This window comes from Zavarzinia sp. (assembly GCF_041650655.1).
GTDB lineage: Bacteria > Pseudomonadota > Alphaproteobacteria > Zavarziniales > Zavarziniaceae > Zavarzinia.
Map to the genome: position 1 here is coordinate 1 of NZ_JBAZKR010000033.1, position 43,773 is coordinate 43,773.

General features: G+C 68.6%; 41 protein-coding genes. 19 read left to right on the forward strand and 22 right to left on the reverse strand.

The window, feature by feature from the left end:
• A partial coding sequence (locus WC493_RS09510) for a gamma-glutamyltransferase family protein (protein ID WP_373064929.1) occupies window positions 1-1,117 on the reverse strand: 1,117 nt, incomplete at its 3' end.
• A gap of 736 nt (window positions 1,118-1,853) precedes the next feature.
• On the opposite strand from WC493_RS09510, the gene WC493_RS09515 reads away from it, so the two are divergent.
• Together WC493_RS09515 and WC493_RS09520 are read left to right on the forward strand one after the other, a co-directional pair.
• Window positions 1,854-2,384 carry a septal ring lytic transglycosylase RlpA family protein gene (locus WC493_RS09515; protein WP_373064931.1) on the forward strand — a complete coding sequence of 177 codons (531 nt, stop codon included), beginning with the start codon at window positions 1,854-1,856 and terminating at the stop codon, window positions 2,382-2,384.
• Between the two features lie 34 nt (window positions 2,385-2,418).
• Window positions 2,419-3,669 (forward strand): aminotransferase class V-fold PLP-dependent enzyme, encoded by a 1,251-nt coding sequence (locus tag WC493_RS09520; protein WP_373064933.1) that lies wholly within the window; start codon window positions 2,419-2,421, stop codon window positions 3,667-3,669.
• On the opposite strand, the gene WC493_RS09525 is transcribed toward WC493_RS09520, so the two are convergent.
• Complete coding sequence (locus WC493_RS09525) at window positions 3,656-5,023, reverse strand: flavin monoamine oxidase family protein (RefSeq protein WP_373064935.1); 1,368 nt, start codon at window positions 5,021-5,023, stop codon at window positions 3,656-3,658. The genes WC493_RS09520 and WC493_RS09525 overlap by 14 nt on opposite strands.
• A gap of 182 nt (window positions 5,024-5,205) precedes the next feature.
• Between WC493_RS09525 and WC493_RS09530 the strand changes: the two genes are divergently transcribed.
• The 3 genes from WC493_RS09530 to WC493_RS09540 all read left to right on the forward strand — a co-directional run bounded on the left by WC493_RS09530 (window position 5,206) and on the right by WC493_RS09540 (window position 7,917).
• Window positions 5,206-6,246 carry an ABC transporter substrate-binding protein gene (locus WC493_RS09530; protein WP_373064937.1) on the forward strand — a complete coding sequence of 347 codons (1,041 nt, stop codon included), beginning with the start codon at window positions 5,206-5,208 and terminating at the stop codon, window positions 6,244-6,246.
• A 124-nt stretch (window positions 6,247-6,370) separates the two neighbouring features.
• Window positions 6,371-7,159: an ABC transporter permease gene (locus tag WC493_RS09535; protein ID WP_373064939.1), complete on the forward strand. Its 789-nt coding sequence runs from the start codon at window positions 6,371-6,373 to the stop codon at window positions 7,157-7,159.
• Window positions 7,147-7,917 carry an ABC transporter ATP-binding protein gene (locus tag WC493_RS09540; protein ID WP_373064941.1) on the forward strand — a complete coding sequence of 257 codons (771 nt, stop codon included), beginning with the start codon at window positions 7,147-7,149 and terminating at the stop codon, window positions 7,915-7,917. Before WC493_RS09535 ends, WC493_RS09540 begins: the two co-directional genes overlap by 13 nt.
• Before the next feature lie 4 nt (window positions 7,918-7,921).
• Here the strand turns inward: WC493_RS09540 and WC493_RS09545 are convergent, their stop codons facing one another.
• The 6 genes from WC493_RS09545 to WC493_RS09570 form a co-directional block, all read right to left on the reverse strand.
• A complete protein-coding gene (locus WC493_RS09545; protein WP_373064943.1) occupies window positions 7,922-8,257 on the reverse strand; it encodes a hypothetical protein in 336 nt (111 codons plus the stop codon).
• Between the two features lie 205 nt (window positions 8,258-8,462).
• On the reverse strand, window positions 8,463-9,434 hold the full coding sequence (locus tag WC493_RS09550) for a dipeptide ABC transporter ATP-binding protein (RefSeq protein ID WP_373064945.1): 972 nt from the start codon (window positions 9,432-9,434) through the stop codon (window positions 8,463-8,465).
• Window positions 9,434-10,438: an ABC transporter ATP-binding protein gene (locus WC493_RS09555; protein WP_373064947.1), complete on the reverse strand. Its 1,005-nt coding sequence runs from the start codon at window positions 10,436-10,438 to the stop codon at window positions 9,434-9,436. The genes WC493_RS09550 and WC493_RS09555 overlap by 1 nt, the downstream gene beginning before the upstream one ends.
• Window positions 10,439-10,441: 3 nt before the next feature.
• Window positions 10,442-11,344 (reverse strand): ABC transporter permease subunit, encoded by a 903-nt coding sequence (locus tag WC493_RS09560; RefSeq protein ID WP_373064949.1) that lies wholly within the window; start codon window positions 11,342-11,344, stop codon window positions 10,442-10,444.
• Complete coding sequence (locus tag WC493_RS09565) at window positions 11,341-12,351, reverse strand: ABC transporter permease subunit (protein WP_373064951.1); 1,011 nt, start codon at window positions 12,349-12,351, stop codon at window positions 11,341-11,343. The genes WC493_RS09560 and WC493_RS09565 overlap by 4 nt, the downstream gene beginning before the upstream one ends.
• A 62-nt stretch (window positions 12,352-12,413) precedes the next feature.
• Entirely contained in the window at window positions 12,414-14,063 is a 1,650-nt protein-coding gene (locus WC493_RS09570; protein ID WP_373064953.1) for an ABC transporter substrate-binding protein, read from the reverse strand.
• A 212-nt stretch (window positions 14,064-14,275) separates the two neighbouring features.
• Here WC493_RS09570 and WC493_RS09575 point away from each other — a divergent pair, with 212 nt between their 5' ends.
• Window positions 14,276-15,874, forward strand: coding sequence for a hypothetical protein (locus WC493_RS09575; protein ID WP_373064955.1), 1,599 nt, complete (start codon window positions 14,276-14,278; stop codon window positions 15,872-15,874).
• Window positions 15,875-15,881: 7 nt separating this feature from the next.
• On the opposite strand, the gene WC493_RS09580 is transcribed toward WC493_RS09575, so the two are convergent.
• A complete protein-coding gene (locus WC493_RS09580; RefSeq protein WP_373064957.1) occupies window positions 15,882-16,628 on the reverse strand; it encodes a class I SAM-dependent methyltransferase in 747 nt (248 codons plus the stop codon).
• 62 nt (window positions 16,629-16,690) lie between these two features.
• Here WC493_RS09580 and gloB point away from each other — a divergent pair, with 62 nt between their 5' ends.
• The 4 genes from gloB to WC493_RS09600 all read left to right on the forward strand — a co-directional run bounded on the left by gloB (window position 16,691) and on the right by WC493_RS09600 (window position 20,123).
• Complete coding sequence (gene gloB, locus WC493_RS09585) at window positions 16,691-17,464, forward strand: hydroxyacylglutathione hydrolase (protein WP_373064959.1); 774 nt, start codon at window positions 16,691-16,693, stop codon at window positions 17,462-17,464.
• Window positions 17,461-18,078 (forward strand): glutathione S-transferase N-terminal domain-containing protein, encoded by a 618-nt coding sequence (locus tag WC493_RS09590; RefSeq protein ID WP_373064961.1) that lies wholly within the window; start codon window positions 17,461-17,463, stop codon window positions 18,076-18,078. Before gloB ends, WC493_RS09590 begins: the two co-directional genes overlap by 4 nt.
• Window positions 18,075-18,509: a cupin domain-containing protein gene (locus WC493_RS09595; RefSeq protein ID WP_373064963.1), complete on the forward strand. Its 435-nt coding sequence runs from the start codon at window positions 18,075-18,077 to the stop codon at window positions 18,507-18,509. Before WC493_RS09590 ends, WC493_RS09595 begins: the two co-directional genes overlap by 4 nt.
• 105 nt (window positions 18,510-18,614) lie before the next feature.
• Window positions 18,615-20,123, forward strand: coding sequence for a flavin-containing monooxygenase (locus tag WC493_RS09600; protein WP_373064965.1), 1,509 nt, complete (start codon window positions 18,615-18,617; stop codon window positions 20,121-20,123).
• Here the strand turns inward: WC493_RS09600 and WC493_RS09605 are convergent.
• From WC493_RS09605 to WC493_RS09625, 5 genes are all read right to left on the reverse strand, one after another.
• On the reverse strand, window positions 20,087-20,638 hold the full coding sequence (locus tag WC493_RS09605) for an NADPH-dependent FMN reductase (RefSeq protein ID WP_373064968.1): 552 nt from the start codon (window positions 20,636-20,638) through the stop codon (window positions 20,087-20,089). The two genes, WC493_RS09600 and WC493_RS09605, sit on opposite strands and share 37 nt — an antisense overlap.
• A 13-nt stretch (window positions 20,639-20,651) precedes the next feature.
• Complete coding sequence (locus WC493_RS09610) at window positions 20,652-21,638, reverse strand: hypothetical protein (protein WP_373064970.1); 987 nt, start codon at window positions 21,636-21,638, stop codon at window positions 20,652-20,654.
• Window positions 21,635-22,207: a hypothetical protein gene (locus tag WC493_RS09615; RefSeq protein ID WP_373064972.1), complete on the reverse strand. Its 573-nt coding sequence runs from the start codon at window positions 22,205-22,207 to the stop codon at window positions 21,635-21,637. Before WC493_RS09615 ends, WC493_RS09610 begins: the two co-directional genes overlap by 4 nt.
• 130 nt (window positions 22,208-22,337) lie before the next feature.
• Window positions 22,338-23,036 (reverse strand): pirin family protein, encoded by a 699-nt coding sequence (locus tag WC493_RS09620; protein WP_373064974.1) that lies wholly within the window; start codon window positions 23,034-23,036, stop codon window positions 22,338-22,340.
• A gap of 149 nt (window positions 23,037-23,185) precedes the next feature.
• Window positions 23,186-24,160 carry a quinone oxidoreductase gene (locus WC493_RS09625; RefSeq protein ID WP_373064976.1) on the reverse strand — a complete coding sequence of 325 codons (975 nt, stop codon included), beginning with the start codon at window positions 24,158-24,160 and terminating at the stop codon, window positions 23,186-23,188.
• A gap of 64 nt (window positions 24,161-24,224) precedes the next feature.
• On the opposite strand from WC493_RS09625, the gene WC493_RS09630 reads away from it, so the two are divergent.
• Window positions 24,225-25,139, forward strand: a complete 915-nt coding sequence (locus WC493_RS09630; protein WP_373064978.1) for a LysR family transcriptional regulator — start codon at window positions 24,225-24,227, stop codon at window positions 25,137-25,139.
• On the opposite strand, the gene WC493_RS09635 is transcribed toward WC493_RS09630, so the two are convergent.
• The 5 genes from WC493_RS09635 to WC493_RS09655 form a co-directional block, all read right to left on the reverse strand.
• Complete coding sequence (locus tag WC493_RS09635) at window positions 25,118-26,032, reverse strand: TauD/TfdA dioxygenase family protein (RefSeq protein WP_373064980.1); 915 nt, start codon at window positions 26,030-26,032, stop codon at window positions 25,118-25,120. The two genes, WC493_RS09630 and WC493_RS09635, sit on opposite strands and share 22 nt — an antisense overlap.
• A gap of 130 nt (window positions 26,033-26,162) precedes the next feature.
• On the reverse strand, window positions 26,163-27,560 hold the full coding sequence (locus WC493_RS09640) for a protein kinase (RefSeq protein WP_373064982.1): 1,398 nt from the start codon (window positions 27,558-27,560) through the stop codon (window positions 26,163-26,165).
• Window positions 27,561-27,562: 2 nt separating this feature from the next.
• The gene (locus WC493_RS09645; protein ID WP_373064984.1) at window positions 27,563-28,303 is read right to left on the reverse strand and encodes a metallophosphoesterase; all 741 of its coding nucleotides are present in this window, start codon (window positions 28,301-28,303) and stop codon (window positions 27,563-27,565) included.
• A 94-nt stretch (window positions 28,304-28,397) separates the two neighbouring features.
• Complete coding sequence (locus WC493_RS09650) at window positions 28,398-28,886, reverse strand: hypothetical protein (protein WP_373064986.1); 489 nt, start codon at window positions 28,884-28,886, stop codon at window positions 28,398-28,400.
• Between the two features lie 77 nt (window positions 28,887-28,963).
• Window positions 28,964-29,674 carry an extensin family protein gene (locus WC493_RS09655; protein ID WP_373064988.1) on the reverse strand — a complete coding sequence of 237 codons (711 nt, stop codon included), beginning with the start codon at window positions 29,672-29,674 and terminating at the stop codon, window positions 28,964-28,966.
• Between the two features lie 86 nt (window positions 29,675-29,760).
• On the opposite strand from WC493_RS09655, the gene WC493_RS09660 reads away from it, so the two are divergent.
• Window positions 29,761-30,582 (forward strand): hypothetical protein, encoded by an 822-nt coding sequence (locus WC493_RS09660; protein WP_373064990.1) that lies wholly within the window; start codon window positions 29,761-29,763, stop codon window positions 30,580-30,582.
• On the opposite strand, the gene WC493_RS09665 is transcribed toward WC493_RS09660, so the two are convergent.
• From WC493_RS09665 to WC493_RS09675, 3 genes are read right to left on the reverse strand one after another with little or no spacing between them, the layout of a single operon-like run.
• Complete coding sequence (locus WC493_RS09665) at window positions 30,583-31,281, reverse strand: lipid-binding SYLF domain-containing protein (protein ID WP_373064993.1); 699 nt, start codon at window positions 31,279-31,281, stop codon at window positions 30,583-30,585.
• A gap of 58 nt (window positions 31,282-31,339) precedes the next feature.
• Window positions 31,340-32,140, reverse strand: a complete 801-nt coding sequence (locus tag WC493_RS09670) for an ABC transporter permease (RefSeq protein WP_373064995.1) — start codon at window positions 32,138-32,140, stop codon at window positions 31,340-31,342.
• A complete protein-coding gene (locus WC493_RS09675) occupies window positions 32,137-32,895 on the reverse strand; it encodes an ABC transporter ATP-binding protein (RefSeq protein WP_373064997.1) in 759 nt (252 codons plus the stop codon). The genes WC493_RS09670 and WC493_RS09675 overlap by 4 nt, the downstream gene beginning before the upstream one ends.
• 114 nt (window positions 32,896-33,009) lie before the next feature.
• Here WC493_RS09675 and WC493_RS09680 point away from each other — a divergent pair, with 114 nt between their 5' ends.
• The 7 genes from WC493_RS09680 (at window position 33,010) to WC493_RS09710 (ending at window position 43,674) form a co-directional block, all read left to right on the forward strand.
• The gene (locus tag WC493_RS09680; RefSeq protein ID WP_373064999.1) at window positions 33,010-33,969 is read left to right on the forward strand and encodes a complex I NDUFA9 subunit family protein; all 960 of its coding nucleotides are present in this window, start codon (window positions 33,010-33,012) and stop codon (window positions 33,967-33,969) included.
• 410 nt (window positions 33,970-34,379) lie between these two features.
• Window positions 34,380-35,822, forward strand: a complete 1,443-nt coding sequence (locus WC493_RS09685) for an NAD(P)-dependent oxidoreductase (protein WP_373065001.1) — start codon at window positions 34,380-34,382, stop codon at window positions 35,820-35,822.
• 19 nt (window positions 35,823-35,841) lie between these two features.
• Window positions 35,842-40,383, forward strand: a complete 4,542-nt coding sequence (gene gltB / locus WC493_RS09690; protein WP_373065003.1) for a glutamate synthase large subunit — start codon at window positions 35,842-35,844, stop codon at window positions 40,381-40,383.
• 156 nt (window positions 40,384-40,539) lie between these two features.
• Complete coding sequence (locus tag WC493_RS09695) at window positions 40,540-41,244, forward strand: hypothetical protein (protein WP_373065005.1); 705 nt, start codon at window positions 40,540-40,542, stop codon at window positions 41,242-41,244.
• A 208-nt stretch (window positions 41,245-41,452) separates the two neighbouring features.
• Window positions 41,453-41,794 (forward strand): hypothetical protein, encoded by a 342-nt coding sequence (locus WC493_RS09700; RefSeq protein ID WP_373065007.1) that lies wholly within the window; start codon window positions 41,453-41,455, stop codon window positions 41,792-41,794.
• A gap of 10 nt (window positions 41,795-41,804) precedes the next feature.
• Window positions 41,805-42,380 carry a hypothetical protein gene (locus WC493_RS09705; RefSeq protein ID WP_373065009.1) on the forward strand — a complete coding sequence of 192 codons (576 nt, stop codon included), beginning with the start codon at window positions 41,805-41,807 and terminating at the stop codon, window positions 42,378-42,380.
• The gene (locus WC493_RS09710) at window positions 42,367-43,674 is read left to right on the forward strand and encodes a DUF1513 domain-containing protein (protein ID WP_373065011.1); all 1,308 of its coding nucleotides are present in this window, start codon (window positions 42,367-42,369) and stop codon (window positions 43,672-43,674) included. Before WC493_RS09705 ends, WC493_RS09710 begins: the two co-directional genes overlap by 14 nt.
• Window positions 43,675-43,773: the final 99 nt, after the last annotated feature.

Genomic DNA, 43,773 nt, shown 5'->3' on the forward strand with positions numbered 1-43,773 from the left:
GCAGCTTGCCGCGAAGGGCCAGGTAGCCGGGTGCCAGCAGGCCGCGGAGCGGGATCGACAGGCGGTCGGGATCGCCCAGCCAGCGCTCGCGGTCGGCGAAGGCGAGACGGGTGGCATCACCGATCAGGCGCCAGGTGTCGGCTTCAGCGGGCGACTTCGCCTCGATGCCATAGGGCTCGATCAGATTCAGGATCTGCAGGATGGCGAGCGTGCCGGACGACGGTGGCCCCATGCCGCAGAGCCGGTGGCCGAGCGCCGGCCCACATAACGCAGGACGTTCCACAACCGTGTAATGCGCGAGGTCCGTGGTGGTGAGATGGCCGGGGTTGAAGCCGGCGCCGCGCACCTTGGCGACCACGGCGGCGGCGATCTCGCCCGAATAGAAGGCATCCGGCCCGCCTGCGGCGATGGCACGCAGCGTCGCGGCATAGGCCGGGTTGTGCAGGATCGTGCCGGCGGCGCGGGGCTTGCCGTCGGCATCGAAGAAATAGGCCGCGGCTTCGGGATCGGTCTTCAGGCGCGGGCCTTCGGCGGCGATCAGGTCGGCCAGGCGGGGCGAGACCGGAAAGCCCTTCTCGGCGAGCTCGATCGCCGGCGCCAGCAGTTCGGCCCAGGGCAGCCGGCCATATTTGGCATGGGCCTCGGCCATCAGGCGCACCGTCGCCGGCGTGCCGACCGAACGCCCGCCGACCACCGCCTCGAAGAAGGACAGCGGTTTGCCATCGGGGCCGAGGAACAGGTCCGATCCCACCTCGGCCGGCGCGGTCTCGCGCCCGTCGTAACTGGTGACGATACCGTCGGCCGCCGACCAATGGACCAGGAAGCCGCCGCCGCCGAGGCCGGAGGACTGCGGTTCGACGAGGCCGAGGACCATCTGGACGGCGACCAGGGCGTCGACGGCGCTGCCGCCGCGCGCCAGTACGGCTTCGCCCGCCCGCGCCGCCGCGGGATGGGCGGCGACCACCATATAGCGCCGTGCGGTGGCGCTCTGCGCGGTCGCAACCGTGCCCGAGGAGGCTTCGGGCGCGACCGGGTCGGCGGCTTGTTCGGCGTGGGCCTGCAGGCCCGCAAAGGCGCTTGCCGCGAGCAGGGCGAGGGCGGCGACGGCCTGGCGCATCCGGTGTCCTTTCGACCAAAAAAGTCATTCTGCACGGCGCGGGCGGCGCCGGAAGTGGCCTCGAAAGCCGCCTCGGAAGAGGATTCGAGCAGATCCCCGAAGATCTCCCCAATACATTGATAAGTAAGGGCGATTCATCGTTGCCGGAAGCCCCTGTTATTGCAGTGTGGGTGCGGACTTGTTGCGCCTTGGTGCGACGGGCTTGCCAAGGGCGCGAAATTTCGGCAATGTCGCCGCGTGGTGACCCATGGTGCCCATCCCGCAGAAGGTGGCGGCCCCATGTCCAAAAAGACCGGCACGGTCGCCGCCGGCCTAGAAGGTTGGGACTTTTGGGTCCTGAAATTTATGTCGTGGCGCTGGGCTTGGCCATGTGCGTCGTCGGCTTGCGGTGGAGGCTGAAGACAGTCGCACCGCGTCGTTCGTCACGGTAGGACGAACGGTTTCCACAATTCGTTGGTCTGTCCGGTCATCAGGTCTGACTGCAACCGGATTGATCGCTGGGTGTTGGTTGACCTGGGAATAGGGGTCTGTCCAGTCCGCGAGCGGCACATCCTCCGTGCCCGCTCGCCTATGAAGGAGAGGAGGATCAATGGCAGCAACTCGTTTGCTCGCGTTCAGGTGGATCGTGGCAGCCGTGACAGCGGCGGCCGTTTCCGTTGCAGTGCAAGGCACCGCACGGGCGACCGAAAACGCCGACGACCCGATCAGTATTCGCGACGGCGCGGTTGCTGATTCGATGACCACGGCGCTCCCCGACGGAGCAGCCCCGGTCCGTCGTTCCGACACCAAAGCAGTTACGGCATCCGCCGGCGAGGCCTTGACCGGCCCGGTGGTGGATCGCGGCAAGGCCCAGGGCGCCCAGCCCGAGAAGGTGATCCGGGAATTCACCGGCGTCGCCTCCTGGTACGGGCCGGGTTTCCACGGCCGGCGCACGGCGAGCGGCGATCGTTTCGACCAGAACGATCTGACCGCTGCGCATAAGACCCTGCCCTTCAACACCAGGGTTCGGGTAACCTCGGCCATTACCGGGCGTTCAGTGATCGTAACCATCAACGACCGCGGCCCCTATGTCCGCGGTCGCATGATCGACCTTTCCGCTGCGGCGGCGCGGGCGATCGGGATGCGCGGGCGCGGCGTCGGCAAGGTCCGGCTCGAGGTCCTGGAATCGCCGCTCGACGTGATCCCGGCGGCCGGCTCGCGGGCGACCGCGAACCGCGAGGGGCCGGCCCTGCCGCGGGGCGTGACAAGCGAGGCGGCGGCCGAGTAGTCTCGCCCCCGGTAGTCAACCGGGGGTGAAGACCGTGGCAGCCGGCACCATCGGCGGCGTCGATCTCGACGTCGCCTTTTCGAGATCCCAGTTCCCGCCGCTCGAAAACGGCGTCGCTTTCCTGGAAAATGCCGGCGGCACCTATGTGCCGCGCCAGGTGATCGACCGGGTGACCCACTATATGGCGGCGCTCCAGGTCCAGCCGGCCTGGGGTTTCCCGGCCTCGGCCGAGGCGGCCGCGCTGATCGCCGAGGGCCAGGCGGTGGCCGCCGCCTTTCTCAATGCCGGGAAGGACGAAGTCTTCGTCGGCCCCTCCACGACCGTTAACACCCTGGTGCTGGCCCAGGCGGTGCGTCCGCTCTTCGCACCGGGCGACGAGATCGTGGTGACCAATCAGGACCACGAGGCCAATTCGGGCTCCTGGCGGCGCCTCGCCCAGGAGGGCGTGGTGGTGCGCGAATGGCCGATCGATTCGCAGACGGCGGAACTCGACCTCGCCGTGCTGGAGGCGCTGGTCGGCCCGCGCACGCGCCTCGTCGTCATGCCCCATTGCTCGAATGTCGTGGGCAGTTTCAACGATGTCGCGGCGGCGGCACGGATCGCCCATGGGGCGGGCGCCCTGATCGCGGTCGACGGTGTCGCCTATGCGCCGCATCGCCTGCCGGACGTGAAGGCGCTCGACGTCGATTTCTACTATTTCAGCCTCTACAAGACCTTCGGCCCCCATGTCGGCGCCGCCTATGTCCGGCGTTCGGTGGCGGAGCGCTTGGCGCCGCAGAATCACTTCTTCCTGACCGAGCCGCCCAAGACCCTGAACCCCGGCGGCCCGTCCCATGAATTCACCGCGGCGCTCAACGGCATCGCCGATTATTTCGCGGCCCTGGACGATCACCACTTCGCCCTGCCGGCGAACGGGCTCCGGGCGCGGATGGAACGGCTCTACGCCCTGTTCGCCGCCCATGAGGAGGTGCTGGGCCGGCGCCTGATCGAGGGGCTGAAACAGGTGCCCGGCGTCCGCGTCATCGGCCGCCAGGCGATGGACGGCAGCCGCGCGCCCACCTTCTCCTTCACCGTCGCCGGGCGGCGGGCGGAAGAGGTGGCGGCGGCGCTGTGGGACCAGGGCATCGCCCTCGGCTGCGGCGATTTCTATGCCCGGCGCTGCGTCGATGCCCTGGGCCTGTCCGAAGCGGGCGGCGTGGTGCGCGCCAGCCTGGCCCATTACAACGACGAAGCGGACGTCGACCGCTTCCTGGCGGCGCTTCGCCGGGTGGTCAGCCGAGGCTGAGGGCGGCCAGCGCCTCGGCCGCGGCGCGCTCGCCCGATTCGAGCGCGCCTTCGACATAGCCGGTCGCCTCGATCGCCGATTCGGTGCCGGCGAAATGGATGCGCCCGGCCGGCTGGCGGATCACCGGGCCGAAGCCGGTCATGGTGGCGGGCGCCATCAGGCCGGCATAGCAGCCGCCCGACCATTCCTCCGCCAGCCAGTCGTTCTCGGCATAGTCGAGGGGGATGGCCGCTTCCGGACCGAACAGGCGGGTCAGGCAGCGCAGCACCTGTTCCTGGCGTCCTTCGGGCGATAACTCGGTCAATTGGCGCGCCGCTTCACCCTCGATGAAGCCGGTCAGCACGCCGTGCGCGGCCCCTTCGGGCGTGCCGTCGAACACGGGCGAGAAGGGCCCGGCGTCCGACACCGCCTCGCCCGAGAGGCCGCGGGCGCGCCAGAAGGGCGTCGGATAGGCGACATGGCATTTGATCACGCTGCCCATCGGGCTCCGCTGGGCGAGACCGGCCCGGAGCGCCGGCCAGGGCGGCGTCGAGCCGATCCGGCCGAGCAGGGCGAGCGGCACCGCCATGACGACGCGCCGGGCCCGCAGCGTGTCCCCACCGGAGAGGCGGAGCGTCACCCCGGACTCATCCTGTTCGACGGCGGAAACCACGGTCGAAAGGCGGATCCTTCCGTTCCCGACCTCTTCCGCGAGGCAGGCGGAGAGCTGGTGCAGCCCGCCTTTGAAGCGGTCCTGCTGTGCCCCGCCGCCGACCGAGATCAACGGTTCGAGCCCGCCGGACGCCCGCAGATAGGCGAGGAAGAAGAGCATGGAAATCTCGCTCGGCTCCGCGCTGAAGACGGCGCGGACGGCGATTTCCATCATCGCCCGGGCGCCCTTGGTGCGGACCTGGGTGGCGAGCCAGCTCGCCACCGTCATGCCGTCCAGGCGGGCGGCGTTCTGCGTCGCCCAGGGTGCACTGGCGGCCAGCGCCGCCGCCATGCGCTCGATCCGCTTCATGGTGCGGTCGACTTCGAGCAGGGCGACGGTGGGCAGGGCGGGAATCAGGCCGGTGTAGCGGCGCACCTTGCCGGCGAATTCGATCAGCTTGGCGCCCGCCTCGAACTGACGTTCGGTCGCCACCCCGTGGCGCGCGGCGAGGGCGAGCAGGCGGCGATGGTCAGGTCCGACCCATTGGCCGCCCAGGTCGACCACATGGCCGGCCAGGCGTCCCGGCTTGGTGCGCCCGCCCAGGCGGTCGCGGGCTTCGAGGATGGCGACGCTGCGCCCCGCCTGCACGGCGGTCAGGCCCGCCTGGAGACCGGCGAAGCCACCGCCGACCACTGCCAGATCGACGTCCGCCGCCGTGTCCATCGTTCCTCCCGAGGTTACGCCGGCATGATCGCTGCCGGCCCGCGCCGCGCCAAGCCATTTAAATACATATATATAATGTATATATATTTTATTCTGCACAAAATATTGACAGATATTTTCCCCTGGCGTTCACTCGCCTCCCTGCCCGGTCGTGCGGCCGGAATTCCAGAGCGAGGACTAAGATGGTGGCGATCAATCGGCGCGGCGTGCTCGGCCTCGGGGCCGGGGTGGCGACGGCGGCCTTCGCAGGCGGTTTCCGCCCGGCCCGTGCGGCGGATCCGGTCGAGGTGCGCGTCGGCTTCATCCCGGTGACCGGTGCCGCGCAGCTCTTCGTGTTCGACGGCCTGGGCTGGGCGAAGGAGCGCGGTCTTTCGTTGAAGCTGACCCAATTCGCCTCCGGTCCGAACTTGATCCAGGCGGTCGCCTCGGGCGGCATCGACGCCTATTACGCCGGTGTCGGGCCGCTCATCGTGGCGCGGCAGAAGGGTATCGGCGTCAAGGTCGTGGCGGCCACGGCGGTCGAGGAAGTGGCGGTCCTGGCCAATGGCGCGCTGGCCGAGGCCGTGGCCAAGGCGGGCGGCGACATTCCGAAGGCCTTCGCCGCCCTGGCCAAGGAGCTGGGCCGTCCGGTCAAGCTGGCGACCCAGCCCAAGGGTTCGGTGCCGCAGACCGTGCTGCTCTATTGGGTGCGCAAGGTCGCCAAGATCGACGAGGCGACGGTCGAAGTGGTGCCCCTCGGCATCGAGGAGACCCAGCAGGCCCTGCTGGCCGGCGGCGTCGAAGGCGCCAGCATCCGCGAGCCGGCGATCACCGTGGTCCAGGAACGGAATCCGGCGATCAAGATCCTGGTCACCGGCGGCCAGATCCTGCCCAATCAGCCGGGCACCGTGCTCGGCCTGACCGAGAAATTCATCGCCGAACAGCCGGCGGCGGCGCAGACCCTGGTCGACCTCACGGTGAAGGCGACCGAACTGCTGAAATCCGAGCCCAAGACGGCGGCACCGCTGGTCAATGCCGTGCTCGGCAAGGGCCTGCTCTCGGTCGAGACGATCGAGAAGGCGCTGGTCTCGCCCGGCTCGAAATTCACGGCCGATCCCGAATCGATCGTCCAGGCGACCGGCATCCTCCAGGATTTCCAGCTTGAGATCGGCACCATCGACAAGACGAGCGATCTTTCCCAGCTCTTCGACGCCAGCTTTTACAAAAAGGCGGTGGCTAAGTAAGCCAACAAGGTAGCGGCCGGCGGTACTGATGCCGCCGGCCGAAAAATACAGGCGGACGATCGGGTATGTCGACAAGCTGCCCGATCTCGGCCATTTGTTCTCTTTTGGAACGACAAGCGAATCGATGTCCGATCCCAGCCCTCCGAAGCCCGCCGCGGGCCACCCGCTGCGCCATCCGGCCGTGCTCTCGGCCCTTGGCCTCGTCGGCTTTCTGGCGATTTGGGAGGGCGTCACCCGCTCCGGCTTGATGCCGCCGATCTTCCTGCCGCCGCCGTCGAGCCTGCCGGAGGCTTTCTGGCGCGAAGTGACGAGCGGCATCTGGCTGACAAGGATCGTGCAGAGCCTGGACCATTATCTGCTCGGCCTCGGCCTCGGCAGCCTGCTCGGCATCGCACTGGGCACGCTTGCCGGCATGTCGGCCGTGGCGGAGGCGCTGACGGCCGGGATCGTGCGCGTGCTGCGGCCCATTCCGGGCCTCGCCTGGGTGCCCTTCGCCATTCTCTGGTTCCAGATCAGCCCGGCGGCGGCCACCTTCATCGTCGGTGTCGGCGTCTTCTGGATCAATTTCTACGCGACGCTGGCGGCGGTCCAGGGGACCGATCCCGACCTGATCGAACTGGCCGAATCCTTCGGCTATCGCTCGCGCCTGGTGAAACTGGTCAAGGTCGTGCTGCCGGCGGCGACGCCCGGCATTCTGGCCGGCGTGCGCACCGGCCTCGGCCAGGCCTGGATGTCGGTCGTCGCGGCCGAACTGTTCGGCGTGCCCGGCCTCGGCCAGCGCATGAACGAGGCGGCGACCCTGCTGTCGTCCGACATCGTGGTCGTCTACATGCTGACCATGGCGCTGCTCTACGGCCTCGTCGACGCGCTCTTCGTCTTCCTGCGGAACAGGTTGCTGCAATGGCGCCCCTGAACGGTGAAAACGTAATTGAGATCCGGGGGCTCTCCATCGTCCTCGGCGGCAATGTGATCCTGCGCGATTTCGACCTCTCGGTGGCACGCGGCGAGTTCGTCGCCGTGGTGGGCGCCTCCGGCGTCGGCAAATCCACCTTGCTCCGTATCATCGCCGGGCTGATCCCGGCGGCGGCCGGCAGCGTCGCGGTGGCGGCCGGCGCCGATGCAACGCGCCGGCCCTATGCCATGGTGTTCCAGGATGCCCGCCTGCTGCCCTGGCGGCGGGTCGCGCGCAATGTCGAATTCGGGGTGGAGGGGCTGGCGATCGACCGGGCCACCCGGCACGCTCGGGCGCGCGATGCCCTCGCCCTGGTCGGCCTCGGCGATCATGCCGCGCGCTATCCCCACCAGCTCTCGGGCGGGCAGCGCCAGCGCGTCGCGATCGCCCGGGCATTGGCGGTCGAGCCCGAGATCCTGCTGATGGACGAGCCCTTCGGCGCGCTCGACGCGATCACCCGCGCCGGCCTGCAGGACGAGCTGGTGCGCCTCTGGCAGGAAACGGGCAAAACCATCGTCTTCGTCACCCACGACATCGACGAGGCGGTCTATCTGGCCGACCGGGTGATCCTGCTCGGCGGCAAGCCGGGCCGCATCCAATCCCAGCACCGGGTGGAACTGGCCCGGCCGCGCGCCCGCGACCACCACGAGGCGCAGTCCCTCGCGGCCGAAATCCGCGACAACCTGCAGAACGCGGTGTTCGACGGCGCCGGCATCTGAGGCTTCAGATCGTGCTCGGGTTCGACATGCTGAAGGTGCTGGCCGCGATCGTGGTCGGATAGCCGGTGTCCGGGCTGAAGGAATAGACCGGGCCTTCCCAGTCGCCGAAATCGATCGTGTCCTTGATCCGGCGACCGCCGCTGTAGCTCGCGTCGACCGTGTTGTAATACTGGGTGTCGCGGGCCGCGATCACCTCGGCACCCGACCAGAGCGCGAGTTCGCCGCACAGCCGCTGGCCGTCGCCGCGGGTGCCCTCGTTGCCGGGAGCCGTGTCGGCCGGGGCGCAGGCATAGATCACGATGCGCCGGATCAGGCCCTTCCAGTCCCCGGTCTTGATCACATTGTTCAGGGTCAGGCCTTCCCGGCACAGGTGAGGCCGAAGCCGCCGTGTTCCTGGGAATCGCAGACCTGGCCGCCGATGTTCCAGGTCGCCTCGTAGCCGTGGCAGAAGATGTGCAGCGTGCTGAGCCCGCCGCGGCCGCGGGCCCGGGCGGTCCATGGCCCATGATGTTGCGCCGACGGCCCGTCAGGTCAATTGACGGCCGTCACACCACCTGTTCGGCGAAATGGCAGGCCACCATGGCATTGCCCACGGGACGCGGCACCGGCCGTTCGGCGGCGCAGCGCTCGGCCGCCAGCGGGCAGCGGGTGCGGAAGACGCAGCCGCTCGGCGGGTCGAGGGGCGAGGGCAGTTCGCCGGTCAACGGCGGCGGCCGGTGGGCGCGGGCATCCGCCTCGATCTGCGGCCGGGACGCCAGCAGCGCCCTCGTATAGGGATGCCGGGGGTGGCGGAACAGGCTCTCCGCCGGGGCTTGCTCCACCGGCAGGCCGAGGTACATGACCAGCACCTCGTCGGCGACGAAGCGCACCACGCCGAGGTCGTGGCTGATGAACACCATGGCGAGGCCCATCTCGTCCTGCAGGTCCATCAGGAGGTTCAGCACCTGGGCCTGGACCGAGACGTCGAGGGCGGAAACCGGCTCGTCCGCGACCAGGATGCGCGGACGGAGCATGAGGGCGCGGGCGATCGCGATCCGCTGGCGCTGCCCGCCCGAGAACATATGGGGATAGCGGTCGGCATGTTCGGGGCGGAGACCGACCTTGGTCAGCATCGCCCTGACCGCCTCGCTCCGCTCCTGCCGGCTGAGGCTCGTGTTGATGATCAGCGGCTCGGCCAGGGCGGCGCCGATGGTACGCCTCGGGTTCAGGGAACCATAGGGGTTCTGGAACACCATCTGTACCGCACGGCGGAGCGCCTTCTGCGCCTCGGCCGTCGGCCTGGTCGCGTCGGTGCCGTCGATCAGCAGACGGCCCGCGCTCGGGCTTTCGATCAGGGTCAATTGCCGGGCCAGGGTGGATTTGCCGCAGCCGCTCTCCCCCACGATCGCCAGGGTGCGCCCGGCGGCGAGCGAGAAGGAAACGCCGTTGACGGCATGGAGGTCGCGCGCCGCCCGGAACGGGCCGCGGCCGACGACATAGGTCTTGTGCAGGTCGACCGCTTCGAGAACCGTTTCCATCAGGCCGCCCCCGCCAGTTCGCCCGCAGGCAGGCCGGAATCATCCAGTGGCCGGTGGCAGCGCGCCGCGCCGGCGGCGAGCCTGTGCAACGGCGGATGTTCCAGATGGCAGCGCTGGTCGGCGAAGCGGCAGCGCGGCGACAGCAGGCAGCCGGCCGGACGGTCGAACGGCCCCGGCACGACGCCCGGAATGGCCGGCAGGCGGCCCCGCTTGCCGGCCGCCGCCACGGTCGTCAGCGCCCGGTCGGGCAGGGCGGCCAGCAGGGCGGCGGTATAGGGATGGCGCGGCGTCGCGAAGAGATCGGCGGTCTTCGCCGTCTCGACCACTTCGCCGGCATACATGACGATGACGCGGTCGGCGATCTCGGCCAGCACGCCGAGGTCGTGGGTGATGAAGATCAGGCCCATGCCCTTCTTGCGCTGGAGCTCGACCAGGAGGCGCAGGATCTGCGCCTGGATCGTCACGTCGAGGGCGGTGGTGGGCTCGTCCGCGATCAGCAGGCGGGGGTCGAGGGCTACGCTCATTGCGATCATCACGCGCTGGCTCATGCCGCCGGAGAGCTGGTGCGGATAGGCCGAGAGGCGGCCGGCGGCATCGGGAATGCCGACCATCTCGAGCAGTTCGACCACACGGTCGCGCCGCTGGCGCCGCGCGAAGCCGTGGGCCATCAGCGCCTCCTCGATCTGGAAACCGACCGTATAGGAGGGGTTCAGGCTGGTCATCGGCTCCTGGAAGATCATGGCGATGTCGCGGCCGAGCAGGCGTCGGCGGGCACGCGGCGTCAGGGCCAGCAGGTCCTGGCCGTCGAAGGCCATGGACTTGGCCGTGACCTTGCCCGGATCGGCGATCAGGCCCATGACGGCGAGCGAGGTGACCGACTTGCCGGAACCGGATTCGCCGACGATGCCGACGATCTCGCCGGCCTCGACCGTCATGTCGACTCCGGACACCGCCTGGAAGCGGCCGAAGCGCACCGAAAGATCGGCGATCTCGAGCAGGGCCATCGCTCAGCGCTCCTTCAGCTTGGGATCGAGGGCGTCCCGCAGGCCGTCGCCCAGCAGGTTGAAGGCGAGCACGGTCATGAGGATGGCGAGGCCCGGGAAGGTGACCACCCACCATTGCCCGGACTGCACGAATTTCTTGGCATCGGCCAGCATGGTGCCCCATTCCGGCGTCGGCGGCTGGGCGCCCAGGCCGAGGAAGCCCAGTGCCGCGGCGTCGAGAATGGCGGAGGAGAAGCCCAGTGTTGCCTGAACGATCAAAGGCGCCAGGCAATTGGGCAGCACGACGATGAACATCATGCGCCAGATCCCGGCGCCGGCGATCCGGCTCGCCGTGACGTAATCCTTGGCGAGCTCGCTCAGCACGGTGGCCCGCGTCAGGCGGACGTAATGGGGCAGCACGACGATCGCGATGGCGATCATGGCATTGACCAGGGAAGGCCCGAGCACGGCGACGATGGCGACCGCGAGCAGCAGGCTCGGCAGCGCCATCAGCACATCCATCAGGCGCATGATGCCCTGGTCGACGAAGCCGCGCTGGAAGCCGGCCACCAGGCCGAGCAGCACCCCGAGGCCGAGCGAGATGGTGACCACGATCGCCCCGATCAGCAGGGATAGTTGGGCGCCCCAGATGATGCGCGAGAGCATGTCGCGGCCGACGTCGTCGGTGCCCAGCATGAATTGCCAGGTCCCGCCCTCGAGCCAGACCGGCGGCGCCAGGAAATGCTCGCGGAATTGCTCGTGCGGGGCATGGGGCGCCACGAAGGGCGCGAAAACCGCGCCGAAGGTGACGAGGCCGATGAAGACGAGGCCGAGCAGGGCGCCGCGGTTCCGCCTGAAATCGCGCCAGAAGGCGCGCAGCGGCGAGGGCGGGGCGGCGGGGCCGGCGGCGGCGGCTTCGCTGGTCATTTCTGGTACCGGATGCGCGGGTTGATCAGGCCATAGAGCAGGTCCACGGCCAGGTTGACGCCGATGATGGTGATGGCGATCAGCAAGATGCCGCCCTGGACCGCGGGAAAGTCGCGACGCCCGATCGCGTCGATCAGCCATTTGCCGATCCCGGGCCAGGAGAAGATCGTTTCGGTCAGTACGGCACCGGCGAGCAGGGTGCCGACCTGGAGCCCGATCACCGTGATCACCGGGATCAGGGCATTGCGCAGCGCATGGACCCAGACCACGCGGAAGGGCGACAGGCCCTTGGCCCGGGCGGTGCGGATATAGTCCTCGCCCAGCACTTCCAGCATGGCGGAGCGCGTCATGCGCGCGATCACGGCGAGCGGAATGGTGCCGAGCACGATCGAGGGCAGGATCAGGTGGTGCAGGGCCGACCAGAAGGCATCCATGTCGTCGAGCAGCAGCGTGTCGATCAGCATGAAGCCGGTCACCGGCTCGATATAGAAGAGGACGTCGAGCCGGCCCGAGACCGGGGTCAGGCCCAGGATGTTGGAGAACAGCACGATCAGGAGGATCGCCCACCAGAAGATCGGCATCGAATAGCCGGCGAGGGCCGCCCCCATCAGCCCCTGGTCGACCACGGTGCCGCGCATCAGCGCGGCCAATATCCCCGAAGGCAGGCCGACCACCACGGCGAAGATCATGGCCACGACGGAGAGTTCGATGGTGGCCGGGAAGAGTTCCAGGAACTCGTCGATCACCGGGCGCTGCGTGACATAGGACTTGCCGAGATCGCCCTGGGCGAGCTGACCGACATAGGAGAAGAATTGTTCGTAGAGCGGGCGGTCGAGCCCCAGCTTGTGGCGCTGTTCGGCCAGGAGTTCGGCGGAGATGCCGCGTTCGCCGGCGCGGGCCTCGACGGCATCGCCATGGAGCTGGCGGACGAGGAAGAAGGCGAGGATGACGATACCGAGCAGGGTCGGCACCAGGATGACCAAACGGGACGCCAGGTATCGGAGCATTCAATATCCTTCGGCCGAAGGAGGGACCGGGGCGCCCACACGGCGCCCCGGAACCGGTTCGATTACTTCAGGTCGACTTCCTTGAACTCGTGGCTGCCCAGCGGGCTGATCTTGTAGTTGACCAGCTTGTCGCTGATCGGCTCGGAGACCAGCGAATGGGCGATCACGAACCAGGGCGCTTCCTCGTGGAAGATCACCTGGGCCTGTTCGTAGAGCTTGGTGCGCTCGGCCTGGTCGGACACGGTCTGCGCCTTGTGGACGAGATCGTCGAACTCCTTGTTGCACCACTTGGCGAGGTTGCCGCCGCCGGGACGCGCCGCGTCGCAGGAGAGCAGCGTGTAGAGGAAGTTGTCCGGGTCGCCGTTGTCGCCGGTCCAGCCGAGCTGGCACATCTGGTGCTCGCCGTTCTGGCAACGCTTGCGGTATTCACCCCACTCGTAGGTGACGATCTTGGCGTTGAAGCCGACCTTGGCGAGGTCCGACTGGATCAGCTCGGCGATCTTCTTGGCGTCCGGGTTGTAGGGACGCTGCACCGGCATGGCCCAGACGTCGGTCTCGACCGGCAGGGTGACGCCGGCCTGCTTCAGCAGCGCCTTGGCCTTCTCGGGGTCATAGGGGTAGTCGGTGATGTCCTTGTTGTAGGACCAGATGGTGGGCGGGATCGGGTTGATGCCCGGCTGGCCCGAGGGACCATAGACCGCCTTGATGATGGCGGCCTTGTCGATCGCCATGTTCAGGGCCTGGCGCACCAGCTTGTTGTCGAAGGGCGGCTTCTGGACGTTATAGGCGAGATAGCCGACGTTGAGGCCCGGCTGGCTCAGCACCGTGATCCCCGCCGTCGACTTCATCGCGGCGAGATCCTGCGGGTTCGGATAGGAGGCGATCTGGCATTCGCCGGCCTTCAGCTTGGCCCAGCGGGTCGCGGCATCGGGCGTGATGGCGAAGACGAGCTGGTCGATCTTGGGCTTGCCGGCCCAATAGGCGTCGAAGGCCTTGAAGCGGATCAGGGCGTCCTTCTGATACTGCACGAAGGTGAAGGCACCGGTGCCGATCGGCTCCTGGTCGACCTTCTCGGGCGTGCCGGCCTTCAGCATCGCATCGGCATATTCGGCCGACAGGATGGTGGCGAAATCCATCGCCAGATTGGCGATGAAGGGCGCGTTCGGCATGTTCAGGGTGAAGCGCACGGTATAGTCGTCGACCTTGTCGATCGACTTCAGCATGTCGGCCATGCCCATGTCGCCGAAGTAGTCGTAAGCGCCGCCGGAAACGCCGTGATAGGGATTGTCCGCCTTCCACATGCGGTTGAAGGAGAACAGCACGTCGTCGGCGTTGAAGTCGCGCGTCGGCGTGAAGGTCTTGCCGGAATGGAACTTCACGCCGCGGCGCAGCTTGAATTCGTAGGTCAGGCCGTCCGGCGAGACGGTCCAGGATTCGGCGAGGCCGGGCCGCGTCTCGGTCGTGCCGGGCACGAAATCGACCAGGCGGTCGTAGACCGGGCGCGCGGCGTCGAAGGAGGTGCCGGTGGTGTTCAGCTGCGGGTTGAAGTTCTCGGGGCTGCCTTCGGAGCAGTAGACGAGGGTCTTGGCCGCGAGTGCCTGGCCGGCCATGCCGACGGTGAGGGCGGCGGCGGCGGCCGTGGCGAGGGCGAAGCCGCGTAGCTTCGTCCGCAGGGTCCCCGATCGCGGTGTCATGCCCGATCGCAGTGTCATGCCCGATCCCACTGTCATGAATGCCTCCGTTGTATGCGGGGGCAATCGGCGCTTCGCGCTCATCCCCCTGAAGCAAAGACTAGCGCCACTTCGCGGCCGATTTCGACCGATTTCGACGTGCTGCACTGCAAGGTGGGCGGCGCTGGTCAAGTGCCGGGGCAATGGGCATGATGGCACCCGCTTCGTCTAGGCTTATGCGGTGCACCATCACCATGTTCGGTCTGTTCTCTTTGTCGGTCCGTCTTCCCCTCGCCGCCGTCGCCGGCCTCGCGGCCCTGGCCGCGGCCTTGCCGGGGACCCCGGCCCGGGCCGCCGTCGGCGCGGCCGACATGATCGGGGTGGCGCTGGCCGGGGCGAGCCAGATTCCCGACGTGAACGAGCGCGGCCAGGTGATCGCCACCATCGCCGAGGAACGGGCCAAGGCGGGCGACTGGGCCATGGTCGACAAGATCGTTGCCTCGATCGACGACGTCGCGGTGCGCGACGACGCCCTGACCCAGTCGGCCGTGATTGCCGCCGGCCAGGGTGATGCCGAGCGTGCCGGCACGCTGATCGCCCGCCTGTCCGACGACGACGGCAAGGGCGATGCCTCGGCCCAGGTCGCGGCCGCCCTGGTGCGCCAGGGCTCGGTCTCCCTCGGCCTCGGACTGGCCCGTTCGGTTGCCGATGCCGAGCAGCGTTTCCGGGCCCTGGTCGATGTCGCCCGGGCGATGGCGGCGCGGCGCGATCCCGCCGCCGGACGGGTGCTGGACGATGCCAGCGAAGTGCTGGGCCTGGTCACCGACCCGGGCCTGCTCGGCCGGCTGCGCCAGACCGCGGCCCAGGCGGCGGTCGCCATGGGCGACGTCGGCCGCGCCCTGGCCCTGGCCGACCAGATCGAGGATCCGGCGCGCCGGCTCCAAGTCCTGCGCAATGCCGCCCTCGGCTTCGCGCGGGCGGACGAGAAGGCGGGCGCCACGACCGCGGTCGACCGTGCGCTCGAACACCTGCCCGATGCCCCCGATGCCCGGGAGCAGGCCTTCGTCATGCTCGATCTCGGCACGGCGCTCGGCCTGGTCGGCGACGCCGACCGGGCGCGCCAAGCCTTCGCCGGCGCGGTCGAGGCGGTGCGCGGCCTGACTGCCGAGACGCTGGGCGAGATCGAGGCGTCGGTCCCGGCCGCGGCGATCGACGGCGGGCTCACCGGCTTCGGCCTCGAATGGGCGCGCGGCCTGGCCGACATCGGCGTGCGCGACCTGGCGCTCCGCGGTGCTGCCGTGGCCCTGGTCGGCGCCGGCCGCCTGGCCGAGGCGCAGGCGGTGGCGGGCGAGATCCAGGATGCCCAGGTGCGCGACGCCGCCCTTCAGGTCCTGGTCGAAGGGGCCGCCGACGGCAGCGACATCGCCCTGGCGCTCAATGTCGTCGACGCCATCACCGGCCAGCAGACGCGGCAGTCGGCGATCGGCACCATCGCCGAGCGCATGGCCCGCAACGGCGACGTGAACGGCGCCTTCGCCGCCCTGGGCCGCATGATCGAATCGCCCGAGCGCGAGGACGTCGCCCTGGAACTGGCCAGCGTCTTTGCCGATTCGGGCAATGTCGAAGCGGTCACGCGGGCGGTCGCCGACGTGCAGAGCACCGACAATCGCGAAATCGGCGCCGCCAACATGGCGCTCGCCCAGCTCGCCGCCGGCAATGCCGGGGCGGCGCTCGAAGCCGTGCGCAACCTGGGCGAACCCACGCTGCGCGCCCTGGTGCTGGCCCGGATCGCGACCAAGATCGGCAATCAGGCGCTCGACGCCCCGCCGCTCGCCCCGGCTCAGGCCGAGTGAGGCGGGGTCAGTCCCGGTGCCCGTCCCGCCAGGCCGCGGCCTTGGCCGCCGGGGCCAGCGCCTTCAGGCGCGCGGTCACCCGTTCGCCCGGCGGGGTCAGGGCATAGAGGCTTTTCGCCGCTTCGACGATCAGCAGGCCGGCGAAGCCCGGCCACCAGCGCGCCCCGATGCGCTCCCAGAAAGGCGCGGTGCGGATCAGGAAGCGGCGCCGCGTCGGCGGCAGATAGAGGGCGGGCACCAGGCGCTGGGGCTCGAACATGGCGGCGCGCAGCACCTGCTCGATCTGGCCGGCCGAAAAGGGCTGGCCGGCGCCGAAGGGCGTGTTGTCGATGCGAGCCCAGATGCCGCGCCGGTTCGGCACCACGGCGAGGATGCGGCCCTCGGGCGACAGCACGCGCCAGATTTCGCGCAGCAATGGCCGCAGGTCGGTCGCCAGTTCGAGTTCGTGGACCAGGATGATTCGGTCGATCGAGCCGTCGGCCAGCGGCAGCAGTGTCTCTTCCGTCAGGGCGACGGCGGCCGGGCCGCGGCGCGGCCAGCGGGTGACGCCTTGGGCCCCCGCCATCAGGGCGATCACGCGCGTGCCCTCGTCGCGGAACGGACGCAGGTAGGGCGTGGCATAGCCGAGGCCGAGCACCGTCCGCCCCTTGAGGTCCGGCCACAGCTCGCGCAGGCGGCGGCGCAGCAGGCGGCGCGTGACAGCGCCGAGGGGGCTGTCGTAAAAGCTGCGAAATTCGAGGACGTCCAACCGCATCTCTTCTGGTCCCGGCGCCCGGCATCGTGGCCGATCCGCACGGTTCTGCCTATACTGAAGTCATGACCATGTTCGATATTCATCTCCTTCCCTGTCTCTCGGACAATTACGTGCCGCTGGTCCGCGACTGCGCGACCGGCACGGTGGCGATTGTCGATCCCGCGGATGCGGAGGCCGTGGCGGCCGAATTGGACCGCCTGGGCTGGCATCCCTCGCTGATCCTGAACACCCATCACCACTTCGATCATGTCGGCGGCAATCTCGAGCTGAAGGCCCGCTACGGTCTCACCATCGTCGGCCCCGCGCGGGAGGCGGACCGCATCCCCGGCATCGACCGTGCAGTGGCCGGGGGCGACACGGTCATGCTGGGGGCCGAGGCCGGCCATGTCTTCGACGTGCCGGGTCATACTGCCGGCCATATCGCTTATTGGTTCGAGGGGGCCAAGACGGTCTTCGTCGGCGACACGCTGTTCGCCGCCGGCTGCGGCCGGCTGTTCGAGGGCACGCCGGCCCAGATGTGGTCGTCCCTGAACAAACTGGCCGACCTGCCGGGCGACACGCTGGTCTATTGCGCCCACGAATATACCGAATCGAACATCCGCTTCGCCCGTTCGGTCGATCCCGAGAATGCCGCCCTCCACGTGCGGGAAGTCTCGGTCCATGCCGCCCGCCGCCTGAACGAGCCGACGGTGCCGACCACGATCGCCGTCGAACTGGCGACCAATCCCTTCCTGCGCGCCGACGTGCCGGACTTCGTCCGCGCCATGCATATGTCCGGCGCCGACCCGATCACCGTTTTCGCCGCAACCCGCAAGGCCAAGGACAATTTCCGGTGAGCAAGCTCGTCCTCCGCTTCTCCCCCACCTCGCCCTATGTGCGGAAGGTGATGATCTTCGCCCTCGAAACCGGGCTCTTTCCGCGTTTCGAGCTGCATCCGACCAACGTCTGGGCGGCGGATACGGATATCGCGACGACCAACCCGCTCGGCAAGGTGCCGGCGCTGACCCTGCCGCACGGCGAAGTGCTGTTCGACAGCCCGGTGATCCTCGACTATCTCGACCATCAGCACGGCGGGCCGCGCCTGATCCCGGCCGAAGGGCCCGCGCGCTGGCAGGTCCTGAAGCTCCAGGCGCTGGCCGACGGCATCCTCGATGCCGCCGTCGCCTGCCTGCTCGAAGGCCGGCGGCCGCAGGAACTCCGCTCGGCCGAATGGATCGCGCGCCAGAAGCGCGCCGTGACCCGCGGGCTCGACGCGCTGGAGGCGCTGGCATCGGGCTTCGGCCCGGCGCTCGATGTCGGCCAGATCACCGTGATGGCCGCCCTCGGCTATCTCGACTTCCGCTTCTCGTCCGACAGTTGGCGCGACGGCAGGCCGGCACTGGCCGCCTGGTTCGCGGTCGCGGGCGAGCGCCCCTCCTTCCTCGCGACCGTGCCGCAGGACCCTCAATGAGGGCGGACCTGACCGCGGCCGAGGTGATCGCCCGCCTTGCCCTGCAACCCCATCCTGAAGGCGGCCATTACCGCGAGACCTTCCGGGACGCGGGGCCGGGACGGGCGGCGTCGACCGCGATCTATTACCTGCTCCAGGTCGGCGAACTGTCGGCCTGGCATCGGATCGACGCGGTCGAGGTCTGGCACTGGTATGCCGGCGCGCCGCTCGCCCTCACCCTCTCGCCCGACGGCCACGACATCGCCGGCTATCACCTGGGGCCGGAGATCGACCTCGGCCAGCATCCCCAGGTCGTAGTGCCCGCCCGCGCCTGGCAGACTGCGGTCTCCCTCGGCCGCTGGACCCTGGTCGGCTGCACCGTGGCGCCCGGCTTCGATTTCGCCGGCTTCGAAATGGCCCCGGCGGATTGGCGGCCGCGTCCTCGCGGCTGAGGCTTGCTGACAGTAATGTGAATTATTGTCATTTTCTCCTGCGTCGTCCCCGCTATAGTGAAGGGACAACGAAGGCCGGAACCGGCCGGCAACTGGGGGAGAGAAATGGCGGCTGAGCATTTCGACGTGCTGATCGTGGGCGCCGGCCTGTCGGGCATCGGTGCCGCGCATCATCTGCAGGCCCATTGCCCGGGCAAGAGCTACGCGATCCTCGAAGCGCGCGAGCGGATCGGCGGCACCTGGGACCTGTTCCGCTATCCCGGCATCCGCTCCGATTCCGACATGTATACGCTGGGCTATTCCTTCAAGCCCTGGACCGAGGCGAAGGCGATCGCCGACGGCCCCTCGATCCTCAACTATGTGAACGAGGTGGCGCGGGAAGGCGGCATCGACCGCAGGATCCGCTTCGGCCTCAAGGTGAAGTCGGCTTCCTGGTCGAGCGCGGATTCGGCCTGGACGGTCGAGGCGGAACGGGCCGGCACGGGCGAGCGGCTGCAGTTCACCTGCAATTTCCTCTACATGTGCAGCGGCTACTATAATTACGAGGCCGGTTACACGCCCGAGTTCCCGGGCATCGAGCGCTTCAAGGGCCGGATCGTCCATCCCCAGAAATGGACGGACGACATCGATTACGCCGGCAAGCGCGTCGTGGTCATCGGCTCGGGCGCCACGGCGGTCACCCTGGTGCCGGAAATGGCCAAGACCGCGGCCCATGTCACCATGCTCCAGCGCTCGCCGACCTATGTCGTCTCGCGCCCGGGGCAGGACGGGCTCGCCAACTGGCTGCGCCGCAATCTGCCCGGCAAGCTCGCCTATTGGCTGGCGCGCTGGAAGAACGTGCTGCTCACCATGTTCTTCTACAACATGTCGCGCTGGCGCCCGGATCAGGTGAAGGCGAACCTGGTGAAGATGGCGAAGAAGGACCTCGGGCCCGATTTCGACATGCGCCATTTCACCCCGAGCTACAAGCCGTGGGACCAGCGCGTCTGTCTGGTGCCGGACGGCGACCTGTTCCATGTGCTGCGCGAGGGCAAGGCCTCGGTCGTCACCGACCAGATCGAGAGCTTCACGGCGACCGGCCTCCGCCTGAAATCCGGCAAGGACCTCGACGCCGACCTGATCGTCACCGCGACCGGGCTGAAGCTCCTGTTCCTCGGCGGCATGTCGCTCACCGTCGACGGCAAGCCGGTCGAGGTGCCGAAGTCCTACAACTACAAGGGCGTGATGTTCAGCGGCATCCCCAACATGGCGGTCGCCTTCGGTTACACCAACGCCTCGTGGACGCTGAAGGCCGATCTCTCGGCCGAATATGTCTGCCGCCTGCTGAACCATATGGACAAGGCGGGTTACACCAAGGTGGTGCCCGAGATGAAGGACCCGTCGGTGACGCCGATCCCCTTCATCGACCTGACGTCCGGCTATTTCCAGCGTTCGCTGGCCGAATTCCCGCGCCAGGGCTCGAAGCGGCCGTGGCGGCTCTACCAGAATTATGCGCTCGACATCGTCACGCTGCGCTATGGCGCGCTCGACGACGGGGGCCTGGTGTTCTCCACCGGGCGCCCCGCCGCGACCGAACCTCAGTCGGCGATGAAGGCGGCGAAACCCGCCGCATAGGGGCCGAGCTGGGCCGCCACCGCCTCGTCGACAAGGGCGCCGTCCGGGCCGAAGGCCTGGCCGGCACGCGAGACCAGGAGACGCCCGGCGGCCCATTGCTGCATGCCCAGCGCCCGCATGACCTGGAGCCAATGGGCCTGGGCCATGATGGTGCCGAAGCCGCCCGGCGAAGCGCCCATCAGCGCCACCTTCTTGCCAGCGAAGAGCTTGCCGCCGGCAACGCCGCCGCGCGACAGCCAGTCGATCGCATTCTTGAACACGCCCGGAATGCCGTTGTTGTATTCGGGCGTCGACAGGATCACCCCGTCGGCCGCCTGGATCTTCTCGGCCAGCGCCGCGACCGCGGACGGAATCCCTTCTGCGCTTTCGAGGTCGCCGTCATAGAGCGGAACGCCGTGCAGGGTGGCGATCTCCAGTGTCACGCCCTCGGGCAGGTGCTGGCCCACGGCGTGCAGCAGGGCCGTGTTGAAGGAGCCCCGGCGCAGGCTGCCGGAAATGCCCAGGATTTTCGTCATGATCAGGTTCCGCTTAAGGGGGAGGGGAAGTCGGGTCGGGCAGTGGTTCGAGAGTGCAGGACAACAGCCGGTAGGAACGCCCCCAGCGCCAAGTGACGGACTGTTGGAAGCGACTGGCGGGACAGGGTTTGTAGCCGGCGTGGACGAGCGTCAGCGCGCCGATATCGGCATCGCTCGCGGTTCGCAATTCGGTCGGTGTGTAAGGCGGCGAGCCGGGGTTGAGCCCCTCGATCAGCGCATTTGTCGGATTGCTCTCGATCAGCCAACGATCGACCCGGCCCATGCTGAAATCGATCGAGGTTACCGCTTTGGGCCTCGATGGTCCGACGAAACTGCCGGCGAACGCGCCGGTGGCCGCGCCGTTCATTCCGCCCAACAATGCGGCCTGCAGGACGGCCTCGGCCCGGTCGTGGGAAGAGAACGTCGGCGAATTGGTCAGGTCGCTGTCGATCCGGCCGAGTTCGGCGTTGAAGTCGGACACTGCAAGCCAGCCGGTCACCAGCGACAGGGGTTGCTCGGCGATGAGGGTCGCGTAGTCGATCCGCAGGCGGAGCGGCCGCGGGGCGGTCGGTCGCCACAGCGGCTCGGTGCGGCCGCTGACGTGGACGAGGTCGATGCCGTCTGCGAGGGTACCGGCGATCGTCCCGAGCGGCCGATCCGGCCGGAGGTCGAAAAGGCCGACACCTTCCGCGAGTTCCTGGTCCGAGAGCGCGGCATAGCCGGGCACCGGGAAGCGCAGCCCGGCACGGGTGCAGAGGAAGAGGCCGCCCAGCTCGCCGTTCTCCAGATCGACGACCAGCTTCATCAGCGGCGGGTCGCCGGTGCGGAATCCGACACCGACGACATGCCGCGTCGAGAGGTCGAAGGGAACCGAGCCCGCGCCTCCGCTCGCCGGGCAGATGGGCGTCGGTGGCGCCGGCAGCGTCGGATCATCGTACGTGATTTGCGTGCAGGCGCCGATGCCGAGGCAGAGCAGGGCCGAAGCGATGGTCCGCGTCATGGCTGCGCCTCGCGGTCGCCGAAGACGCCGAGATGAGTGGCGATCAGGGCGAGACCCAACAGGCAGGCCACCAACATCGCCAGAAGATTGGCGGAAAAGGCGGGCTCCAGCAGTTCGGCGTCGATCTGATCGAACTGCATCTGGATGAGATAGCTCGATTTCAGTTTGATCGCGAAGAAGATGGACAGGATGACCGCGACCAGGAAGGAGGCGCCCAGCGCGACGTCCAGCGCCAGCCGGCGCGGTCGTATGCCGGCCTTGCCGACGACATAGCCGACAGCGATGAAGAGCCCGACCGCGAGCTGGATATTGGTGTCGGCCGTGCTGGTCACCACTTCGGCCATGGCCTGGGAATAGTCTGTGGCTTTGCCCAAGGGGGCGACGACGACAGGTCTGCCGATCGGGCTGCCCAGCAGGAAGTCGCTCAGCCAGAACAGCACGAGCAGGAGCACGGCGAGGTTGGCGGCCAGGATCGCCAGGGCCAGGCTGCGGGCCTGCCCGAGGGGCCGCCGCCCCGGGGGCGAGGACGGCTGATCAGCGGAAGGGACAACAGCTTCCGGATGAACCATCGCGCCCTGGCCTCCTGCCTGTCGTATCCCCATGGTCGGTGAAAACGGCTGCCGGTGCAACCGAGGTGGTGGCAAGCCCGGTTTCAGGGTGCCCGGCTTCGCCACCGGAGCACCCTGCGCTACCGCCCTGTTACGCAGCGTCGACCAGGACCACCTCGGCATCCTCGATCGCCGTGACCTCGATCTTGTCGAGGCCGGTGATGGCGGCGCCGTCGCGGGCCGCCACGGTGACGTCGTTGACCCGGACCTTGCCGGCCGCCGGCACCAGATAGGCGTGGCGGGCGGCGTCGAGATCGACGACGACACTCTCCCCCGCCTTCAGGCTGGCGCCCAGCACGCGGGCGTCGGTCCGGATCGGCAGGGCTTCGGCGTCTTCGGCAAAGCCGGAGGCGAGCGTCACGAAGCGGCCGGAGCGGTCACCCTTGGGGAAGGGCTTGGCGCCCCAGGACGGTGCCTTGCCGCGGCTGGTCGGGTTGATCCAGATCTGGAAGATCTGGGTGTCTTCCGGCTCCAGGTTGTATTCCGAATGGCTGATCCCGGTGCCGGCCGACATCACCTGCACGTCGCCCGCCTCGGTGCGGCCTTCGTTGCCCAGGCTGTCCCGATGGGTGATGGCGCCCTTGCGGACATAGGTGATGATTTCCATGTTGGCGTGCGAATGGGTCGGGAAGCCGGTGTCGGGCTGGATCGTATCGTCGTTCCAGACCAGCAGCGAGCCCCAGCCGAGGCGTTCGCGATCATAGTAGTTGGCGAAGGAGAAGTGATGCTTGGCCTTCAGCCAGCCGTGGTCGGCACCGCCGAGACCTTTGAAGGGACGAAGTTCGATCATGTCTTGTCTCCCCTGTCGGCCGCCCGTGGCGGCTTGATGGAGAGAAGGTAGGGTGTTTCGTTCTGGTCAAAAATGGGCCGTTCAGAAAGTTATTATTTCTAAATTGTGCATTATCTTGGGGGCGGGAAACCCCGCCCCCAGGGTCCGCTTCAGGGCCGCAGCAGGATCGAGCCGGTGGTCCGGCCGGCCTCCAGGGCGCGCTGGGCGTCCGCCGCCTGGGCCAGGGGGAATTCGGCCCCCACGGTGATCCGAAGCCCATCCGCGATCGCGGCGAAGAGGGCACCGGCCGCGGCGCGGTAGGACGGCAGGTCGGCGGCATAGGCGAAGACGCTGGGCCGCGCCAGGGCGAGGCAGCGCCGGGGGCCGAGCTCGGTCACCTCGAAGGCCGGGATCGGCCCGCCGGCCTGGCCGACGCTGGCCACCGTGCCAAACGGGGCGACGGCGTCCAGGGTCCGCTTCAGCGTGTCGCCGCCGATGCCGTCATAGGCGACGTCGACGCCGCGGCCGTCGGTCAGGCGACGGGTCTCGGCGACGAAATCCTGCTCGCGGTGAAGGATCGCATGGTCGAGCCCATGGGCCAGGGCGAGTGCGGCCTTCTCTTCGCTGCCGACCGTGCCGATCACCCGTGCCCCCAGGCGCTTCGCCCATTGAGTGAGCAGAAGGCCGAGGCCGCCCGCCGCGGCATGGACCAGCAGGGTGCTGCCCGGCCCGACCTTCACCACCCGGTGCAGCAGCATATGGGCGGTCAGGCCGCGCAGCATGGCGGCGGCCGCGGTCGAGACGGCGATGCCGGCGGGCAGCGCCAGCAGGCGCGAAGCCGGCAGGTTCCGCACCTCGGCATAGCCGCCGATGGGCAGGCCGGCATAGGCGACACGGTCGCCGGGACGAAGCGCCTCGACCCCCGGCCCGACCGCCTCGACCACGCCGGCCCCTTCGACCCCCGGCACGGCGGGCAGGCCGGGCACGGGATAGAGGCCGCTGCGGTGGTAGATGTCGACGAAATTGACCCCGGCGGCGGCCTGGACGATGCGGGCTTCGCCGGGACCGGGCGGCGGCACCGCGATGTCGCGGGCCTGCAAGACGTCGGCGCCGCCATGGGCGGCCATGGCAATGACGAGGGACATGGGCTTCTCCTGCCGTTCTGGACGGCGGAACCCTAGGTCCGGATCATCTGCGCAGAAACCCGGGATGCTCGCGCCTTATCTGTGCGATAATGCGCAGATGGACGATTGGGACGACCTTCGCTTCTTCGCGGCGCTGGCCCGTGGCGGCAGCCTGTCGGCGGCGGCACGGGCACTGCGCACCGACCATACGACGGTGGCGCGGCGGATCGCGGCGCTCGAGGCGCGGCTCGCCCTGAAGCTGTTCGACCGCCTGCCGCGCGGCTACCGCCTGACTGCGGACGGCGAGGCCCTGACCGGGCGGCTGGAGGCGGTCGAGGCGGCGGTCCTGGCCTTCGAGCGGCAAGCGGACGGTGCCGGCCGCGGTATCGAGGGCACGGTCCGGATCGGCGTGCCGCCCGCCCTCGGCGCGCTCTGGCTGATGCCGCGGCTCGGCCCGTTGCTGGATCGGCACCCCGGGCTGGCGATCGATCTGGTCGGCGCCACCGCGGCCTCGAATCTCGCCCGGCGCGAGGTCGACCTGGCGCTCCGCCTGCTGCCGCCGGAAGGCGACGGCCTGGTGGCGCGGCGGGTCGGCGGTCTCGCCTATGGTCTCTATGGCCGGCGCGACTATGTCGAGGGCACGCCGCCCGGGCGGCGGCGCTACATCGGCTATGACGACGAATTGGCGGAAGTGCCGCAGCAGCGCTGGCTGCGCGATCTTGCGGGCGAGTTGCCGGTGGCGCTCATGGCCAACGACCTCTCGGCCATCGTGGCCGCGGTCCGGGCCGGCCTCGGGCTCGGCGCGCTGCCCCATGTCCTGGCCGATCCGGCGGCGGACCTCGTCTGCCTGGCCGAGGGGCCGGCGGCGGCGCGGGACCTCTGGCTCGTGGTCCATCCGGACCTGCGCCGGGCCCCCCGCGTCCGCGCCGTGATGGACCATCTGGTCGAGATCACCCGCGACCTTCGCCAGGCGCCGGATCAGGCCGCGACCGGGCCGTAGGCCGGCACGGCGGAGACCCGCTCGCCCCAGCGCTCGAAGGGGTAATAGTCCCAGACGGCGTGATGCTGGGTCGCCCAATTGTCCCACAGCAGGATCATGTCCTCCTCCCAGCCGACGCGGACCTGGAACGGCAGGCTGCGTTCGACATGGCGGTGCAGGAAGCCCAGCAGGGCGTCGCTCTCATGCCGCGGCAATTGCACGATATGGCTGGTGAAGGCCGGATTGACATAGAGGAAAGGCCGCCCGGTGCGCGGATGGCGGGCCACCACCGGATGTTCCGTGGCCGGGAAATTGCGCCCCGTGTCGGGTTGCGAGCCATAGCCGGCGGTCCAGGCGCGGCCGCCGTCGTGCAGCGCGGTCAGCCCGGCGAGCAGGCTCTTGAAGCGGTCCGACAGGCTTTCGTAGGCGAGATACATATTGGCGAAGGCGGTGTCGCCGCCGCCCACCTCGGGCAGGCGGGTGACATGCAGCGCCGAAACCTGGATCGGATGGGCGTCGCAGGAAACATCGGCGTGCCAGGCGTCGCCCGCGGTGAAGGTGGAGCCGGCGCCGGTCTGCCAGGACAGGATCTCGGGATCATAGGTCTCGCCCTTGATCACCCGCGCCTTGCCCAGCAGGTGGCTGTGCAGCGCGCCGAACTGGCGGCCCAGGCGCTTGTGTGCCTCGCGGTCCAGGCGCTGGCCCGGGATCGCCAGCACGAGATGGGTGTCGAGGGCGCGGCGGAGTTCTGCCGCCTGCTCGTCGTCCAACTCGGCCGAAAGGTCCAGCCCCTCGATCCGGGCGCCGATGGTGGGGGCCAGCGGGGTCACGCCGAAATGGCGGAAGACCTCGCGCGGGCGGGTGTTCCAGGCCCGGAGGGCCGATTTGTCGCTCAGATCGCGGTAGAAGCTCATGGTCGCCTCGGCAGATGTCCAGGCAGACAGAGCAGCGTAAACAACAGTGCCGGCGGATGATCTGGATCAATCCACGGCCTTGTGTCGTCCTAATAAGAACTTCTAACGATTTCGTGCCGTGGAATAAGCCTCAGCCCTCGCCGCCCTCGCCGTCGCCCCTGGTGCGCACCACGGTGACGCTGCAGGGCGCCTCGGCCGCCACTTCGCCGGAGACGGAGCCGAGCAGGCTCCGCATGGTCGAGCGGGCGCGGGCGCTCATCACGATCTGGTCGATGTGGTTGGAGCGCGCGAATTCGAGGATGGCGGTGGCGGGCGAGACCGCTTCGAGGACGTGGTAGGTCACTTGGCCTTCGCCGAGGCCGAGCGGGCGGGCCCAGTGGCGGAGCTCGATCAGGCGCTGCATGTGCTTGTTCTCGCCCTCCTCGTCGAGGGTCGAATCCATGCCGATGCGGCGCAGCTTGAGCACGTTGACGCAGGCGAGGCGGGCGTTCGGCATGGCCGACATGGTATGGCGCACATTGGCGCGCATGGCGTCGGCCACGGCGTCGGACTGGGTGGCGGGGTCGATCGCCACCATGACGATGGGGGCGTCGCCCGACGGCTTCTCGACATGGATCAACTGGTCGATGTCGAGCCGGCGGCGCCAGGCGGTGAAGAACCCGTCCTGTTCCAGCCGCTCGGCCCGCGCGGTCAACTGCACCTGGCCCGGGTTGCGCAGGTCGAGGGCGAGCTGGGCCGCGGTCGGGTGGCGCAGCGCCGGATTGACTTCGAGGCAGCGGAGGATGATCTCCTGCAGCCAGGGCGGGCAGTCCGGCTTGATGCCGCGCGGCGGCACGGGATCGCGCCACAGGCGTTTCTTCAGGCCCTTCATGCCCTGCGGATCGCCGAAGGGCCGGATCCCGGTGACGAAGAAATACATCAAGGCGCCGAGCGAGAAGAGATCGCTCCGCGGCTCCGAACGCTGGCCCAGGATCTGTTCCGGCGCCATATAGGGCGCGGTGCCGTAAGGCACGCGGAATTCCTCGTCCATCAGGTCGGGCAGTTGCAGGTGGCGCGACAGGCCGAAGTCGACCAGCGCCATCTCGCCCGTCGGCCGCACCATGATGTTGGAGGGTTTGACGTCGAGATGGACGACCTGCTGGCGGTGCAGGGCGTCGAGCGCGGTCGCCACCCGGGCACCGATGTCGGCCACTTCGGCGGGCGGCAGGGGCAGGTCGGGCAGGCGCTTGTGCAGGGTCGGCCCGTCGATCCGCTCCATCACGATATAGGGCGTGGTCTTGAAGTCGCCCGAGGCGATGAAGCGCGGCACATGGACGCCGGTCAGGCGCGGCAGGATCATCTGCTCCATCTCGAAGCCGACGATCACCGCCGGGTCCTCGCCCTCGGCGAGGCGCGGCACCTTCATGATCAGGGGGATCGAATAGGCGTCGTGGCGGACCGACCACAGTGTCGCCATGCCGCCCCGGTGGATCTGGGAATCGACCAGGAAACCGTCGATGACGCGGCCCGTCTCGATCCTGGCGACCACGATCAGCGCCCGGCGAAGAGACGGGACGCGAGGCCGGTGGGAAGGCCGGCGTCGACGATCTTCCGCGCCGCCGCCTCGACGTCATAGGGCACGCGCTGGAAGGTGATCTCGGCCGTGAAGGTATTGTAGAGGGCATAGGCCGCGGCCGGGTTGCCGTCCCGTGGCTGGCCGACCGAGCCGATCAGGCAGAGCCAGCGGCGCTGCGCCAGCAGGGGCACGGAGACACCCGGCGTCGGCTGGAACGGCGTCAGCTTGCCGAGGCCGGAGAGGCCGTAGATGCCGGGGACATGGACATGGCCCGAAAAGACCAGCCGCGTCTCCGCCGCTTCCAGGCTGTGGCGCGCACTCTCGCCGTCGGTCACATAGATCCAGCGGTCGGGCGCCGAAGCGTCGGCATGGACATAGAGGCGGTCGTCGTCGATCACCGTCATCGGCAGGGCGTCGAGGAAGCGGCGCGAATCGCGGGAGAGATGGCCACGGGTCCATTCGATCGCCGCCGCGGCATTGTTGTTCATGCCGCCGACGCCGCCGGTCGCCGCATCGTCGTGATTGCCGCGGATGGCGACGGCCCCCTTGGCGACCCGTTCCATGACCGTCTGCACGGTCCATTCCGGATCCGCGCCATAGCCGATGTAGTCGCCGAGGAAGACGAATTTCTGCGCGCCCTTGGCCTCGGCGTGGGCGAGGCAGGCCGAGAAGGCTTCCCGGTTCGAATGGATGTCGGTCAGAAACGCGATCAGCACGGCCTGTTTCCTGGACGGGTCTTCGCCCTTTGTTTGTGACCGAGCCTAGGCGGGGCGGGCCGGTCTTAGCAACCCGCCCTTTGGTCGGAAGCGCTCAGAACGGCGGCGGCAGGGCGCCGTGCGCGCCGGGCAGGGCCGTCGAGTCGCTCGACCCGCCGACGCTCGGTCCGGAATAGAGCGGGCTCTGCGCCGGGGCCTCGCGCCGGGTCGGCACGAAGCTCCGGGCGCAGAACAGGGTGCTGCCGCCCGCCACGATGCCGGAGACGACGCCCTTCTGGTCGACGAAGGCGGTCACGTCGCAGTCCTGCACGATTTCCTTGCCGTCGACGATCGCATTGCCGCGGCGCGACCAGACGGCGACGGTGCCGCCGTCCGAGGCGGGCTTCCTGGTCGTCGGCTCGCCATAGCTGGTCACCAAGTCGGCGAAAGGCTTGCCCTGATAGGCTTCGAGCTGGTCGCCGAAGGCGGCGCGGGCCTCGGCCGCGCGGTCCGGGCCGGGCGGCGGGGCCGGCTTGGCGCAGGCAGCGAGGACGAGGGCGATCGCGGTGGCGGCGATGGCTGGGGGGGCAAGCAGGGCGCGCACGGTTCCACTCATTTTCTGTTGCCGAGACCCTAACCCGCGGCGCACCGGGGACGAAGGGAAATCGCCCCGGCGGCCCCTCAACGGCAGGCCCCGAAAGGCCCCATGTCGAGATGCAGGTGGTCGTGGTGGGTGGGGTCGTGATCGGGTCCCAGCACGACCTTGAACCAGTGGCAGGCGCCGTCGCGAAGCGCCAGGAGGAAGCGCCCGGCGGCATCGCCTTTGCCCCAATCGGCCGTGATGGTGACGCGCCGGCCGCTCGCCGTGGTGAAACCGGCGAGGTCGATTGCATTGGCCTTGGCGTGCTCGCTGCGCCGCCGGCCTTCCTCGCGGCCGATGTTGCGGCAATTATAGGTGCCCCAGTCTTCGACCGCGGTGATCCGGCTGCGCAGCTCGCGCTCCGCCGCAGGTTGCAGGACTTGGCGCTCGAACAGGACATAGGCGGCGGTCATGGCGCAGGTCAGCACGACGGGCGCCTTGAAGCGTGCCTTTTCGCCCGCGTAGCGAAGCGCGTCGGCGAAGCCGCAGCCTTCGACGATCGGCTCGTCCGGGATCGCCTCGAAGGCGACATGGCCGGCGCGCAGCGTCGCGAAACAGGCGACCGGGTCCTCGGTCAGGGCGAGCAGTTGCGACCGGGTGAACCAGCCGGGTGCCGCGTCGAGGTCCAGCCGGCCCCAGGGATCGTCGCCCGGCGCCAGCCAATGCAGGCGGTGCGCGGTCCAGGCAGCACCGAAGCCGAGGCCGGCGATCAGCAGGAGCGCCGCCGGCAGGATCAGCATCAGGCGGCGCATCGACGAACTCCGGACACTTGACGACGCCCCCCGGCCCCTCCGTAATCGGGCGGCATTCTAACGGATCGCGGAAGGGGCGGGCAGGGGTGCTCGACGCATTCGTCCACTGGTTCGCCGTCCAGCCGGCCGGCCCGGCCATCGCCGCCCTGATGATCGACCGTCTGTGGCCGCGCCGCCGGGCGTCGCCCCCGGCCGTGGTGGCGCGGCCCGTCGCCATTCTGGTGCGGCGGCTGAACCGGGCCAGGCGCCCGGCGGCGACCCGGCGTTTCCGCGGTACCTTGCTCTGGCTGGTGGTGGTGGGTCTCGCCGTCGGCCTCGGCTTCGCGGTGGCGGCGGCGCTGCGCGACTGGCTGCCGGCGCCTTGGCCCGCCGTGTCGGAAGTCTTCATCCTGGCCGCCGGAATCGCCTATCAGGCCGCCCGCTCGACGGCGCGGCGCGCGGTCCAGGGCCTCGCCTCGCTGGGGCCGCGGCGGGCCGAACAGGTCGGCACGATCGCCTGTGCCCGCCTCGCCTCGCGCTTCGCCGATGGGGCGGTGGCGCTGCCGCTCGCCTATCTGGCGGCCGGCTTGCCGGGACTTTTCGCGATCAAGGCCGGGCAATGGCTGGTCCATGCCGTGGACCGGGACCGGGACGGCGACTTCGGCCGCGCGGTTCGGCGCTGTCACGGGCTGCTGACGGCGCCGGCCGCCTGGATCGCGGGGGTGCTGATCGGCCTTGGCCGGCTGCCGGCGCCGGGCCTGGCGCCGTCGCCCGCGGTCACCGCGCTGGCCGGCGTGCTGGACCGCGGCGGGCTGGTGCCCTCGGCCGCGGCGCGCCGCCTGGCGGGGGCCCGGATCGTGGTCGACCGGGCCCATGCGCTGTGGATCGTCGTGCTGGCCGCGGCCAGCGTCCTGTCGGCGGTGTTCTGATCAGGCGTGGGCGACGCGGGCCAGCGTCGACTTCAGGGCGGCAGCGCCCGGATTGTCCACCAGGCGGTTCAGCACGATGTCGCGCGGATTGACCGAACGGCCGTAGTAGGCCTTGTTCCAGCTCGCCGCCGAGAGCACGCCGGCGCCTTCGAGCGAGGCGCCCGCGAACAGGCCCTTGGCCCGGGCGTAGGAATAGATGTCGGCGCGGAAATTGGTCGTGGTCGCCGCTTCGACGCCCGAACCCACGGGGCCGACCGCGATCGAGGCGTCGGCGCCGAGCTTCATCTCGTCCTTGAAGATCGCCTCGAGGCCGCGCTGGTTGTTGACCACCAGGACCACTTCCGAAGCCTGGGCGCCGATCTGCAGGCCGATCGAACCGGCCGCCAGCGAATAGAAGGCGGGGGCGGACCATTGCCCGCTCGCTTTGTCGCGGCCGACCAGCACGCCGTCGCCGCCCGAGCCGCCGATGATGAAGCCGGCCTTGAGAAGCTGGGGCACGATCAGGCAGCCGACGGAACGGCTGAGATAGGCCTTCATGTCGCCGTAGGACGGGTCGCTGCCCATGCTCTCGATGGTGATGCGCGCCTGGTCGACCAGGGTCTGCTGGTCGGAAGCGGCCAGGGCGGCGCGGCCGAAGCCGGCCAGGGCGATGGCGGTGACGGCACCGCCCATCAGGTCGCGTCGGGACATCATCTGCATTTCGCTCTTCCTTCTGCTACCCCCACCGGACCAACGGCCGGTAGCGATCAGGGTTCCCTCATTCGCCCATCTGGAGCAGGCGTCCGCGGTCGCGCGCACTTTCGTGGAAGGCGAGGAAGGCCGCAATGCCCAATCCGAGATAGAGCAGGTCGAGGGCGAAGGCGGCGGCCAGATGGTCGCCCCGGACCACGCCGTCGCGGAGCAGCGCGCGCATCCCTTCGAAGACATGGGTCGAGGGCAGGGCGAGCGAGACCGGCTGCAGCCATTCGGGCAATACCGCGAGGGGGTAGAACACCGCCGAAAGGGGTGCGATGGCGAAGACGAAGCCCCAGGCCAGGGCCTCCGCCCCCATGCCGACCCGCATCACGAGGCCGGCGATGAACAGGCCGATGGCCCAGCCCATGAAGACCAGCAGGGCGAAGAAGGCGGCCAGCGACAGGCCCATGTCGTAAATCGAGAAACCGAAGAACCAGATCGCCAGCAGGCTGGTCGGCACCATGCCGACCAGGGTGCGCAGCATGCCCACGGTCGCCAGCGCCGCCAGGAATTCGATCGGGCGGAGCGGGCTCGCCATCAGGTGGCCGAGGTTCCGCGAATACATTTCCTCGAGAAAGGACATCGAGGTGCCCAATTGGGCGCGCAGCAGCACGTCCCACAGCAGGGCGGCACCCAGCAGCACGCCGAGGCCCTGGCCCGCGGCACCCGCCGGCGGTGCCAGCGAGACAGTGATGAAGCCCCAGGTCAGCATCTGCACCGTCGGCCAATAGACCATGTCGAGGAGCCGCGGCCAGGACGAGCGGAGCAGGTACCAATGGCGCAGCACCAGGGCGCCGATCCGGTTCAGCGACGGCGCGCTCATGCCGCCCCCTTCACGCCGCTGCGGGCGATATCGAGGAAGACCTGTTCGAGATTCTCCCGTCCATAGCGGGCGAGCAGGCCGGCGGGCGTGTCGTGGTCGACCACGCGGCCCTTCTGCATCATCACGACGTCGGCGCACATCCGCTCGACCTCCGCCATATTGTGGGAGGCGAGCAGGATGGCAGCACCGGCGCGGCGCTGATAGTCCAGCAGATAGGTCCGCACCCAGTCGGCGGTATCGGGATCGAGCGAGGCGGTCGGCTCGTCCAGGAGCAGGAGGCGGGGCGAATTGACCAGCGCCTTGGCCAGGGCGACGCGCGTCCGCTGCCCGGCGGAGAGGCGGCCGACCGGGCGCTCCAGTAAGTCGCCGAGGTCGAGGTCGCCGGCCAGTTCGGCCACCCGGCGGCGCGGTTCGGCGACGCCGTAGAGGCGGGCGAAGACGGTCAGATTCTCCTCGACGGTCAGGCGGTGCGGCAGATCGACATAGGGCGAGGAGAAATTGAGCCAGGATTTGACCAGGACCGGCTCCCGCGCGAGGTCGTGGCCGAGCACGCGGATGGTGCCGGCCGTGGGCTTCAGGAGGCCCAGGATCATGGCGATCGTGGTGGTCTTGCCGGCGCCGTTGCCGCCCAGCAAGCCGGTGATGGCGCCCGCCGCGATCGAGAAGCTGACATCGGCCACCGCCTCGAGCGCACCGAAGCGCTTGGCCAGATGGTCGACGATCAGGACGGGCGGGGTGGAATCGGGCGAGGACACGGCGCCATCATGCCAAATGCTTCGACCTTTATCCATGAGGGCCGCGGCGCCATTGGCGGCGGCCCCCTTAATGGTTATGGTGCGCGCAATAAGGTTCGGGACTGGAGTGCGCAGATGGCCGACAGGCTGGTCACGGTATTCGGGGGTTCGGGTTTCGTCGGTCGCTACGTCGTGAAGCGGCTGGCCAAACAGGGCTGGCGCGTGCGCGTCGCCGTGCGGCGGCCGCAGGAAGCGGGCTTTCTCCGCCCCATGGGCGACGTCGGGCAGATCGCCATCGTGCAGGCCAATGTGCGCCACAAGGCGTCGGTCGAACTGGCGGTGCACGGTGCCGAGGCGGTGGTCAACCTGGTCGGCCTGATCGCCGAGTCGGGCAGCCAGAGCTTCAACCTGATCCAGGCCCAGGGTGCCAAACGCGTGGCCGAGGCGGCCAAGGCGGCCGGCGCCTCGCGCTTCGTCCAGCTCTCGGCGATCGGCGCCGCGGCCGATGCGCCGTCCGAATACGGCCGCAGCAAGGCGGCGGGCGAGGCCGGTGTGAAGGCGGCCTTCCCGGAGGCGGTGATCCTGCGCCCCTCCCTGGTGTTCGGGCCGGAAGACAAGTTCTTCAACCGCTTCGCCAATCTGGCGCGCTACTCGCCGGTGCTGCCGCTGATCGGCGGCGGCGCCAACCTGGTGCAGCCGGTCTATGCCGGCGATGTCGCCGATGCCGTGGTCGCGGCGGTGAACGGCACCGTGACCGCCGCCGACAAGCCCTATGAACTGGGCGGCCCCACGGTCTACAGCTTCCGCCAGCTCATGGAACTGATCCTCAAGGTGACGGGGCGCAAGGCCCTGCTGCTGCCCGTGCCCCTCGGCCTCGCCAAGCTGCAGGCGGCTGCGGTCGGCTGGCTGCCCGGCGCGCCGATCACCGTCGACCAGGTGAAGATGCTGGAAGTCGACAATGTGGTGGCGCCCGATGCGCCCGGCTTCGACGCCTTCGGCATCACGCCGGATTCGGTCGAGGCGGTGGTGCCGTCCTATCTCCTGCGCTTCCGCAAGACTGGCCAATACGCCACGGCGACCACCGTCGAAGGCTGAGCTTCGGCCGCTCTCCTGAACGAGAACCCGCCCGGGGCGAACCGGGCGGGTTTTTTTGCGCCTGCGAGCGCCGGCGCCCACATCGATCTCGACGGCTGTGGGAAAATCGTTTCAAATCAAGGTTGTCGGGACCGCCGGCCGAGGCCGGGACGGCGTGCTGCGCCGCCATATAGGTCGCAAAACGGAACTATTTATGCCTAAAATCTGGGCTCGCCCTGCTTCCTTCCTGGGCGACCGCGGAAATTAGGACAGTAATATTTACCTAACGGCATTTTTCTGCTTTGCGATCAGGAAAATTGCAGGTATCAACACGGATGAAACCGGCGCCACGCGCCGGGACCGCCGTAACGCGCCCATGAGCCAGACTGCGAGGCCGGGGGCGTTTGACCTGGGCCGCGATGGAGTGCGCCATGGCTGAAAACAAGATGCTGAAGTTCGTGTCGCTCGAGCAGCAGACGCCGCCGAAGCGGAGTGCGGAAGAGCGTGTGAACGACTTCGCCGAGATCTATGCGACCTTCGTTCAGCCCTCCGCCCAGGCGCAGGCCAGCCGCTGCTCGCAATGCGGCATTCCCTTCTGCCAGGTGCATTGCCCGCTCTCCAACAATATCCCGGACTGGCTGAAGCTGACCGCCGAGGGGCGCCTGCAGGAAGCCTACGAACTGTCGCAGGCGACCAATTCGATGCCGGAAGTCTGCGGCCGCATCTGCCCGCAGGACCGCCTGTGCGAAGGCAATTGCGTGATCGAGAAGGACTTCAACTCGGTCACCATCGGCTCGGTCGAGAAATTCCTGACCGACACCGCCTGGGAGAACGGCTGGGTGAAGCCGCGCAAGCCGCGCAAGGAACTGGGCCAGTCGGTCGGCATCATCGGTGCAGGCCCGGCCGGTCTCGCCGCGGCCGAAATGCTGCGTGCCAAGGGGTACGAGGTCCATGTCTACGACCGTTACGACCGCGTCGGCGGCCTGCTGGTCTATGGCATCCCGGGCTTCAAGCTCGAAAAGCAGGTGATCGGGCGCCGCGCCGACCTGCTGAAGGACCAGGGCGTCACCTTCCACCTGAATTTCGAGATCGGCCGCGACGCCTCCCTCGCCGACCTGAAGGCCAAGCACGACGCCCTGCTGATCGCGACCGGCGTCTACAAGGCGCGCGACGTGGCGGTGCCGGGTTCGGGCCTCGCCGGGGTGGTGCCGGCCATGACCTATCTGACCACCTCGAACAAGGTCGGCCTCGGCGACACGGTGCCGGAATTCGAATCCGGCGCGCTCGACGCCAACGGCAAGAACGTGATCGTGATCGGCGGCGGCGACACCGCGATGGACTGCGTGCGCACCGCCGTCCGCCAGGGCGCCAAATCGGTGAAATGCCTCTATCGCCGCGACCGGGAGAACATGCCGGGTTCCATGCGCGAGGTGAAGAACGCCGAGGAGGAAGGCGTCGAATTCGTCTGGCTCTCGGCACCGCAGGCGTTCCTGGGCGACAGCCAGGTGACCGCGGTCAAGGCCCATCGCATGCGTCTCGGCCTGCCGGATTCGAGCGGGCGCCAGACGCCTGAGGTGATCGAGGGTTCCTCGACCAACCTGCCGGCCGATCTCGTGGTGAAGGCGCTGGGCTTCGACCCCGAGGACCTGCCGAAGCTGTTCGGCGCGCCCGAACTGTCGGTCTCGCGCTGGGGCACCGTGAAGGTCGATTTCAAGACCCAGATGACCAATGTCGAGGGTGTCTTCGCCGCGGGTGACATCGTGCGCGGCGCCTCCCTCGTGGTGTGGGCGATCCGCGACGGCCGCGACGTCGCCGACCAGATGCACTCCTATTTGCAGGCGAAGGCGGATGCCGCCATCGCCAAGGCCTCCTGACCGGTTGGAGGGACGAGACATGAGCAAGAATTACGAGAGCGGTTCCGAATTCGTCGCCCACTGGCTGAAGGAGACGGAACGCCTGGATTCCCAGGGCCTCTACTCCCACGAGGACGAGAAGGATTCCTGCGGCGTCGGCCTGGTGGCCGCGATCGACGGCCGGCCGCGGCGCGAAGTGGTGCGCGCCGGCATCGACGCGCTGAAGGCGGTCTGGCACCGCGGTGCGGTCGATGCCGACGGCAAGACGGGCGACGGCGCCGGCATCCACATCGAAATCCCGCAGGACTTCTTCACCGATCACGTCCGCTCGACCGGCCATGTGCCGAGCGAGCGCGGCCTCGCGGTAGGCATGGTGTTCCTGCCCCGCACCGACTTCGGCCAGCAGGAAGCCTGCCGCACCATCGTCGAGCAGGAGATCCTGAACTTCGGCTTCTACATCTACGGCTGGCGCCAGGTTCCCGTCGACATTTCGGTGATCGGCGAGAAGGCCAATGCGACGCGGCCCGAGATCGAGCAGATCATGATCGAGCACCCGGAAGGGTTCACGGTCGACGAGTTCGAACGCAAGCTCTTCATCATCCGCCGCCGGATCGAGAAGCGCGCGCTGGAAGCCAATATCTCGACCGATTTCTACGTCTGCTCGCTGTCGGCGCGCTCGATCATCTACAAGGGCATGTTCCTGGCCGCGGACCTGGAGAACTTCTATCCGGATCTGACGGACGATCGTTTCGTCTCGTCCTTCGCGATCTATCACCAGCGCTATTCGACCAACACCTTCCCCAAGTGGAAGCTGGCGCAGCCCTTCCGCATGCTCGCCCACAACGGCGAGATCAACACCTGGCGCGGCAACGTCAACTGGATGAAGAGCCATGAGATCCGCATGGTCTCGGAAGCCTTCGGCGAATATTCGGACGACATCAAGCCGGTGATCCAGCCCGGCGGCTCGGACTCGGCCGCCCTCGACAATGTCTTCGAGGTCCTGGTGCGGGCCGGCCGCTCGGCGCCGCTGGCCAAGACCTTCCTGGTGCCCGAAGCCTGGTCGAAGAAGTCGACCATGCCGGAAGCGCACCGGGCCATGTATGCCTATGCCAATGCGGTGATGGAGCCGTGGGACGGCCCGGCGGCGCTCGCCATGACCGACGGGCGCTGGATCGTCGGCGGTCTCGACCGTAATGGCCTGCGTCCCATGCGCTATACGATCACGCGCGACGGCCTCCTGGTCATCGGCTCGGAGACCGGCATGGTCCTGCTGCCGGAGGCGAATGTGGTCGAGAAGGGCCGTCTCGGGCCTGGGCAGATGATCGCCGTCGACCTCGCCGACGGAAGGCTCTACCACGACCGCGAAGTGAAGGACATGCTGGCGGCCCAGCATCCTTACGTCGAATGGACGCGCTCGATCGTCGAACTCGACGAGAAGATCAAGCCGGCCAAGGAACCGACGCCTTACGAGCGGGCGGAGCTGCGCATGCGCCAGCTCGCGGCCGGCCTCAGCCACGAGGACATGGAGCTGATCCTCCAGCCCATGGTCGAGGACGGCAAGGAAGCCATCGGTTCCATGGGCGACGACACGCCGCTCGCCGTGCTGTCCGAGAAGTTCCGCCCGCTGCACCACTATTTCCGGCAGAACTTCAGCCAGGTCACCAATCCGCCCATCGATCCCCTGCGCGAGCATCGGGTGATGAGCCTGAAGACGCGCTTCGGCAACCTGAAGAACGTGCTGGCCCAGGATTCGTCCCAGGCCAACGTCCTGGTGCTGGAGAGCCCTGTGGTCTCCTCGGGCGAGCTCGAAGAGTTGAAGAAGGTGATGGGTGACTCCGTCGCCGAGATCGACTGTACCTTCGCGGCCGACGACGGCGTGGACGCCCTGAAGCACGCCGTTTCGCGCATCCGCCAGGAGGCGGAGGACGCGGTGCGGCAGGGCTACGGCCACCTGATCCTGACCGACGAGAAGATCTCCGAGGAACGCGCCGCGATCCCGATGATCCTGGCCGTCGGCGGCGTGCACAGCCACCTGGTGCGCCGTGGCCTGCGCACCTTCACCTCGATCAACGTGCGTTCGGCCGAGTGCCTGGATACGCATACTTTCGCCGTGCTGCTCGGCTGCGGGGCGACCACGGTCAACGCCTATCTGGCCGAAGCCTGCATCGCCGACCGGCTGGCGCGCGGCCTGTTCCCGGGTCTTTCCCACGCCGAATGCATCGCGCGCTTCAAGGAGGCGATCAACCAGGGCCTCCTGAAGATCATGTCGAAGATGGGCATCTCGGTGCTCTCGAGCTACCGCGGTGGTTACAACTTCGAGGCGGTCGGCCTCAGCCGGGCGCTGGTCGCGGAATTCTTCCCCGGCATGCAGTCGCGCATCTCCGGTATCGGCCTCGCCGGCATCCAGAAGAAGGTCCTCGAGCTGCACGCCCGTGCCTTCGATCCGGAAGTGGCGGCCTTGCCGGTGGGCGGTCTCTACCGCTTCCGCAAGAACGGCGAGCTCCATGCCTGGGAAGGCAGCCTGATCCACCTGCTCCAGCAGTCGGTGGCGACGGACAGCTATACGCTCTACAAGAAATATGCCCAGGCGCTGCACAGTCGGGCGCCGATCTCGCTCCGCGACCTGCTCGAATTCAAGCCGGCCGGCAAGCCGGTGCCGATCGAGGAAGTCGAATCGATCACCTCGATCCGCAAGCGCTTCGTGACCCCCGGCATGTCGCTCGGCGCGCTCAGCCCCGAGGCGCATGAGACCCTGACCATCGCCATGAACCGGATCGGCGCCAAGGCCGACTCCGGCGAAGGCGGCGAGGGGGCGGAGCGCTTCAAGCCGCGGCCGAACGGCGACAACGCCAATTCGCCGATCAAGCAGGTGGCGTCGGGCCGCTTCGGCGTCACCGCCGAATATCTGAACAATGCCCGCGAGCTGGAAATCAAGGTCGCCCAAGGGGCGAAGCCCGGCGAGGGCGGCCAGCTGCCCGGCTTCAAGGTGACGGTCGAGATCGCGCGGCTGCGCCATTCGACGCCGGGCGTCATGCTGATCTCGCCGCCGCCGCATCACGACATCTATTCGATCGAAGATCTGGCCCAGCTCATCTACGACCTGAAGCAGATCAACCCGACCGCCCAGGTCTGCGTGAAGCTGGTCTCGGGTTCCGGCATCGGCACCATTGCCGCGGGCGTCGCCAAGGCCAAGGCCGACGTGATCCTGATCTCGGGCCATGTCGGCGGCACCGGCGCCTCGCCCCAGACCTCGATCAAATATGCCGGCCTGCCCTGGGAAATGGGCCTGACCGAGTCGAACCAGGTGCTCACCCTGAACCGCCTGCGTCACTCGGTGAAGCTCCGTACCGACGGCGGCATCAAGACCGGCCGCGACGTCGTCATGGCCGCCCTCATGGGGGCGGAGGAATATGGCGTCGGCACGGCCAGCCTGGTCGCCATGGGCTGCATCATGGTGCGCCAGTGCCAGTCGAACACCTGCCCGGTCGGCGTCTGCACCCAGGACCCGGCGATGCGCGAGAAGTTCGACGGCAATCCGGAGAAGGTGGTCAACCTGTTCTCCTTCATCGCCGAGGAAGTGCGCGAGATCCTGGCCTCGCTCGGTCTTCGCTCGATGGACGAGGCGATCGGCCGGGTCGACCTGCTGCGTCAGGTTTCCCGCGGTCATCACCACCTCGACGACCTCGACCTCAACCCCCTGCTGGTCACGCCGGATTCCGGCCCCTACGCCCGCCATTCGGTGATCGAAGGGCGGAACGAGGTGCCGGACACGCTGGACGCCCAGATGGTGAAGGATGCGGAAGCGGTCTTCGAGCGCGGCGAAAAGATGCAGCTCACCTATTCCGTCCGTAACACGCAGCGTGCCATCGGTACCCGGCTGTCGTCCCATGTCGTGCGCAAGTTCGGCATGGCCGGGCTCGACCACGGCCATATCACCGTCTCGCTGCGCGGCTCGGCCGGGCAGTCGCTCGGCGCCTTCGCGGTGCAGGGTGTCACGCTGAAGGTTTACGGCGACGCCAACGACTATGTCGGCAAAGGGCTCTCGGGCGGCACCATCATCGTGCGGCCGACGACCTCGTCGCCGCTGGTCCCGCACGAGAACACGATCATCGGCAACACGGTGCTCTACGGCGCCACCGCGGGCTTCCTGTTCGCGGCCGGCCAGGCGGGCGAGCGTTTCGCCGTCCGCAACTCGGGCGCCACCACGGTGATCGAGGGCTGCGGCTCCAACGGCTGCGAATATATGACCGGCGGTACCGCGGTGATCCTGGGCGCGGTCGGCGACAATTTCGGCGCCGGCATGTCGGGCGGCATGGCCTTCGTCTATGACCCGGACGACGAATTCCCGTCCCGGATCAACGAAGAGTCCGTGCTGTTCCAGCGTCTCGCCTCGGCCCATTGGGAAGGGCTGCTGAAGGATCTGGTCGTGCGCCACCAGGCCGAGACCGGCTCGCCCCTGGCGACCCGTCTGCTCTCGGACTGGGAACGCGAGATCGACCGCTTCTGGCAGATCTGCCCGAAGGAGATGGCGAACAGGCTGAGCCACCCGCTCTCCGACAAGGCGGCCCTGAAGCGCGCCTGATCCGGCATTGGTGCATTCGCGCCACAGGTGAATGGGAAACGGCCGGGGCGACCCGGCCGTTTTCGTTTGGGCCAGGTTTCGCCCTGGGATTGCCCCCGCTCCGCCACGATCCGCCGACAAGCATGCCTCGTCACATCAAAAGTTGCGGGAAATGCCATGAGACACCTGAAAATCGCAGTCCTGCTCGCTGCCACCCTCCTGGCGGCTTGCAGCACGCGCTCGATCTCCAACGTCGGCGGCAGCGGCTACGGCGGCCGGAACGATTTCTATCGCGGTGAACTGACCGAGGACGACTTGATCGGCCATCCGGCGGCGGCAGTGACCGAAGCCGATATCGCCGCCGCCCTGAAGACGGCGACGCCGCCGGTGCCCCGCCGCTCCCAGCCGCTGCTGGTAATCCAATCGGGTGCCATGGCGCCCGATCCCGAAATGGTCGAGGCCCTGAAGCGGCGCCAGTTCACCGCGGTGCCTTTCGGCGGCCAGCCGCCCAAGGAGGGCGAGGACAGTTACGGTCTCCGCCTCCGCCTGATGGCGGCCAAGGGCGGCTATCGCCAGGTGCTGTGCTATTGGGGCGCGCTCGAGTCGGCGACCCGGGACCATGCCACCAAGCTGGTCTCCTGGGTGCCGATCGTCGGCGCCATCGTGCCGGACGAGACACAACAGATGCGTATCGTGCTGAAGGGGATGCTGATCGATGTCGAGAGCGGCCGTTGGCGGCTCTATCGCCCCGATCCGGTCGACGATACGGCCCTCAGCGCTTCGATCAACCGCTCGTCCTCCGACCAGGACCAGATCATCAAGCTGAAGACGGCAGGCTATCAGGCCCTTGCCGACGCCCTGGGCGACAGTGCGGCGCCCTGACGCTTCGGCGGTGCAGCAGAATATTGCTGCGCCGCCGCAGGTAATGGCCGGCAGCTCCACCAGTGCTGGCCGTATGTCGTGCGTAGTGGGTCAATTGATCCATCTCAAGGGCAAGGATCGGGCACTCCATTATCAAAAAAGAATTCAAGCGAATCCTTTTCTTTGGCGGAGTTGATATATGAGGAAAGCACGGATCGCGGCTGCAGTCTTGGCGGCCCTGCTGGCGACGGGCGGTATTATGCCCCCGTCGATGGCCTTCGCGGCGGATAAGCCGATCCTGGGCGACATGAAGGTGGACAACGACCCGGCCGTGGCCGCGGTGCGCGATGCCATCGTCCGCTACCAGCGCATGAACGGGCATTGGCCCGCCAGCCTGGATGAAGCGGTGGCGGCCGCCGATCGGGCGCATCCTGTCGATCTCGCCGCCTTCGCGACCACGGCCTATAGCGTGCAGGCGCAGGGCGCCTCGTCGGTCGCCGTGTTCGAATTCACCATGGCCGGTTCGGGCGCCAAAGGTGCCTTCGCCGTGTCCTATCTGAGCATTCGCTGAGGGGGCCGCCATGAGAAAGATCCGCACCACTTTCGCCGCCCTGGCGGTTGCCGCCGCTGCCTCACTGTCGGCCTGCGTCCCGCCCGACCTCGGCGCGGAGGCGATGCCGCCGCCGCCGCCGAAGCCCCTCGACCTCGACAAGGTCGACAGTGCGATCGAAAAGGCCTCGGGTGAAACCCCGGGCACCACGATCTACAGCAATGTCTTCAATCTCTCGGGCGGGTCCTGCGTCGACGCGGCGACCCGCCGGGGCCAGGCCATCGCCACTTCGCTGAACGACATGAAGGCCAAGGGCGACATCCCGGCCGATCATACGGTGAAGGTCTATACCTACAGCGGCTATCGCGTGCCCGGCATCGACTACGGCAGCCTGCACACCTATACGGTGACGCAGATCTCCGACGGCAAGGGCAAGCCGGTGGCGACCTGGACCTCGGACAACTATCTGGGTCCGAATTCGGTCAGCCGCAAGCCGGGTGACGGCGGCTACGGCAACTGGAACGACCCGCTGACCAGCGAGGTCCGGGCGCCGTCGCTGCCGCGCGACCGCCAGGGCGGCGGTGGCGGTGGCGGTGGCGGCGACTGAGGTAGCGGTCATGATCTCGCGCCGGCAAACTATCAGCCGGCGCGGCCTGCTCGGGACGGCGATGGCCGTCCTGGGTTCGGTCGCGCTCGGCCCGTCGACCGCGCGTGCCGCCACGGCACCGGCGCGGCTCTTCGTGCCCGGCTATCGGAGCGGCGAGGCGACGGAAGCAGGCGGTCTGATCGTCGACCGTCCGGGCGTCTTGAAGGCGCCCGCCGGCTGGGACGGGCCGCGGACTCTGGTCTCCATCCTCGATCTCGGTGCCCCCGACGCGCCGCCCCGCCGGGCCGCCTATCCGGTGCGCGGCCACGGCATCGCGCTGGCACCCGCCGCCGGTGTCGCGGTCTTCGCCGGCATGGAGGGCGACACGATCGCCGCCTTCGACCCCGAAACCCTCGATCTCGTCGCCATGGCGGCGCCTATGCGTCCGGGTTGGCGTTTCGGCGGTCATGCCCTGACCTTACCCGACGGGCTTCATGTCGCGATCGCCGAACGGGCGCCGGCCGAACCGATCGGGCCGGACCCCATGGCGGATCTCGCCCGCATGGCCGGCCGGGTGGTGATCCGCGAGGCGGCGACGCTCCGCCCCGTGGGTGATTTTTCGAGTTACGGGCTCCGCCCCCACGACCTCCAGACGACGGCGGACGGCCGCCATCTGGTGATCGCCAATTACGGCAGCACGGCCGCCGACCACACCCCGGAGGGCGAGGCGGAACTGCCCCATGTCCTGGCCCCTTCGGCGGCGATCGTCGAATTGGCCAGCGGTCGCCTGGTCGACCGCATGGCGGCACCGGATCTCGGTGCCGAGTTGCGCCACCTGGTGGCGCCTGCGCTTGACCGCATCTTCGCCGTCACGGCCAAGGTGGCCAGGGCGGCGCCGAGCTCCGACCCCACCCGCGATCCGGCGGCCGAGGTGGGGCTCGACTATGTTTCGGCCCTGCCGCTCCGCCGGGCCGGGCGCGAGGCGGTGCCCCTGCTGACCGAAGCGCCGAAACTCGCCCGCCACGGCCTTTCCATCGCCTATGACCGCACGGCCGACGCGGTGCTGATCAGCTTCCCGGCGAGCCATAGGATCGGCGTTTTCGACGGTGCCACCGGCGCCACGCGGAAGCTGATTCGGACCGACGAGGCAGGCCTGTCCTTCCCCTGCGGTATTGCACCTTCCCCCGATGGGCGGCACTGGCTGGTCACCGGCTATTGGGGCGGCTTGCTCCGCCTGGCCCAGGGTGATTTCGCCCTGTCCCCCGTCCAGGCGGGGGCCGCCTGGTGGGGGCATAGCCACACCGTCGCGGGCTGAGATCGGCTAGATTGGTGCCCGAGGAGGGCACCATGACATCGATCTATCTGGCCGGGCCCGAGGTCTTCCATCCCGAAGCCCGGGCCCTCGGCCTCGCCA

Coding starts and splice junctions, on each gene's coding strand:
- WC493_RS09515 (WP_373064931.1), top strand. CDS start 1,854: ATGACCACGGCGCTCCCCGACGGAGCAGCCCCGGTCCGTCGTTCCGAC.
- WC493_RS09525 (WP_373064935.1), bottom strand. CDS start 5,023: ATGGACACGGCGGCGGACGTCGATCTGGCAGTGGTCGGCGGTGGCTTC.
- WC493_RS09530 (WP_373064937.1), top strand. CDS start 5,206: ATGGTGGCGATCAATCGGCGCGGCGTGCTCGGCCTCGGGGCCGGGGTG.
- WC493_RS09535 (WP_373064939.1), top strand. CDS start 6,371: ATGTCCGATCCCAGCCCTCCGAAGCCCGCCGCGGGCCACCCGCTGCGC.
- WC493_RS09540 (WP_373064941.1), top strand. CDS start 7,147: ATGGCGCCCCTGAACGGTGAAAACGTAATTGAGATCCGGGGGCTCTCC.
- WC493_RS09550 (WP_373064945.1), bottom strand. CDS start 9,434: ATGGAAACGGTTCTCGAAGCGGTCGACCTGCACAAGACCTATGTCGTC.
- WC493_RS09555 (WP_373064947.1), bottom strand. CDS start 10,438: ATGGCCCTGCTCGAGATCGCCGATCTTTCGGTGCGCTTCGGCCGCTTC.
- WC493_RS09560 (WP_373064949.1), bottom strand. CDS start 11,344: ATGACCAGCGAAGCCGCCGCCGCCGGCCCCGCCGCCCCGCCCTCGCCG.
- WC493_RS09565 (WP_373064951.1), bottom strand. CDS start 12,351: ATGCTCCGATACCTGGCGTCCCGTTTGGTCATCCTGGTGCCGACCCTG.
- WC493_RS09570 (WP_373064953.1), bottom strand. CDS start 14,063: ATGACACTGCGATCGGGCATGACACCGCGATCGGGGACCCTGCGGACG.
- WC493_RS09575 (WP_373064955.1), top strand. CDS start 14,276: ATGTTCGGTCTGTTCTCTTTGTCGGTCCGTCTTCCCCTCGCCGCCGTC.
- WC493_RS09580 (WP_373064957.1), bottom strand. CDS start 16,628: ATGCGGTTGGACGTCCTCGAATTTCGCAGCTTTTACGACAGCCCCCTC.
- gloB (WP_373064959.1), top strand. CDS start 16,691: ATGACCATGTTCGATATTCATCTCCTTCCCTGTCTCTCGGACAATTAC.
- WC493_RS09595 (WP_373064963.1), top strand. CDS start 18,075: ATGAGGGCGGACCTGACCGCGGCCGAGGTGATCGCCCGCCTTGCCCTG.
- WC493_RS09600 (WP_373064965.1), top strand. CDS start 18,615: ATGGCGGCTGAGCATTTCGACGTGCTGATCGTGGGCGCCGGCCTGTCG.
- WC493_RS09605 (WP_373064968.1), bottom strand. CDS start 20,638: ATGACGAAAATCCTGGGCATTTCCGGCAGCCTGCGCCGGGGCTCCTTC.
- WC493_RS09610 (WP_373064970.1), bottom strand. CDS start 21,638: ATGACGCGGACCATCGCTTCGGCCCTGCTCTGCCTCGGCATCGGCGCC.
- WC493_RS09615 (WP_373064972.1), bottom strand. CDS start 22,207: ATGGTTCATCCGGAAGCTGTTGTCCCTTCCGCTGATCAGCCGTCCTCG.
- WC493_RS09620 (WP_373064974.1), bottom strand. CDS start 23,036: ATGATCGAACTTCGTCCCTTCAAAGGTCTCGGCGGTGCCGACCACGGC.
- WC493_RS09625 (WP_373064976.1), bottom strand. CDS start 24,160: ATGTCCCTCGTCATTGCCATGGCCGCCCATGGCGGCGCCGACGTCTTG.
- WC493_RS09630 (WP_373064978.1), top strand. CDS start 24,225: ATGCTCGCGCCTTATCTGTGCGATAATGCGCAGATGGACGATTGGGAC.
- WC493_RS09635 (WP_373064980.1), bottom strand. CDS start 26,032: ATGAGCTTCTACCGCGATCTGAGCGACAAATCGGCCCTCCGGGCCTGG.
- WC493_RS09655 (WP_373064988.1), bottom strand. CDS start 29,674: ATGCGCCGCCTGATGCTGATCCTGCCGGCGGCGCTCCTGCTGATCGCC.
- WC493_RS09665 (WP_373064993.1), bottom strand. CDS start 31,281: ATGCAGATGATGTCCCGACGCGACCTGATGGGCGGTGCCGTCACCGCC.
- WC493_RS09670 (WP_373064995.1), bottom strand. CDS start 32,140: ATGAGCGCGCCGTCGCTGAACCGGATCGGCGCCCTGGTGCTGCGCCAT.
- WC493_RS09680 (WP_373064999.1), top strand. CDS start 33,010: ATGGCCGACAGGCTGGTCACGGTATTCGGGGGTTCGGGTTTCGTCGGT.
- WC493_RS09685 (WP_373065001.1), top strand. CDS start 34,380: ATGGCTGAAAACAAGATGCTGAAGTTCGTGTCGCTCGAGCAGCAGACG.
- gltB (WP_373065003.1), top strand. CDS start 35,842: ATGAGCAAGAATTACGAGAGCGGTTCCGAATTCGTCGCCCACTGGCTG.
- WC493_RS09695 (WP_373065005.1), top strand. CDS start 40,540: ATGAGACACCTGAAAATCGCAGTCCTGCTCGCTGCCACCCTCCTGGCG.
- WC493_RS09705 (WP_373065009.1), top strand. CDS start 41,805: ATGAGAAAGATCCGCACCACTTTCGCCGCCCTGGCGGTTGCCGCCGCT.